This is a genomic window from Mariniflexile sp. AS56 (assembly GCF_030552475.1).
Classification (GTDB): Bacteria; Bacteroidota; Bacteroidia; order Flavobacteriales; family Flavobacteriaceae; genus Mariniflexile.
The window spans coordinates 517,853-575,523 of sequence record NZ_JAUPED010000001.1 but is presented as its reverse complement, the minus strand read 5'-3'; the positions used below and the strand labels follow the sequence as shown (position 1 = coordinate 575,523).

Sequence of the window (57,671 nt, the reverse complement as noted above, 5' to 3'; positions counted from 1 at the left end):
GTCGGATGCCGATGGGAGTTATAATAACGGTTCTTCGTTTTTAAAATCTACGAATACAAAAAGTAAAAGTACCACGGCGGAATCTTCAAAACAAGCAAGTAGCGAAATGACAACCATTCGTTTAGAATTCAATTCCGTAGAAGGTCCTAAAACCAGACGCGAACTACTTTTAGGATTTAGTGAAATCACCACAGATGGCTATGATTATGGTTATGATGCTTATACCAATGAAACTAATAATAACGATTTAAACCTAAATTTAGATGGGAAAAATCTAAATATGCAGGCATACAGCCCCATTACCATAGATAAAGTTGTTTCTCTAAACTTTAAATCGTCAGGTAGTAATACCTTCGAAATAAAAGCAACAGAGTTTGATAATTTAGATGCTACCCAAGCAGTCTATTTGCGAGACAATACAACAGGCGACTATTTTGATTTAACGAATAGCACGGGCTATGTGTTTACTTCCAATCAGGGCAAGTTTAATGAGAGGTTTGAAATGGTTTTTAAATCACAAGAACAAACTTTGAGTGCAGAAGAAGCAAGCGTTTCAGAAAACTTTATTTATTATCAAAATACAACAAATACGTTATATGGTAAAAAGTTAAGTAACAGCATCGATAAGTTGGCTATAGTAAATATGCGAGGCCAAACGGTGTTAGAATTTAATAATTTATCCCAAGAAGATTTAAGTAATGGGTTAAAATTATCAAACGTGGCGACTGGAGCTTATATCGCATGGTTTAAAGTACAGTCGGGACAAGTAATCACTAAAAAAATACTTGTTAACTAGTTTTGTTGATAAGGTGGTTTAGGTTATAAATGTCAGTTTTCGCGCACTTAATCGAGTTTATTTACCGTTTAATCGGAGTAAATACATCGTTTTATTAGATTAATAATGAATAAATCGCTATTATTGCGGTATTAATCTATTGAAAACCATTAATTTGGTTTAATAGGCGATTACTTCCCCTCAAGGTGTCTCCATTTTTATGTCAATTATCTCTCTTTTGAGATAATGTAAGCTTGGCCGATGAATAAAATTATACTTTTTAGAGTACTATTGCTTATAGCAGCGTGTATGTACACGAATAGTTCTTTTTCGCAAGATACTGATGGCGATGGAGTAGATAATTCTATTGATATAGATGATGATAATGATGGCATTCCAGATACTGTTGAAGATGCTAATTGTGCCGTATCAAATCAATCGGAAGCTTCCGAAATTTATAGACAAGATTTTGGCACAGGCGCAGGGCGATTTTCAGACCCTAACGTTTTACAACATACTTTTAAATCCGGAGGAGGCGCAATACCAGATGGGTCTTATGCCGTAGTAACATCCAATACTTCTGGGTTAGGGCATTACAACAGAACAAACGACACAGGAAATTTAGATGCTAATATCGATGCTGTTACAGGACCAGCAGGTGGTTCAACAGAAGGTAGGTATTTGTCCATTAACATGAACTCACCTCTTGGTGTGTTTGAATTTTACAGACAATCTGGTCTTAGTGTTGAGGTGGGTCGAAGTTATAGGTTTCGAGTGGATATGGCTGGTTTGTGCAGTGGTTGTGCAGATATTCCAAATTTTACATTACAAATACAGGATTCAGGAGGGGCCATTTTGGAATCTATTACCTCTACAGACATTGGTGTTCTAAATGATGATATTTGGAGACGTGTCGTTCTTAATTTCACAGCAACTACAGCAACCATTAGTATTGTTCTGGTAAATTCTCAAGTAGAAGGAGGAGCCGGAAACGATGTAGGAGTAGATAACATTGTTTTAGCTAGCTTAGTCTGTGATTCAGATAATGATGGCATTCCTGACCATATAGATATTGATGCTGATAACGATGGTATACCAGATAATGTTGAAGTACAACAAACCATTGGTTATGTAGCACCAAGTAGCAGTACAGGTGGTGTCATGACCGATACAAATAATAATGGTTTAGATGATGTTTATGAATCTGCCTTGGGAGGTATTGATTTAAATGCACCCGTAGATACGGATGGCGACGGCATTATGGATTATTTAGATACCGATAGTGATAACGATCTAATCCCAGATATTGAAGAAAATGGGATGGCGAATACACTATCAAATTCAGATATTGATGGCGATGGGTTGGATGATAATTTTGAAACCAACGGCGTAAACGACTCCTTTTTAGATGCGAATGAAGATATTGAAGACCCTACAGATTTAACTGTTTTGCCTGATATTGATGGTGATAGGTTTACAGGTGGCGATTTAGATTATAGAGATTATTTTGATGGCAATCCGCCACCAATTGCCACCGTGGATTTTGATGGGGTAGACGATTATTTATCACGAGGTTCCATAGTAAACGGTTTAGACGAGGTTACTATCATGGCTTGGGTAAAATCAGATTCTGGAAATTCTTCCGATATGGTTATTGTTGGCGAAAACATTGGTTGTCAATTATCCTTGTCTAATGGGAATAAGCCCACTTTTAAAATAAAATCGGCAGGTAATTCGGTTAAAAAAGTGGGAGACTGCAGTTGTTCTGTTATTAATTTTGACGAATGGCACCACATAGCTGGAAGTTTTTCGAGTGTAACTGGTGTTATAAAATTATATGTGGACGGTGTATTAGTCGATGATTATGACACAGGCAATATAGGTGATGCCATCGAGGTTGATACCGATGCTAATGGCACTTTTGAAATAGGACGGTTTTCAGATAAAACAACAAATGAAAAATATTTTAAAGGCGATATAGATGAAGTACGTGTTTTTGGTTCAGTATTAACAGAAAGCCAAATACAACGTATGGTGTATCAGGAAATAGAAAATAATGGAGGTAATGTTAAAGGAAGTGTCGTTGCTAAAGATATTACAGATAGCACAACTGGTTCCACGGTGGCTTGGGCTCAACTTTTAGCTTATTACCCCATGACCGAAATTAATGCGAGTACCATTTTAGATTATTCAAATTTTGGACGTACCATGAGGTTGCATAATATCACAACCATTGAGGACCAAACAGCACCCATGCCCTATGTTACAACAGCAAATGGCGCATGGACAACACAATCTACATGGCTACATGGGGATGTTTGGGACATTGAAAGTATCGCTGATAATAAAGATTGGAGTGTTGTGAAAATAGCAAACGATATCACGGCAAGTCACCCTATTAAAACATTGGGTTTAATTATAGATGCGAATAAAACATTGACGGTAAATAGTGAAAATCAAGTTGAGAATACCTGGTATTTACAATTAAATGGAACTCTTGATTTGGAAGACGATTCTCAATTAATTCAAACAATTACGAGCGATTTAGTCACTTCTTCATCTGGAAAAATTTTAAGAAGGCAAGAAGGGTCTTCTAATGCATACCGATATAATTATTGGTCGTCGCCAGTTGGAGCAACAGGGGTGACAAGTTTAACGGATAATAATGCGGCCACTAATAATGCAAATAATACATCATTCCAACTTAATATGATTAAGGATGAAGCGGGCGTTAATCTAACTTTTACAAATGGATATAATCAAACAGGTAAAATTAGTACGTATTGGTTGTATACATTTATGAGTGGTTTAACTTATTGGGATTGGGCCTTAATTGGTCCTGGTAGCTCATTAACTCCAGGCATTGGGTATACCCAAAAAGGTACTGGAAATGGCGGTTTACAACAACAATATATTTTTGAAGGCAAGCCGAATAACGGAACTATTTTAGTAGATGTTATAGATAGAGGTGGTTCTGGATCTGTAACTTCGGTATCTAAAACAGAATATCTTTTAGGAAATCCATATCCTTCTGCACTCGATGTGAATAAATTTATTGACGATAATGTTGGGGTTATAAATGGTACACTGCAATTATGGCAACAGTGGTCTGGTAACTCCCATAATCTTAGTGCCTATGAAGGTGGTTATGCTCAGGTTAACAAATTAGGTTCGTGCAGGGCTTATCAGTTTGTTGGGTTTTATGGAGCTACGAATGGTTCACTAGATGGTACTGTAAGCCCTTCAAAATACCTTCCAATAGGTCAAGGTTTTATTACTGAAGTTGTGGCCGATGGTACGGTGGTTTTTAATAACAGTCAGCGTGTATTTGTTAAAGAGTCAGATGCTGATGGTGGTTATAATAATGGTGCTTCATTTTTTAAATCTTCAAACTCGAAAAGTAAAAGTTCTACGACTTCAGCGGCAAAACAGCAAAGTAGTGTTATGACGAAGATTCGATTGGAATTCAATTCGGTGGTAGGTCCTAAAACCAGAAGGGAGTTGCTTATGGGCTTTAGTGAGGCGACTAGCGATGGTTATGATTATGGTTATGAAGCGTACACTACGGAAAATAGTAATAACGATTTTAACCTCGATTTTGAAGGAAGGAACATGAATATGCAGGCCTATGGCCCAATAACAAAGGATAAAGTAGTTGCTCTAAATTTTAAATCGTCGGGTAATAATACCTTCGATATTAAAGCTACCGAATTTGAAAACATCGATGTAACCCAAGAAGTTTATTTACGAGATAATTTAACAGAGGAATATTTCGATTTAACCCAAGATACAACCTATAGATTTTCATCTACCCAAGGGAAATTTAACAGTAGGTTTGAAATTGTATTTCAAAGTAAATCACAATTATTAAGTAATGAAGATGTTATTGAAACAGATAATAATATTTATTATCAAAATAAAACGAATACGTTGTACGCTAAAAACCTACACAGCAGCGTGAGTCATTTGGCTTTGATCAATATGCGTGGGCAAACTATTATGGAGCTAGCAAACGTATCTACAAACCAATTACAAAACGGGATCCCGTTTGGTGTTATGGCAGCAGGTGCTTATGTTGTTTGTTTACGAACTGTAACCAATGAGGTGCTTACCAAAAAAATAATCATTAAATAGATGGTAGTTTTCATGCCGATCATTCTTATTTGTGCGGTTTAACTGATTAATTAGCTTTTAATCGAAAGTAAATCAGGAATTATTTAGATTAATAAAGAATAAACCCTTATCATTGTTTAGTTAATCCATTGAAAACCATTAATTTGGTTTATTTGGCGACCTCCTCCTCCTCAAGGTGTCACCGTTTTTATATCTGTTATCTCTTTTTTAGATAATTAAACCTGATCCGATGAGTAAATTTATACTTTATAAAGTGCTGTTGATCTTGGCGTGTTTTTATACAAACGCGGCTTTTTCACAAGACACTGATGGTGATGGTATTGAAGATTTCTATGATCTGGACGACGATAATGATGGTATTCTTGATTCAGATGAAGGTACCACTACAACCTTTACAGAACTTGAAATTGTACAGTTACCCAACCATATAGATAGTTCTAGTCTTGAATTAATTTTTGATGGATTAAATTCTTATACTGGTAATCAGGATTTACGTATTCATAGTTTCAACGTAACAGCTGGTGACTTAAATGGTTCTGTTTTAGATAACGCTTTAGTAATGAGTACTACAGGTGGCAATGTGTTGCCTGCAGGTTCTTTTTTTACACTGTCTCTTGAGAATGATGATGTTGCAGGCGATTCTGCTAGTGCCATCGCATCAAACCTAGTGTCAGATTTAACAGCACTCGGGTTAGACCCCAATGATTTATTTCAAGGAAACTTTAATGATGTAGGACCAGCAGGACTAGATGCTAGTGATTTTGATAGAGATGGAGACGGTAAGGTGGATACGGCTGGAGTAGATTTTAGTCCCATGGGAGCCATTCTTCAATATTATGATGGCGACCCCAATGCAGGAGGTGCTTTACTTAATACGTCATTTAGTCAAATAGAACTTTTCCAAACGGGTGGCGTATATCTTCATAGTGTGGTGGTAAATGCACCTTTAACCCATTTTGTGGTGGCTTCATTGCCCGATGGTACGGGAAAAGATATTCGTGTGAATGAAATTCAAATTAATGGGTCTGTTAATAATGGGCTTGTAGATGGGAAAATGGGTTTCACGACATTCTTTTTTGTGGACTCCGATTCTGATGGGTTTTATAATCACATAGATATTGATAGTGATTCTGATGGTATTCCAGATAATGTAGAAGCACAAACGACATTGGGGTATATTGTGCCTTCAGGGATATATGACGCATCAGGGGTGGATACTGCCTATCCTGGCGGACTTCAACCTGTAGACACCGATAAAGATGGTATACGCGATTTTTTAGATTTAAATTCAGATAATGATGGGTATACCGATATTCAAGAAAATGGCATGGCAGATACATCTACGGCTGCCGATGTGGATGATGATGGTCTTAATAATGCCTTTGAAACCAATGGTGTCAATGATGCAGCATGGGATGTAAATGAAGATATTGAAAATCCTTCAGATTTATCTATTCTACCAGATGCCGATGGAGATTTGTTTTCTGGAGGCGATTTAGATTATAGAGATTTATTTGAAGTGAATCCACCAGCCATTGCAACGATTGATTTTGATGGTGTAGACGATTATCTTGAAAGTAGTTTAAATTTAAGTGGCTATGATGCGTTAACAGCGATGGCTTGGGTGCGAATAGATCCTGCTTTTTCAACTACGGGTAATGTGTTAAGTCACGGCGATTTTGGAATTCAAATTAATGCTTCAAAAATACCAGTAGTTAAACTTAATGGTGAAGTTGTAACATTGTTGGCACCATCTGCACTTGTAATAAATCAATGGGCTCATATTGCTATTGTTTTTGATTCGACTGTGTCTTCAGATAAATTAAAAATATATTTAAATGGTGAAATGATAGCAACCTGTGACGATTCCGCTTTGTCTTCGGTACTAAATACAACGACAGATGCGTTTATCATTGGTAAAAATTCATTCGCAAACATCGAATATTTTAAAGGGGATATTGATGAAGTTCGGGTATTTAAAGTTGCGCTAACGGAAAGCCAGTTGCATAAAATGATTCATCAAGAAATTTTAAATAATGCGGGTAATGTTTATGGAGCTATTGTGCCAAAGGAGGCTACAGATAGCACAACAAATTTACCAGTATCGTGGTCCAACTTAGAGGCTTATTACCCAATGACGGGTATTGTAGATAATTCAATAACAGATTTTTCATCCAAAGGAAATACAGCATACATACATAATATCTCTACCATTCAAGAGCAAACGGCACCTATGCCATATATCGCTACCGTTGATGGTGCTTGGACTAGTGAAAGTACCTGGTTACATGGTGATGCGTGGGATATTGAAACCATTTTAGAAAACAAGCCGTCTAGCATTGTTAGGCTTTCTGCCAATGTTAGCACATCAAATTCTCACGACCATCTAGGTCTGCTTATTGATAGTGGAAAAACCCTAACAGTTAATGGCGATAACCTTATTAATAATAGCTGGTATTTGGAGTTAAATGGGGTTCTAGACCTTCAAAACGATTCGCAATTAGTCCAAACGGAATACAGTGATTTAGTAACATCGGCGGTTGGGAAGGTTTTAAGAAGACAAGAAGGTACGTCAAACGTATATAGATATAATTATTGGTCGTCTCCAGTTGGAGCTTTAGGTGTTACGAGTTTATCAGATAATAATGCCGTATCAAATAATGCTAATAATACACCATTCACTTTAAATAGCTTAAAGGATGATTTTGGTGTAGATATCGTATTTACGAATGCCTATCACCAAGTCGGGAAAGTAAGTTCGAGTTGGTTGTATAGGTATAAGAAAGGGTTAACTTATTGGGATTGGGCGGCAATTTCGAAAAACACCCCATTAGAAGTTGGTGTAGGGTATACCCAAAAAGGAACAGGGAATGCCGGTGCCGAACAACAATATATTTTTGAAGGGAAACCAAATAACGGAACCATTCTTATAAATGTAACCGATGTGGGTGGTTCTGGTTCTGAGCTTGCTGTGTCAAGAACAGAATATCTTTTAGGAAACCCCTATGCTTCAGCTATAGATATTCATCAGTTTATTGATGATAATATAGGTGTTATTGGAGGATCCATCCAACTTTGGGAGCAATGGGCAGGTAACTCGCACACGCTTGATGATTACGAAGGTGGATATTCCGTAGTAAGTAAATTAGGCTCTGTGAAGGCTTACCAGTTTTTAGGTTTTAATGGAGAGCATAATAGCGTGCAAAACGGTACTAAAAAGCCAACACGGTATGTGCCGGTAGGGCAAGGGTTTATGGTGGAAATTGTTGCAGATGGAAATGTGGAGTTTAATAATACACAACGTCTTTTTGTAAAGGAGGCCGATGCTAATGGAACCTATAGTAATGGGTCTATTTTTTCTAAATCCTCAAAAGGAAAGCTCGCGAAAGGAAATAATAGTACTAGTACCATGCAAAAAATACGATTGGAGTTTACGGCGCTAACGGGTGCAGAGGTTAAAAGAGAACTCTTGCTTGGTTTTAGTAATTACACGACTGATGCTTTTGATTATGGGTATGATGCCGTAGGAGGCGCGTCGAGTCCCAGTGATTTAAACTTAGTGCTAGAGGGCCACATTATGAGTATGCAGGCCTACGGCGCTATTACAAGTGATAAAGTGGTGCCGTTAAATTTTAGGTCGTCGGGTGATCATAGTTTTCAAATAAATTTATCAGAAATAGAAAATATAGAAGCAGGTCAAACGATCTATTTAAGAGACAACCTAACAGGTAATTATTTCGATTTAAGACAAGGGATATCCTATAGTTTTACCGCCTCTCAAGGTGTGTTTAACAGCAGGTTTGAACTTGTGTTTCAAAGTGAATCGCAGTTGTTGAATATAGAAGATGCCATCGAAACAACGCATACTATATATTACGAAAACGCTACAAATAGGTTGTATGGTAAATCCTTCAATGCAACAATCGGTTCGGTGGCCATTATAAATATGCGCGGACAAACACTATTAGAATTCAATAAGGTGTCCCAAAAAATATTAAGTAAAGGGTTGAAAATACCCAGGGTGTCAGCAGGTGTTTATTTGGCTTGTTTTAAGGCGGAAACAGGGGAAGTATTTACCAAAAAAATACTCATTAATTAGTAGGTCATTTACCCTAAGAATCTTAAAAGTCAAAACAGTTGTTTTGGCTTTTTTTGTTTTTTGTAATGGTCACTTTTATAGTGAGTTAGTGATTTTTGCAAAAACCATTCATCGATACTAAACCGTGATTTAAATGACTAAGTTTTGAACTCAGCGAAAATTTATATTAAAAGACACTTGATGACGTAATTTTATACTAAATCAAGGAGTTATGAAGATAAAGTTACGGTTTGTATTATCTGTTTATTTTTATTTTGCAATGGGGTTTATGGTTTTTTCACAATCAACAGACCTATCTATTTCGAAATTAATCGTAGATGATTATTTCCCAAGTGTTGGTCAAGTAATTGTTTACACTTTAGAGATTACAAATATTGGTCCTGTTACAGCAACAAATGTAAAGGTAGAAGATAAATTATCTTCTAACCTAACATATGTGGTTAGTACCGGAGATGGTTTATACAACCCATTAATTGATGAATGGGATGTGGGCACCATTAATGTTGCAGAAACAAAGCAGGTGCTTATTTCTGCACTTGTTAATCCTGGTACTTCAGGAACTCATATCAATAATTTAGCAACCTTGAAATCTTCTAGTCAGTCAGATTCTAAGGCAAGTAATAATTTTGCACGTGCAGAAGTATTTGTGGATCCTGCTAATTTGGAATTAACCAAATCGGTTGATGATACCTCTCCAGATGAAGGGCAAACTGTTGAGTTTACCCTAAAAGTGAAAAATAATGGGCCTTCTAATGCCACGTCGGTGCTTGTGAACGATTTAATGCCTGATGGATTAACCTATGTTTCAGATGATAGTGGCGGAACTTATGATAGTGTTTCTGGTGATTGGACCATTGGTACCATTTTAGATGGCGATTCCATAGAAATAAACATTCTAGCACAAGTTGATGCCAATACAGCCGCCAAAACCATAACAAACAACTTTACTTTTGTGAGTTTTGATCAAGCGGATGATGACAGGTCTGATAATAAGGCGGCTGTAGAATTATTCGTAAATGGTGCCGATTTACAAGTTACAAAAACGGTAAACGATACAAATCCCGAGGTTGGTGATGTGATTACTTATACCATCATAGTAACCAATAATGGCCCTTTAAAAGCTAACGATATTACGGTTTTAGATAATTTACCAGCGAACATTAATTATAGTTCGTCTACAATAACTCAAGGAAATAATTATAATAGTTTAAATGGTGAATGGTTTGTTAACGATTTAAATGCAGGTGCATCTGCCACTTTAACTATAGATGCTTCGGTTGGTCTTTTTGCAAATAGGCAGTTAAGAACCAATACAGCCAGTATACAAAGTGTAATAGAACCAGATAGTGTGGTTGAAAATAATTCAGACAGCGTTGATATTGGCGTTGGTTCTGCAGATATAGAAGTAGTTAAAACAGTAAATGCACTAACGGCCGATGAAGGTTCGTTGGTAACTTATACTATTCAAATAATTAATAATAGTACTACCACAACAGCATATAGCTCGAGTGTTCTCGATGTTTTACCAGAAGGTGTTACTTATGTAAGTGATGATAGTGTTTTAAGCTCTACCACTTACGATGCGACTACAGGTATTTGGGATTCTGGCGATATAACAAATGGTACGTCTAAAACGTTAACCATTGTTTGTTCTGTAGATGCAGGAACTGCTGGTTTTGTGATAACAAATACAGCTACAGGTTCTTCATTAATGGAGGATACTAATACAGCAAACAATCAAGATTCTGCCTCTTTTCAAGTAAATGGTGCCGATTTAGCAATTACGAATACAGTAGATGATGCAGCTCCTGTGGAATGGGATACCATAACCTATACGGTTACAGTAACAAATAACGGTACAGATGCCACTACGAATGTGAGTGCATTGGCCGAAATACCTTTTTCATTAAATTATGTGTCGCATTCCCCATCACAAGGTTCTTTTGATAATGCTACTGGTGTTTGGGCTATTGGAGCCGTTGCAAACGGGGCTTCGGTAACTTTAGATGTTACGGTAATAGCCAGGTTAGGTGGTTGTGTTTATTATCCTGTGAGTATCACAGCTTCCGATGAACCAGATGGTATTACCTCAAACAATTCCGCGAAAGCGACTGCTCATGTTAAAAAGTGGTTTAATGCAGGTGCATCTATTATAGATATGGGTGTTTCACCTCAAACATATAATAACGGACTAGTGCCTTATGGATTAGTGTATGAATTAGTAACAAACCATCAAGTACCTGTGTATTGGTTAATAGCCTCTCATAAAACATGGGGAAATACCGGTGTAAAACAAGATCACACCGATGTGACTATCGATGGAAAAGATTATAAAGGTGGACCTTTTGTAATTCCTGCAGAGTTTATGAATATTGCGCAACCCGTAATTGATTTATGGCTTACAGATTATCCAGGGTTAACAATTGATGCAGATTTGCCTGAATTTAATGGGCATATGTATGATTATATAACCAATTTTCCACGAGCTGTTTTAGATGAAGATAACGGAGATAAAATACAATCAGCTTTTTATGATAAAACAAATGTGCCTTATTCGTATGGTAGATTAGGAACGCCAGATGATTTAACGCTTTGTGATGATATTTATACGATGCCGCATGCCGATCCTCAAAACTGGGATGCATCAACCGTAAATACCTTAATAGATTTTATTGAAAATGGTGGTTATTTTTGGGCAGCATGTCACGCTGTGAGTGCCATGGAAGCGCTTGTAGATACAGATAATAATGGTATTCCCGATCTTAATTTATTATCCAATAATGGTTTAATCCCATGGGGTGATCATAATGATGGTACGCCAGCTTATAGCTATAATGCTGTAAATAGTCTTTTTAATTCAGGTGAAACCGCTTCAGATCCCTTAATGCAGTTTATGAGCACCATGGATGGTTCTTTACAAAACGGGTCAGAACAGATATATCTTCCAGACACAGAAGGGTGGAGAAGTACAACCGTATTGGCTATTACAGATGATGATCATCCGGATGTTATAGACGGAACCTTTCCAACCGGACCAGCTGCCGCTTTGGCTTATGGTAGAGCTTTTGGAAATGAAGATTTTGGTATGGTGATGTATGAGGGTTCTCATAGTATTTCTGGTGGTACAGAAGCAGAAGATGTTTCAGCGGCGAGAGCCTATGGTAATTTTGTACTTCAGGCAGGTATAGAACGTAGGCCGGAGATTAAATTAGACTTTATTCAAACTAAAATAGAAAATAATTTAACATTAAGTATTACAGGGGAAGTAAGTGGTATTTCGCCACCTTTCACCTTTCAATGGACCGATTCTTGTGGAGGTAGTTTCGACGACCCGAATGCCTTAAATGTAACTTACACACCAACAGCTGTTGGTAATGAGCCTTTAGAGTGTTTGTTAACTTTAAAAGTGTTAGATAATTGTGGAAGAGCCAATTTTGTATCCATGATTTTAATAGTGGATAAAGATTCTGATGGTGATGGTGTTTTAAATGGAGATGACTTAGATGATGATAATGATGGTGTCCCAGATGCCATTGAAGACGGAGGAAACTTAGTAAAAGATTCAGATAACGACGGTGTTTTAGATCGTTTAGATTTAGATGCAGACGGCGATGGTATTTTCGATATCATTGAAGCTGGTTTATCAACAGCACAAATAGCTGCGTTTGATACGGATAACGATGGTGTTATTGATGCGAGTTATAGTTTTGGTACAAGTGGTGTTATTGACGATTTAGAAATTTCAGCAGAATCGGGAACCGTAGATTATAATGGTAATGGATTAGAGGATGATTTTACGAATTCAGATTCTGATACTTATAATAACTTTCAAGATATCGATGCAGATAATGATGGTATTCCAGATAATATAGAAGCACAAACCACTTTAGGTTATGTGGTGCCAGATGCTGCGGTAAGCACTTTAGGTGTTAATAATGCCTACCCCAGCGGCATCATACTAACAGATACAGATAGAGATGGTATTCCCGATTATATTGATGCAGATTCTGATAATGATGGTGTGCCAGATATTCAAGAGAATGGGATGGCTAATACCTTATTAACTTTAGATGCCGATTTGGATGGTCTTGACAATGCCTTCGAAGGTCTTTCACTTAATGATTTTGATGTGAATGATGAAATTGACGATCCGTCAAGTTCTATATTGCCGGATACAGATGGCGATTTATTGTCTCTTGGTGATTTAGATTACAGAGATTTGTTTAACGTAAACCCACCTCAATTTTCTACTTTAGATTTTGATGGTGTAGACGATTATTTATCAACACCAACCTTTATAGACGGTAACAGTAAAGTAACTATTATGTCTTGGATAAAAGCCGACCCAGATAATGCTTTAAAAACCAATGTTACTATTGCTGGTGAAGATGAGTCGTGTCGTATTTATTTAAACAGCGGGAATATTCCTGGGTTTTCAGTAAAATCAGGCGCAAATGCCATAACAAGCGTATTGGGTAGTGCTATAAACTATAATGAATGGCACCATGTAGTTGGTACCTTTTCATGCGATACAGGAATTCAAAATTTATATGTAGATGGTTTGTTAATTACAAGCACAGATACAGGAAATACAGGAGGTGTTATTACAAATACAGGCGATGCTAATGGTGCGTTTGAAGTAGGAAGACTTTCTAAAAATGTTGCAGAGCAAGAATATTTTAAAGGAGATATTGATGAGGTGCGTGTGTTTAGTGAAGCCCTATCTGCAGATCAAATTCAAAAAATGGTGTATCAAGAAATTGAAAATAATTTAGGTTTGGTGCGAGGTGCCATTATAGATAAAGATATTGAAGACGCTACAACCAATGCGACCGTATCATGGGTAAATTTATTGGCCTATTACCCTATGACAAGTATTGTTAATAATATCACTACAGATTTCTCTAGTACTTCAAAAGAACTGTTTTTACATAACATTACAACCTTTCAAGAACAAACGGCGCCCATGCCATACGTAACAACTGCAGATGGAGATTGGACTACCGAGGCAACTTGGTTACATGGCGATGTTTGGGATATAGAAGATACCTCAAGCAATAAAGATTGGAGTATTATTCAAATAGAAAATAATATTGTTACTAATAGTTCTGTTGGAACAGTTGGTTTAATTATAGATGAAACTAAAACATTAACAGTTAATGGCGATAATCAAGTATATAATAGCTGGTATTTCGAGCTTAATGGTACTTTAGATCTTCAAGATGATTCCCAATTAGTTCAAACAGAAAACAGTGATTTGGTAACTTCAGCAGTCGGTAAAATTTTAAGAAGGCAAGAAGCCAACCCAAGTGTGTATTGGTATAACTACTGGTCGTCTCCTGTTGGAGCCGCTTCAGCATCTTCATTTATTGATGATAATACAGCGTTAAATAACCCAAACAATACATCCTTTAGTTTAGATATGCTAAAAGAGGGTAATTCAAGTGATATTGTATTTACATCTGCATATAATGAGGTTGGAAAAGTAAGTACCTATTGGTTGTATACCTTTAAAAACGGATTAAGTTATTGGTACTGGAAATCTTTAAACCCGAGTGCAGCGATAACACCAGGAATAGGCTATACCCAAAAAGGAACAGGTAACCCAGGTTTAGAACAGCAATATTTATTTGAAGGTAAACCAAACAATGGTACTATTTTAATAGACGTAACCGATGTTGGTGGCGCTGGATCTGAAACTGGAGTTTCTAAAACAGATTTTCTTTTTGGAAACCCATACGCATCTGCTATAGATGTGCATGAGTTTATAGATGACAATGCAGGAATTATTGGCGGTACCTTACAAATATGGCAACAGTGGGACGGTTATACTCATTATTTAGACGAATATAAAGGCGGTTACGCACAAGTAAATAAATTAGGTTCGGTACGAGCATTTCAATTTGTTGGTATTGATGGCGATGCCACAAATGAGCATAATGGAACTAAAAAACCATCCAGGTACATTCCAGTAGGTCAGGGGTTTATTGCAGAAATAATAGCTGATGGTCAGGTTGAATTTAATAATTCACAACGTGTTTTTATAAAAGAAGCCGATGCTAATGGCAGTTATTCTACGGGGTCTTCATTTTTGAAAACAACCAATAATAAATCGAATAAAGCAGCTAAGGTTGCAAATACGAGCGACTTCCAGAAAATTCGTTTAGAGTTCAATTCAGTAAATGGGCCAGCAGTAAAAAGAGAGTTGTTATTAGGCTTTAGTGATTTTACTACAGATGACTTTGATTATGGATACGATTCCAGAAACTCATATAACAATGCCAACGATTTAAATTCGTTATTAAACGGAGAGAACATGACGATTCAAGCTTACTCTCATTTAACAGCAGATAAAGAAGTGGCGCTTAACCTTAAAACGTCTGGAACTTTTAATTATGAAATTAAAATAACAGAGTTAGAAAATATAGGAACAGATCAAGAAATATATTTAAGAGATAATTTAACTGGAACGTATTTCGATTTAACCCAAAATACAGCCTATGAATTTTCTTCTGAAGAAGGTGAATTTAAAGAGCGTTTTGAGGTGGTATTTCAAGCAAAATCAGAATTACTAAGTACGGAAGTATCTAGTTTTGAAGAAAACTTAATTTACTATCATAATAAAACCAAGAAGTTGTTTGCCAAAGATTTAAAAACGACTGTAGACACATTAACCTTGGTAAATATGCGTGGACAAACCGTGTTAGAGTTTAGTAACGTTACCGCGGAAACATTAGCCAAGGGTTTAAAAATTAGAAACATGTCTACAGGTGCTTATGTGGCGTGGTTTAAAACGGAAACAGGTCAAGTAATAACAAAAAAAATAATAATTAACTAGTTTCATAGCACTCATAAAAAAAGCCTAAACATTTGTTTAGGCTTTTTTTATGTTTTACATTCACATCTATTGAAAAACGAAAAATAGATGAAAAATTTAGCATATATATTATTACTAGTAACGGTTCTTTCTTGTGGAACTAAAACAACTTTAAGTACAGATGCCGCTGTGGCTAAAACAGAAAAAGCAACACTTAAAATTGATGCTAATAAAAATTTAAAAGAAACTTTAACAGAAGGCGCTTTAACCGATAAAGATGGTTTTAAAGATATTGGAACGTTTAAATACTACGTGTTTTTTGATGAAAATAGTAAAGAATTAGTTAAAATAAAAAACATTGAAATAACGAGTAAAACCATCACAGAGACTTATTATTTTTCGGATAATAAATTGATTTTCATTACTTCAGAAACTGCAAATACGCCGGCAAAAAAAATCTACATTCAAAACAAAAAAGTGGTTGCTAAAGAGCAAGTGAATGCGGAAGAACAAAAAATACTTTTAAACAAAGCAACTCGCTTTCAAAAAGCATTTAAAAAGGCGCAGTAGTTTAAATACCTCACATTTAAATTCAGGTAAAGGTTTTTGTTTATTTAAACATACTTTTTTATCAAAATTCCTTAATTTCGCTCCTCGAAATGAAATTTGATACAATGAGTGCTAAATTCCCTGAATATAAAGGTCTTGACTTGCCAAAAGTAGCTGACGAAATTCTTAACTACTGGCAAGAAAACAACATATTTGAAAAAAGTGTTTCTACCAGAGAGAACAACGAATCGTTTGTGTTTTTTGAAGGACCACCATCTGCAAATGGTTTGCCAGGTGTACACCACGTTTTAGCGCGTGCCATTAAAGATATTTTTCCACGTTACAAAACCATGAAAGGGTTCCAAGTAAAGCGTAAAGCAGGTTGGGATACGCATGGTTTACCTATTGAATTGGGTGTTGAAAAAGAATTAGGCATTACAAAAGAAGATATTGGGAAAACCATTTCGGTAGAAGATTATAACGCTGCTTGCCGTAAGGCGGTGATGCGTTATACAGATGTTTGGAATGATTTAACTCAAAAAATGGGCTATTGGGTAGATATGGACGATCCATACATTACCTACGAGCCAAAATACATGGAGTCTGTTTGGTGGCTGCTTAAAGAGATTTATAATAAGAGTTTGATGTACAAAGGGTACACCATTCAGCCATATTCTCCAAAAGCAGGTACAGGTTTAAGTTCGCACGAGCTAAACCAACCAGGAACGTATCAAGACGTAACCGATACGACTATCGTGGCACAGTTTAAAGCTGATGTTAACTCATTACCTGAGTTTCTAAAACAATTCGATCATTTACACATTCTTGCTTGGACAACCACACCTTGGACCTTGCCAAGTAATACTGCCTTAACAGTAGGTGCTAAAATTGACTATGTAGTTGTTGCAACATACAACCAATACACTTTCGAGCCTGTTCATGTTATTCTTGCTAAAAATTTAGTAGCAAAACAATTTGCTGGAAAATATAAACAAACGGAAGATGTTGAGGTATTAAGTAGCTATACAAAAGAAGATAAAAAGATTCCTTTTTTAGTGGCGGCCGAATGTAAAGGTGCTGATTTAGTAGGCATAAAATACGAGCAATTATTACAATATGTGCTTCCAAACGATAACCCTGAAAATGCCTTTAGAGTTATTGCTGGCGATTTCGTAACCACGGAAGATGGTACAGGAATTGTACACACCGCGCCAACTTTTGGTGCAGATGATGCCTTGGTTGCTAAACAAGCCGTACCTGAAATACCACCATTGTTGGTAAAAGATGAGAATGGAAACTTGGTGCCGTTGGTAGATTTACAAGGGAAATTCAGACCAGAAATGGGTGAATACGCTGGTAAATACGTGAAGAATGAATATTACAACGATGGTGAAGCGCCAGAGCGCTCGGTAGATGTTGAAATTGCTATTAGATTAAAAGAAGAAAATAAAGCCTTTAAGGTTGAGAAATATAAACACAGTTACCCAAACTGTTGGAGAACCGATAAACCAATTCTTTATTATCCATTAGATTCTTGGTTTATTAAGGTAACCGATGTAAAAGAACGCATGTTCGAATTAAATGAAACTATAAACTGGAAGCCAAAAGCAACCGGTACAGGACGTTTTGGAAACTGGTTAGCAAATGCGAACGATTGGAATTTATCGCGTTCCCGTTATTGGGGTATTCCATTACCAATTTGGAGAACGGAAGATGGTAAAGAGGAAATCTGCATCGGTTCTGTGGAAGAGTTGAAAGGTGAAATGGCGAAAGCGGTTTCAGCAGGTGTACTTTCAAAAGATATTTTTGAAGATTTCGAAATTGGAAACAATTCTGAAGAGAACTATGCGAAAATCGATTTACATAAAAATATTGTAGATGCTATTGTTTTAGTATCGCCATCGGGTCAAAAAATGTTCCGCGAAAGCGATTTAATAGATGTTTGGTTCGATTCTGGTTCTATGCCCTATGCACAATGGCATTACCCGTTTGAAAATAAAGATTTAATTGATAATGGAACCTCGTATCCAGCTGATTTTATTGCAGAAGGCGTAGACCAAACACGTGGTTGGTTTTATACACTTCATGCTATTGGTACTATGGTTTTCGATTCGGTTGCTTATAAAAACGTAGTGTCTAACGGATTGGTGTTGGATAAAAACGGACAAAAAATGTCCAAGCGTTTAGGGAATGCAGTCGATCCTTTCGAGACTTTATCAACTTATGGCGCCGATGCTACACGTTGGTACATGATTGCGAATGCCAACCCGTGGGACAATTTAAAATTCGATTTAGAAGGTATTGAGGAAGTAAAACGTAAGTTTTTCGGAACGCTTTATAATACCTATTCATTCTTTCAGTTGTATGCAAATTTAGATAATTTCACGTATGCTGAAGCGGATATTGCTTTAAACGAACGCCCAGAAATAGACCGTTGGATTCTTTCAGAATTAAACACATTAATCAAGAAAGTAGACGCGTTTTATGCGGAGTACGAACCAACAAGAGCAGCACGTGCCATTTCAGATTTTACACAAGATTATGTAAGTAACTGGTATGTGCGTTTAAGTAGAAGACGTTTCTGGAAAGGCGATTACCAACAAGATAAAATTTCGGCTTACCAAACGCTTTATACGTGTATGGAAACCATTGCGAAGTTAAGCGCACCTATTGCGCCCTTCTTTATGGATAAATTGTATTTAGATTTAAATGCCGTGACCAAAAAAGAAAGTTTTGAAAGTGTGCATTTGGCAAATTTCCCTGTGTATGATGAAGCTTTTGTAGATAAAATTTTGGAACGCAAAATGGAAGCGGCACAAACTATATCGTCTTTAGTGTTATCATTACGTGCTAAAGAAAAGATAAAAGTACGCCAGCCACTTCAAAAAATCATGATTCCTGTTACTAGTAAGCAACAAAAGGAAGAGATTTTGGCTGTATCAGATTTGATAAAGCATGAAGTGAACGTTAAAGAAGTTGAACTTTTAGAGGAAGCTTCAGAAATGTTGGTGAAACAAATAAAACCGAACTTCAAAACCCTTGGACCTCGTTTTGGAAAGGATATGAAGGCCATTGCTGGAGCAGTTACTAACTTTTTAGCAGAAGATATTAACAAAATAGAACAAAACGGTGTTTTAGATATTGAAGTTAATGGAAAAAATATAACTTTAGCACTTGATGATGTAGAAATTACATCACAAGATATTGAGGGTTGGTTGGTAGCAAACGAAGGAAATTTAACCGTTGCTTTAGATGTTACTATCTCTGAAGATTTGAAAAGAGAAGGAATTGCCAGAGAACTTGTAAACCGTATTCAGAACTTAAGAAAAGACTCTGGGTTTGAAGTAACCGATAGAATAGATGTTAAATTGCAAAGCGATGCGCAAATAGATATGGCAATAAATATAAATTTGTCGTATATTAAAGCAGAAACACTAACCGAAGATCTTGAAATTATTGATAAATTAGATAGTGGTATAGAAATTGCGTTTGATGATGTAAATACCAAATTGTTCATTCAAAAACATTAATATTATGAGCCTAGATTTAAATGTAAGATATTCTGATGCTGATTTAGCCGAATTCAAAGCGCTAATTCAAGATAAAATAGTGAAAGCACAACACGATTTAGAGTTGATTAAAAGTGCGTATATGAACGACCATAATAATGGAACAGAAGATACGTCGCCAACTTTTAAAGCTTTTGACGAAGGAAGTGAAGTGATGAGTAAAGAGTCTAACTCTGCTTTAGCTATTAGACAAGAGAAATTTATTCGCGATTTAAAAAATGCTTTAATTAGAATTGAAAACAAAACCTATGGTGTTTGTAGAGTTACTGGTAAGCTAATTGCTAAAGAGCGTTTAAAACTAGTGCCTCATGCTACTTTAAGTATTGAAGCAAAAAATATGCAATAATATTATTTTAAGTATATAATTAAACGTCTCGACCGATGCTTATCGGGTTTGAGACGTTTTTTTGTTTGGTTAAAACCGTGAATTTTAAATTGTAATTTTCGTTTATGTCATTAAAAAAATCAATCGTTCTAATTTTTATAGTTTTGCTTATCGATCAAGTCAGTAAAATATATATAAAAACACATTTCAAACTTCAAGAAAATATTGAGGTATTTAGCTGGTTTCAAATCTATTTTATTGAGAATGATGGGATGGCTTGGGGAACAAAAATTAGCGATTTTGTGTCTTTCATTTCAGACCGTTCTGCTAAAATATTTTTAACCGTATTTAGAATTGTTGCTATTTTTGGAATTGGGTATTGGTTGTTTGATGCCACTCGAAAAAATGCATCTAGAATTTTAATTCTATCAATCGCGCTTATTTTTGCAGGTGCTTTAGGTAATATTATCGACTCTGTTTTTTACGGTGTTTTATTTGAAGATAGTTTTAATCAAGTTGCCGCCTTTTTGCCAGAAACAGGTGGTTATGATAGCTTGCTACATGGCCGTGTAGTCGATATGTTGTACTTTCCGTTATTTGAGATAGATTTACCCGAATGGTTTCCATTAGGTGGCGGGAAACGCTTTAATTTTTTCGAACCCGTTTTTAACGTTGCAGACATGGCGATAAGCACAGGTTTTATCATGCTTATTGTTTTTAATAAAAGAGCATTTCCTAAGCATTAGGTTTTTCTATTGAGAATCAATAACTGTAAGTTTTTTTTCATAAATTGGAGCCTCTGTTTGATGTTTCAAAATATATAAAATGAACAAAAAAAGTCAGTTAAATAAATACTACATTCTCTTAATTATTTCATTTGCAATCTTCAATTTTTCGGTGCTTTCCGCTCAAGATAAATTTGGTATTATTTTTCCAGGAAATGATAGAGATCAAAAATGTCAAGAATGTATTCAGGTATTTAATCAGAAGCCAAAAGAGGTTCAATTTTCCATTGTAAGAGATCAAAATCGTTTATACTTTCAAGTAAATGATAAAGCATGGTTCCAAAAGCTTTTTAAGAATGCTCAAGATGGACTCGCTATAGACGTAGTTTCGAAAGAAATTTATGGTTGTGATGAAATTATTATTGGAAATCCACAAATAAAAGGCGAGTTGCTTCGGCCTGTTTTTACTCCAAAATTACGAGGAAGTTTAAAGCCATATGGAGAAAATTTATTTCGAGTGCATGTTGGGAATGTGCCAGAAGCATTGGTAAGTAAGGAATTAGAATTCAATATATTGTTTTTAAACAACAATAATTTATGTAGATATTATTGGATTTACCACTTGGAATCTTACCCTTGGGATTTGCTAGATATGGGATTGTACTTAGATTCTCTAACCTATAACCCAAAAGAAATAAAAACCATTTCTGATACTGAAGTTGTTATTAGAAATAAAACATTAAAATTTAAAATTCCATTCGAGAAAAACAAAGCAGCCTATTCGCAAGGGGATATTAAGCCCATTTATGATTCGTTAAGGTTGACAAATTATGATATAAAGGCGATTAAAATTAAAGCCTATTCATCGGTTGAAGGAAGTTTAGAACGGAATGTAAAACTTCAGGAATCAAGAGCGAATAGTATTGTTTTGGCTTTGCAATCATTCCAAAAGGCAACTATTAAAACAGAGGTTTCTTCATCTGAAAATTGGGTTGAATTTTTGAACGATATTAAAGGGTCAAACCATGAAAATTTGATTGAATTGTCAAAAAGTAAAATTAAAGAGCAATTAAATGATGGGCTTGCTGTCGAGTTGGAACCTATTCTGAAGAATCACAGAAAGGCCGTTTTAGAATTGGAGTTAGAAAGGAAAGATAAGTACGAGAACATGTCGCCAGATGAATTGATGAGCAAGTTTAACGCGACTATAAAATCTGAAGCTATAAGTGACGCCTTGGAAATTCAGAATTCCATTTTCGAAAAGTTGAAGAATAAAGTGGTTAATCCTGATTTTTTGGGTAAAATGGAGGTTCCAAAACAATCTAAATTTGTTAAAATATTTAATAAAAACTCAGCCTTTCGAAGTGTGTTAGATGTACGACAATCTTTAATTGTATATAATGAATTGCTAGAATTGGAAAAATTGGCGCCCAAAGATGGTGAAGTGAAGTACAATAAAACAGCTATTATGATAAAATTGTGGCGCCATAAAGCGTTGCCAGTAGACGAAGCAAAACTTAAAGGCGAAATTGCTGCTTTAAAGAGTTATAAAATAGATGCTGCGCTAATTGATAGAATGATGGTCAACTTTCATATTATAAAAGCTGAAAGTTTTATGCGTGAAAGGGATTATGAGAACAAGGATAAATCGGTGGCATTTATAAATAGTCATTATAAGAATTTCCCTTTATCAGATTACGATTATTTAAGTTTAGCCCAGTTTTTTAGTTATTATGCCAATTCAACTATGTCTGTTAAACTATTGGAAAATAAAGCGAAGAGTATTGATATTAACGAAGATTTATTGTTCTATTATTTAAACTTAACATTAATTGATAATGAATTGACGGAAGACTCAAATTACAGAACAATTATGTTGAATGCCATCAACATGAATAAAGAGCGTTATTGTAAATTATTTAATTCTATAGATAAGGGAGGTGTGACCTTTCAACTGTTACAAAACGATTATTTAAATGATGCCTATTGCGAGAATTGCGTTAATTAAAATTTGTAAACCTCCTTCGGCGTCACACAATAATCCAATCTAATATCACTTTCAAAAAGATTGGTTATTTCGGTTTCAGCTTCAAAAAAAGAAAGCCCAATTTTAATGGTTTCGGGTTTGCAGTTGGCTAAAAAGCGGTCGTAGAAACCTTTGCCATAGCCCACACGATTTCCTTTTTTATCAAAAGCTAACAGCGGTATGAAAACCACCTCAATCTTGTCGTTTAGAATTTCAATACCATCAACAGGTTCGGGAATGTTGTAGCTGTTTTTTTTAATAACGGTATTATCGGTTAAAAGAAAATGCGTCATCAAGCCGGTTTCAAAATCACTTTTAGAAATGAGAATGTGTTTGTCTTTGCCAGATAAAATATTTAAAATATAATCGGTATTTACTTCTTTGTGTTCTTCAATCGCTAAAAAAATGTGATAGAATGAAAGCTCCCAAATAGGTAATTTTAAAAGTTGATTGGCTATGGATAGGCTGAAATCATCAACTTCAGGAGTTGATAAGGCATTACGAAGGGTTTTATATTGTTTTCGTAATTCGGCTTTAAGCATGTTCTTATTAGCGTTTAAGTTTGGTGGAAATATGAAACAAAGCATCCCCTTGGTATACAATGGGCGATTCGTTTACATTAATGATATACCCAGAATTTGGTGCTTTAACAGCTTGGTTTAGTTTACCATAAGGGTCTGTAATATAGCCTAAAACATCGCCTTTTTTAACAAGGCTTCCAGTGGCTATAGTGGCCCTAAACATGCCTGAAAAACTAGCACGTTGCCACCTACTTTCATTAATAAATACGGTTTCCTTTTTTGCTATGGTTGCTTTAGAGCTTGTGTTAAGCATACCTAAATGTTTCAATATACGTTTAGACCCGTTAACACCATGAATGGTAACACTTTCATCAATATGAATGGATTTGCCACCTTCAAAAAGCAACATGTCTTTTCCTAATTTAAAACAGGTGTTTCTAAACGATTTGCTTAGGGTTTTAGAATACAACACGAAGGGTGCAGCAAACACTTTAGCCAGTTCGTTTAGCCGTCTGTTTTCTTTACTTATGCGTATTTGTGGTGCATTAAATCTACCCGAGCCACCTGTGTGAAAATCGATAACACAATCTACACAAGGAATAACGTCGTGTATTAATTTATGGGCAACACGACTGGCTAAAGAGCCGTCTACACTACCTGGAAACACGCGGTTTAAATCTCGGCCATCGGGAAATTCGCGTTTTAAATTTATAAACCCGAAAATGTTAATAACCGGAATACATATAATAGTCCCAATTTTAGGTTTATTAATGCCTTTGGCAATAAGCTGTCTTACAATTTCAACCCCATTTACTTCGTCACCATGAATACCAGCGGTAAATAATACAATGGGTCCAGGTTTTTTGGCGCGCTCAATAATAATAGGCACGTTTACCGGTGATGAGGTGTGTAAGTTGGCAACATCAAAATCGATCTCTTTGCTTTCGCCAGGATATATTTTGGTGTCTAGTATGGTTAGTATATTGTTCGCTAATGTCATAATTATTTATGGGTGTTGCTCTCAATATAGGTAATGATGTTTTTGGCGATGTTTTTACCAGTGGCTTCTTCAATACCTTCTAAACCTGGAGTGGAATTCACTTCTAGAAGCAAAGGACCTCGCGCAGATTGTAGCATGTCTACTCCACAAACCGGTAGTTTAAGTACACGAGAAGCGTTGATGGCTAAGCGTAATTCAGCTTCACTTAATTTAATAATATTAGCAGAACCACCACGGTGTAAGTTAGAGCGGAATTCACCCTCTTTACCTTGACGTTTCATAGCGCCTACCACTTGTCCGTCTACAATTAACGCACGTAAGTCGGCACCTTTAGCTTCTTTAATAAATTCTTGCACAATAACACGTGCTTCTAAGCCATTGAAAGCTTCTAAAACAGATTCAGCTGCATTTTTTGATTCAGCTAAAACAACACCTAATCCTTGTGTTCCTTCCAGTAATTTTATAATTACGGGTACACCACCTACGTGTTCAATAACTTCTTCCACATCGCGGGAATAGTTGGTGAATACCGTTTTAGGCATGCCAATTCCTGCTTTACTTAAGCGTTGTAAACTTCTAAGTTTGTCTCTAGAACGTTGAATAGCGTCTGAAGTTGCAATGGTAAATACATTCATCATTTCAAATTGACGTACTACCGCACAACCGTAAAACGTGATAGAAGCTCCAATTCTAGGAATAATAGCATCTACATAATCTAAATAACGGTCTTTGTAGAAAATGGTTGGTTTCTCCTTTTCAATGATGATATCACATTTTAAAGGGTCAATAATTTCAATTTTGTGTCCTCTCTTTTCACCTTCTTCAACAAGTCTTTCAGTTGAATATAAATTAGAATTCCTGGATAATATAACTATGTTCATAAGGTTTTTGAATTATAAGAAACATTTTCTAAATCGACATCGACCATAAATTTTCGTTTTAAAAATTGCCTGCCAATTAGCACAGGAAACTTCATGTCGTCTCGGGTGCTTAAAGTTAAATTAATCTTATATATTTTGCCGAAAAATTCGACTTCAGATTTTATTTTATAACGATTTTCTTTAAATCCGTTACTACTTTTAACGTTGGTACGGGTGTACTCGTTGAAAGTAATCTCGGTTTTACCAAAATTTTGATGCTCATCACTGTTGAAAACACAACGTAAGGTGTTGTTTTCTTCAATTATTTCAGAATAATGAATTGCAGAGGTGTAAGCACCCGTATCGATTTTAACATCGATATTGTACAGGCCTAACAGCGGGAAATCAATTTTATCCACTCTGCCAATTATTTTTTTATTCATTTTATAGTTTTGAAATGTGCCGCAATGTAACGAATAGTTAGGTAGCTTCAAAAGTTTAACAGATTTATACAAGGGTATTTTATCAATAAAAAATTAAAATAATTACCTTTACCTTAATGGATAAACCTACTTTAGAAATACAATTACAGACCTTGCCAAATGAGCCGGGTGTGTACCAGTATTATGATGCTGATGGCATGATACTTTACGTTGGAAAAGCTAAAAACTTAAAGAAACGGGTTAGTAGTTATTTCACCAAAACACACGAGAATGGAAAAACACGTGTATTGGTTAAGAAAATAGTAACTATAAAGCACATTGTAGTCGACACGGAAACCGATGCGTTACTGCTAGAAAACAATCTTATAAAGAAGCACAAACCCAAGTATAATGTGTTGTTGAAAGATGACAAATCATACCCATGGATTTGCATAAAAAACGAACGATTTCCTAGAGTCTTTTCAACCCGCCGCGTTTTTAAAGATGGCAGCGATTATTTTGGACCCTATACCAGCATGAAAACGGTTCACACCTTGCTGGATTTAATAAAAGGTTTGTATTCACTTCGGAATTGTAACTACGATTTATCTGAAAATAAAATTGAAGGAGGTAAGTATAAAGTCTGTTTAGAGTACCATTTAGGAAACTGCAAAGGCGCTTGTGAAGGCTATGAAACCGAGGAAGAATACAGTGAGAATATAAAGGATATTAAAGAAATTTTAAAAGGAAATTTCAAAGACTCTCTGTCTCAGTTTAAAGTGCAAATGAAGCAATTGGCTGAAGAGATGCACTTCGAAGAGGCTCAAGAAATTAAAGAAAAGATAGAAGTTCTTGAAAATTACCAATCTAAATCGACCATTGTAAACCCGAAAATTAGCAACGTAGATGTGTTTTCAATAATGAGTGATGAAAGTTATGGGTATATAAACTTCTTGCAACTATCATACGGGTCTATTATTAGGTCGCATACTTTGGAAATTAAAAAGAAATTAGACGAAACTGATGTGGAATTGTTGGAGTTGGCTATTACGGAGATTCGCCAAAGGTTCCATTCCAAGTCCAAGGAAATTTACGTACCTTTTAAAGTAGAACTGGGCGAGGGGCTTAAAGTAACTGTGCCGCAGTTGGGTGATAAAAAGCACATCTTAGATTTATCCCTTCGAAATGCAAAATACTTCCGTATGGAGCGTTTTAAACAAGATAAAATTGTAGATCCAGACAGGCATGCCAATAGGATTATGGCGCAAATGAAAGCCGATTTAAGGTTACACGAAGAACCACGACATATAGAGTGTTTTGATAACTCGAATATTCAAGGAACACACCCCGTTGCAGCTTGTGTTGTTTTTAGAAACGGAAAACCAAGTAAAAGAGATTATAGACACTTTAATATAAAAACAGTAGTTGGTCCAGACGATTTCGCATCGATGGAAGAAGTTGTGTATCGTCGTTATAAACGAATGATGGAGGAAGAGCAACCTTTGCCACATCTCATTATTATTGATGGTGGAAAAGGGCAATTATCATCCGCATTAAAGAGTTTAGATGTTTTGGGCTTACGCGGAAAAATTGCAATCATCGGAATTGCAAAACGTTTGGAAGAATTATTCTATCCAAACGATCCAATTCCACTATATTTAGATAAGAAAAGTGAAACCCTTAAAATAATACAGCAGTTACGTAATGAGGCGCACCGTTTTGGTATTGAACATCATAGAAATAAACGAAGTAAAACGGCGTTAAATACAGAGTTGGAAACCATTCCAGGCATTGGTGAAAAAACAGTTATTGATTTGTTGAAGCATTTTAAATCTGCAAAACGGGTGGCAAATGCCAAGTTAGATGAGTTGGAACCTGTTGTAGGGGTTTCTAGAGCCGAAAAAATTTATAATTATTACCATACTAAATAGTACATTCATAAACACTAAGAATTAGCAAATGAAATATTTTTTAACATGTCTTGTTTTTGTACTTTGTTTTGAGGGGCTTTCTCAAAACATTGATAAAGAGCCTGTTAAAGTTGGTCTGGTTTTAAGTGGTGGTGGAGCTAAAGGTTTGGCGCACATTGGCGTGCTAAAAGTTATTGATAGCTTGGGTGTGAAAATAGATTACATCGCAGGTACTAGCATGGGGGCAATTATTGGAGCTCTTTATGCTTCGGGGTATTCAGGCCATCAACTGGATTCTATCTTTAAAAAACTGGATTTTGATAGGCTGATAAACGACGATTTACCAAGAGATTCTAAAGCATTTTATGAGCGTGATAATTCTGAAAAATATGCGGTAACACTGCCTTTTGAGCATCTTAAAGTGAAATTACCATCGGCATTATCACGTGGTCAAAATACCTACGGGTTGTTTTCCAGACTCACGCTGCATGTTAATGGTATCAACGATTTTAGCAAATTACCAACACCTTTTTTCTGTATAGCAACAGATGTAGAAACAGGTCAAGCTGTATTGTTAGATTCTGGTAATTTAGCGCAATCGGTTATGGCGAGTGGTGCATTACCAACGCTTTATCAGCCGGTTACTATTAAAGATCAGGTGTTAATAGATGGTGGTGTTGTAAATAACTACCCTATAGATGAATTGCTGGCTAAAGGCATGAATGTCATTATTGGGGTAGATGTACAAGATGGGTTGGCTACACGAGAAGAACTAACATCGGCTCCAGATGTTTTAGTTCAAATAAATAATTTCAGGACTATTAGAGACTTGAAGGCTAAGATTAAAAAAACAGACATTTATATAAAACCAGATATTAAAGAATATTCAGTAGTATCCTTTAGTGAAGGGGCTCAAATTATTGAAAACGGAAAACAAGCAACCATTGCGGAAGTAGATGCGCTAAAAAAACTAGTTGATAATGATGCTTTTGTGGTAAGGCCTAAAATTAATTGTAGAGAGCGAGATAGTATTACAATTAATGATATCACTATAAATGGCAACTCTAAATATACCAGAGCCTATGTTTTAGGGAAGTTGAAACTTAAAAATAAAGAAAAAATTAGTTACAACTATTTCAATATGGGGGTTAATAATTTAGTGGCAACTAATAATTTTGATTCTTTCGAATATGAATTGAAAAGTAGTGAGGATAAAGAAGGCTTCGATTTAACAGCAAATTTGGTTGAAACTAAAATTACCACCTTTTTGAAATTAGGCTTGCATTTTGATGATTTATATAAAAGTGCTGCCTTAGTAAATTTAACGAAGAAACGTTTGTTGTTTGACAATGATGTAGCTTCCGTTGATGTGATTTTAGGGGATAACGTGCGTTACAATTTCGAGTATTTCATAGACAAGGGGTTTTATTGGAGCATCGGGTTGAAATCGCGCTACAACCAATTTAATAAAGATATTAGTGCGAGGTTGTTGTTGGATGATGCGCAATTAACAGGGTCTGAGTTAAATAAAGTAGATGTTAAACTACAAGACCAAACCAATCAATTTTATGTTCAAACCTTATTTAGAAAAGATTTTTCGTTTAATGCAGGATTAGAACATAAGCGATTGGGAATAAAAACGGAAACTCTCTCTACAAATAGTCAAACCAATAAATTTATATTCGAAAACACCGATTATTTAAGCACATTCGGAGGTTTGAAATTAGATAGTTACGATAATAAATACTTTCCTCAAAAGGGACTTTACTTTGATGGTGATTTGCATATGTATTTATATGCTTCCCGTTTTAATGAAGATTTTGAAAATTTTTCATTAGCAAAAGCAAATATGGGGTATGCTTTTAGTGTTTCAGATAGGTTGGCGTTTAATTTACAAACCAGTGGCGGATTTAAAATAGGCGATAAATCGACTAAATTTTTAGATTTTGCACTTGGCGGCTATGGTAATAACCTTATTAATAATTTTATTCCATTTGTTGGTTATGATTTTATATCCCTTACGGGGAATAGCTATGTGAAAGCTTATATAAGTGCCGATTATCAAATTATGAAAAAACACCACATCACATTAGAGGGGAATTGGGCCAATATTGATGATGATATTTTTCAAACCGGGGAATGGTTTACACTACCAGATTATAGAGGTTATGCCTTGGGTTATGGGGTAGAAACTTTTATTGGGCCTATTCAAGCAAAATACAGTTATTCACCAGAGTCGAAAGAAAGTAATTGGTTTTTTAATGTTGGTTTTTGGTTTTAATGGCCTTTTTTTCATTTCCGCGAAAGCGAAAATCTTAAAGCTATTTTATAATAAAAAAGACTATATTTGTTAGGTTATGCAACATTTTTGGCAAGACTTATTATTATTTCTACACTTCCTTATCAAGAGAAATCCTGAGTAAGTATACTTTATTGTATCTTTATATGTAATTGATTTTTAGTTTATTGTTACCCGTGAACACTTTCATTGGGGCAACGTTCAACTTTATACTTTTAACTTTTAAATTTTTAGAGTATGCCTTTTTATCATAAATTAGGAAGTATTCCGCATAAACGCCATACACAATTTAAAAAACCAGATGGCAGTCTGTATTACGAGCAGTTATTTGGCACTATTGGCTTTGATGGTATGTATACAAATAGTTACCATCAGCAGCGCCCAACACAAGTAAAAGCCATAGAAAAGCAGTACAGTGTGGCACCGAAAATTGCCAAATCAAACAATATACAATCGTATCGTTTAAAAGGTTTTCAAGTAAAACCTGAACAAGATTATTTAGAAAGCAGAAAAACTGTTTTAATAAATAAGGATTGTGCTATTATTTTGGCGGCTCCACAGCAATCTACCCAAGATTATTTTTATAAAAACACCGATGCCGATGAACTTATTTTTATACATAAAGGCACCGGTAAATTAAGAACCCATTTAGGAAATCTTGATTTTAAATATGGCGACTATCTATTAGTACCACGAGGTGTTATTTATAAAATAGATTTCGATACTCCAGATAACCGTTTGTTTATTGTCGAGTCTCGACGTCCTATTTACACCCCAAAACGCTATAGAAATTGGTTCGGGCAACTTTTAGAGCATTCGCCTTTTTGCGAGCGCGATATTCGCAGGCCAGAAGAACTAGAATCGCATAACGAAACGGGCGATTTTTTAATTAAGGTGAAAAAGCAAGATGATATTATAGAAATGGTTTACGCATCACATCCTTTTGATGTGGTTGGGTATGATGGCTATAATTATCCATATGCTTTTTCAATTCATGATTTTGAGCCTATTACGGGGCGAATTCACCAGCCGCCACCAGTGCACCAAACCTTTGAGACCGATGCTTTTGTAGTGTGTAGTTTTGTGCCTAGGTTGTACGATTACCACCCCTTATCCATTCCTGCACCATACAACCACAGTAATATAGATAGTGACGAGGTGTTGTATTACGTAGATGGCGATTTTATGAGTAGAAACGATATTGAAGCAGGCCATATTTCATTACATCCAGCAGGTATTCCGCATGGGCCACATCCAGGAGCTACAGAGCGCAGTATTGGTAAAACCAAAACCGATGAACTCGCTGTAATGGTAGATACCTTTAAGCCTTTAATGGTTACGGAAGAGGGCATGAAAATAGCCGACGACGATTATTTTAAATCGTGGATGGATCATTAAATAAATTAAAAGTGATGTTCTATTTTATAAGTAAAAAAGGATGTCGTAACAATTAGGGTTAAAACCCGAATATTCGAAACCAACGAAACGAATAAACAATTAAACTTTCAACACAATGAGTAAAGACATAAAATCAGTAAACTACGGTTTAGAAAAAATATTTAAAGGCGCTCAAGATTTTTTGCCGCTTTTAGGAACAGACTATGTAGAATTCTATGTAGGGAATGCGAAACAATCGGCACACTTTTATAAAACAGCCTTTGGGTTTCAATCGTATGCGTATAAAGGTTTAGAAACAGGCTCGAAAGATTCTGTGAGTTATGTGCTTAAACAAGATAAAATTAGGTTGGTTTTAACCACGCCTTTAAACAGTAAATCGCCTATAAACGACCATATTGTAAAACATGGTGATGGTGTTAAAGTTGTGGCGCTTTGGGTGGAAGATGCTAGAAAATCATACGAAGAAACCATGAAACGTGGTGCAAAATCATATATGGAGCCTGTTGTAGAAACAGACGAACATGGTGAAGTGGTGCGTGCAGGTATTTATACCTATGGGGAAACCGTGCATATGTTTGTAGAACGTAAAAATTATAATGGTTCATTTTTACCAGGTTTTCGGGAGTGGAAATCAGATTATAATCCAACACCAGTAGGCCTTAAATATATTGATCACATGGTGGGTAATGTAGGCTGGGGCCAAATGAACACCTGGGTAAAATGGTATGAAGTGGTTATGGGTTTTGAAAATTTCTTGTCCTTTGATGATAAGCAAATACATACCGAATATTCAGCCTTAATGAGTAAAGTAATGAGTAATGGTAATGGTAGAATTAAATTTCCAATTAATGAACCTGCCAAAGGAAAAAAACGCTCTCAAATTGAAGAATATCTTGATTTTTATGAAGGCGCAGGGGTGCAACATATTGCTGTAGCCACCGATGATATTATAAAAGCAGTGAGTGAATTGAAAGCACGAGGTGTTGAGTTTTTATCAACCCCACCTGAAGATTATTATCGCGCTGTTCCAGAAAGATTGCATGAGCATAATCATGAATTACGAGAAGATATCGAAACACTTAAAAGTTTGGGTATTATGATTGATGCTGATGAAGAAGGTTATTTATTGCAAATTTTCACAAAACCAGTTGAAGATAGACCTACCTTGTTTTTCGAAATTATACAACGTATGGGAGCTCGTGGTTTTGGGGCAGGAAACTTTAAAGCCCTTTTTGAATCTATAGAAAGAGAACAAGCTAACAGAGGAACTCTTTAGAAATTGTTAAATATTTTATTAAAAAGCTACCTGTATTGGTGGCTTTTTTTGTTTACATTAGAAGTGAATTAATATTAAGGTTTTCCTATAATTACAAACCGTATAAGTAATTTTTATATTTTTGGAACAGTAATTGCAAATTCTTATTTAATTATAATAAAACAAACTCAAGAAGTGAGTTCCAATTACCCCAATAAAGATGAAAAAGATACTACTTATAATTTCAGCAATAATAATTACACAAATATCCTTTGCGCAGCAAGAATCGGCATTTGGTGATGGCGAATGGTTTCAATTTAAAATGAGTTATAGTGGCTTTTTAAAAGCAGGAAATGCCACACTTTATGTGAATGAGACCAAGCTAAATAACAAGGACGTGTACCATGTGATAGGGAAAGGATGGACTTCTGGAATGATCAAATGGTTTTTCAAAGTTAAAGATCGTTACGAAAGCTATTTTGATAAATACACCTTGTTGCCATATAAGTTTATTAGAAATATAGACGAAGGTGGCCACACGAAAGATATAGAGGTTGATTTTGATCAAAAAAACAATAAAGCCTACGTAAACGATAAAAAACATAAAACACAAGCAGTATTTGATACCAAACCGAATATTCAAGATATGGTGTCTACTTATTATTATTTGCGAAATAAAATTAACATCAATACGTTGAAAATAGGTGATGAGATTCGTACAGATATGTTTTTTGATGATGAAAATTATGGATTCAAATTACAATATCTAGGCACCGAGGTTATTGAAACCGATTTCGGTATGATTGAAACCTTAAAATTCAGACCCTATGTAATGGCTGGACGTGTTTTTAAAGAAGAAGAAAGTTTATCCCTTTGGGTGTCGAAAGATAAAAATAAAATACCTTTGCGTATCAAGGCCGACTTAAGAGTGGGGTCTTTACGAGCGGATTTAGAGGCCTTTAAGGGGTTGAAGCATCCTTTTAAAATTGTTGTTGAAAACTAAAAGATATTTTGGAATCAAAAATAAACAATCAACTTAAAGAGAAATACGAGGCGATAGACCAAGATTTAGAAGCTTATTTGGAGGGTTTATTACATAGTAAACCAATTAATTATTGGGACTATATTCAAACGGATGCCTTGCTAAGTCTTCAAACGCAACGCACCGTTTTTCCTGACGAGATGGTTTTTATTATGTACCATCAAATCAATGAGTTATTGTTTAAAATGATACTTGTTGAAATTGATCAAGTAGCAAAAAGTAATGAATTAACAGTGGAACTGTTTACTTCCAAATTAATGCGCATCAGTCGTTATTTTGATATGCTTACATCTTCTTTCAGCATCATGAAAGACGGTATGGATGTTGCGCAATACAATAAATTTAGAGCGACTTTAACACCTGCGAGTGGTTTTCAAAGTGCACAATACCGAAAAATTGAGTTTGCATCCACAGAACTTATCAATCTTATAGATAAACGTTTTAGGGATTCTATCGATAGAAATTCATCTTATGAAAATGCTTTTGAGCATCTATATTGGCAAGCAGCAGGCAAGAATTATAAAACAGGGAAAAAAAGTTACACATTAACAGTCTTTGAAGAAAGATATAAAGACGAATTTATTAGATTTGCGCAGTTTTATAGCACTAATAATTTATACTCTAAATTTAAGGAACTTCCAAAGGAAGCTCGAGAGGATAAAACTTTAGTGGATGCTATGCGCCATTTTGATTATACCGTGAATATCAAATGGGTAATGGCACATTATAACACGGCAAATCATTATTTAAATATAGGTGGAAAAACCGCCGAAGCAACAGGAGGAAGTGAATGGGTAAAATACATGCATCCAAAGTATCAAAAAAGAATATTCTTTCCGGACTTATGGACAAAGCAAGAAATAGAAGAATGGGGAGTAAATATTTAGTAGCACTCGTTGTATTATTAGCATTCGTTGGGTGTAAAGATAAAGAGCAAGTTGTAGTAGAAGAAATAGCAGTTGTAGAAAAACCAGCAGATATTTACGAATTTGGTTTTAATTTAAACGATTTTGTAGTTAAAAGAGATACCATAAGACAAGGCGATTCCTTTGGTGTTATTTTAGAAAGAAACAAAATTGGTTACCCAAGAATATTTTCAATTGCTGAAAAAGCAAGAGATACCTTCGATATTAGACGACTTCAAATAGGAAAACCTTATACCTTACTTTGCTCTAAGGATTCTTTAGAGACTCCTAAATGTTTTATATATCAACCTAATCAAGAGGAGTTCGTTGTTATTAGTTTTCAAGATTCTATTCATGCTTACACAAGTAGAAAGCCTATTAAATATGTAGAAAAATCGGTTACGGGTGTTTTAAATAGTAGTATATCTCAAGAGTTAGATAAAAAAGGTATTAGCCCTATTTTAACCAACATGCTAGCAGAACAAATTTATGCATGGACTATCGATTTTACAAGACTTCAAAAAGGCGATTCGTTTAAAGTAATTTATACCGATAAATATATTGATGATACTATTTATGCAGGAGTACATAATGTAAAAGCTGTAGTTTTTAATCATAAAAACACCCCGTATTATGCCTTTAGATATAGAACGGATTCTATTAAAAATATATACGAATATTATAATGAAGCAGCTAAAGATTTACGTCGTGCCTTCTTAAAAGCGCCCGTACAATTTAGTAGAATATCATCTAAATACAATTTAAATAGACGTATTGCGTACTACGGTTTTGCATTGCGCCCACATAAAGGAACCGATTTTGCAGCTGCTATAGGAACACCTATTTTGGCCACGGCAAACGGAACAGTTACCGAATCGCAATATAAAGGCGGTAATGGTAATTATGTGAAAATTAGACATAATAGTACTTATGAAACTCAATACCTACACATGCAAAAACGTAAGGTTAATGTTGGGCAACATGTAAAACAAGGTGATGTTATTGGTTGGATAGGGATGACCGGGAATACTGGAGGTCCACACGTATGCTATCGCTTTTGGAAAAATGGTAAACAGGTTGATCCGTTCAAAGAAAAATTATCTCAATCTGAACCTATTGCAGAATCTCTAAAAGGTGATTACTTAGATTTTATTAGACCAATAAAGCTTAAATTAGATACGTTACCTATTTTTGATGAATCAAAAGAAAAACAGGTAAAAACCACTGTAACTCAAAAAGAATAAATTATGGCACTACCAACTATCAACCCAACAACAACAAATGCTTGGAAAAAGCTTCAAGACCATTTTGATAAAGTAAGTAACAATCACATGAAAGATTTGTTTGCTCAAGATGGAGATAGAGCAAATAAATTCACCATCAAGTGGGATGATTTTTATGTAGATTTTTCTAAAAACAGAATTACTGAAGATACTTTAAAGTATCTATTGGAATTGGCCGATGAGGTGAAGCTGAAGGAGGCTATTAAAAGTCAGTTTTCTGGTGAAATAATAAACCAAACCGAAGGTCGTGCTGTGCTACATACCGCATTACGCGCACCGAAAACCGCAGAATTTCATGTAGATGGTGTTAATGTGATGCCAGAAATATATGAAGTAAAGCAAAAAATAGAAGCCTTTACAAATGAAGTTGTAACTGGAGAATTAAAAGGGTTTACAGGAAAAGCATTTACAGATGTAGTGAATATTGGTATTGGTGGTTCCGATTTAGGACCAGCCATGGTCGTAGACACGCTTCAATATTACAAAAATCATTTAACAACTCATTTTGTGAGTAATGTAGATGGCGATCATGTAAATGAAGTTATTAAAAAACTAAACCCAGAAACAACACTCTTTGTCATTGTTTCAAAAACATTTACTACACAAGAAACACTATCTAATGCCAATACTTTGAAAGCATGGTTTTTAAAATCGGCGAATGAAGAGGCTATTGCAAAACATTTTGTGGCGGTATCAACCAATATTAAAAATGTAAAAGCTTTTGGTATTGATGAAAACAACATTTTTCCAATGTGGGACTGGGTTGGCGGTCGTTTTTCTTTATGGAGTGCCGTTGGTTTAACAATTAGTTTGGCTGTAGGGTATAAAAATTTTGATAGTTTATTGCAAGGTGCCAACAAAATGGATGAGCATTTTAAGAATGAAGATTTCAAAACCAATATACCGGTTGTTTTAGCCTTAATAAGTGTTTGGTATAACAACTTTTTTAAAGCTGAAAGTGAAGCCGTTATTCCTTATTCTCAATATTTAAACCAATTTGCTACCTATTTACAACAAGGTATCATGGAGAGTAATGGTAAAAGTATTGATAGAAACGGAAACCCTATAGAATATCAAACAGGTACTATTATTTGGGGAGAACCAGGAACGAATTCACAACATGCCTTTTTTCAATTAATACATCAAGGAACCAAGTTAATTCCGGCTGATTTTATTGGGTTTACTAAATCACTACATGGTAACCAAGACCATCAAGATAAGTTAATGTCTAACTTTTTAGCACAAACGGAAGCTTTGCTAAATGGTAAAACAGAAGCAGAAGTGGTGGCTGAAGATACTGATGCTAAAATAGTTCCATTTAAAGTATTTGAAGGTAATAAACCAACAAATACAATTTTTATTAACAAATTAAGCCCAGAAAGTTTAGGGAAATTAATTGCGATGTACGAACATAAAATATTTGTACAAGGAATTATTTGGAATATATTTAGTTACGACCAATTTGGTGTGGAACTAGGTAAGCAATTAGCAAGCAAAATTTTACAAGAGTTTAACAATAGCGCGAGTAATGCGCATGATTCGTCTACTCAAAATTTATTAAATCATTATAAGAAAATGTCGTAAAACACTAACTTATAATCCTTCATAATTGCGAAAGGGCCATCATAAATTTAATTATGATGGCCCTTTTGAATTGTGTTAAAGTGTCATTATGTTAACATTATCATAATAATAGTAAAATATTTATGTGTATTTTTGCCCCGACTAATTTCAAATAATTAATTATGAAAAAAACTACGCATTTTTTAATGTACGCTGTAGTATTATTGTTTTCTACAGTTTTAATGGCTCAAAGTACTATTTCTGGAGTTGTGAAAGAATCAGGTAGTAATGTGCCACTTCCTGGGGCAAACGTTATTGAAAAAGGAACTACAAATGGGGTTACTACCGATTTTGATGGTAAATTTTCTTTAAAAACTCAGTCTAAATCTGGAGAAATTGTAATAACCTTCATTGGTTATAATTCCAAAACAATCACTTTTAGTGGTGATAAAGCGGTTGGAACTATTGAATTAGAGTCTAGTCAAGTAGGCTTAGGTGAAATTCAAATTATAGCATCTGTTGCTGTAGATAGAAAAACACCTGTTGCTGTTTCTACAATCAAATCAGAGGATATAGAACTTAAACTGGGAACTCAAGAGTTTCCTGAAATATTAAAATCTACTCCAGGTATTTATACAACTAAAACAGGTGGTGGTTATGGAGATGCGAAAACTAGAATTAGAGGTTTTCAATCCAACAACGTTGCTGTTATGATTAATGGTATTCCTGTTAATGATATGGAAAACGGAGCTGTATATTGGTCTAACTGGGCTGGTTTAGGTGATGTGACTTCAACAATGCAAGTGCAAAGAGGTTTAGGAGCTTCTAAAGTAGCAGTGCCTTCTATAGGTGGTACTATTAATATTATTACAAAAACAACCGATGTTGAAGCTGGAGGAAGTGTATTTACTTCTATAGCGAATGATGGTTATGAGAAATATGGACTTACTTATTCTACAGGTCTAAATGATAAAGGATTTGCTGCAACTGTTTCTGCTGCTAAAACTGAAGGAGATGGTTATGTAGACGGAACGGAATTTGAAGGGGTTTCGTATTTTGTTAATTTATCAAAAGAGATTAATGATGAACATAAAATTTCCTTTACAGCATTCGGTTCAAAACAACGACATGGACAAAGACAAAATAGACAAACAATTTCTACTTTCAAAGCTAGTGAAAGTGGTAGAAAATTTAATGCAGATTGGGGATATAAAGATGGACAGGTAACACATCAAGAAGATAACTTCTATAACAAACCTCAAATGTCTTTAAACCATTATTGGTCTTTAAATGATAATACATCAATAGCAACTGTAGCTTATGCATCATTCGGTAGTGGTGGTGGTGGTGGAATTGCTGGTGTTAATAAATTTGGTTTCAGTAATACTGGTTTCAGTGAATATAGAAAAGGGCTTTATGGTACTATCGATTTTGATAAAATTGTAGAAGAAAATAGTGCTAGAGGCGCAAATGGATCTGAAACGATTTTAAGAGCTTCTCGAAATGACCATAATTGGTATGGTGTTTTATCTACTTTAAAAACAAATTTATCTGATGATTTAGTGCTTTTAACAGGTATCGATTATAGAAACTATAAAGGAATTCACTTCCAGGAGGTTACAGATTTGTTAGGTGGTCAGTATTTCTTAGATGATAGTGACGTTAATAACCCAAATGCAGCTGCTAAAGTAGGAGATAAAAGAAGTTATTATAACGATGGTTTAGTAGGATGGTTAGGTGCTTTTGGACAGTTAGAGTATGATGTAGATACAAACTTCAACACATTCGTATCTTTAGCATTATCTAATACTTCTTATAAAAGAGTTGATTACTTTAATTATTTAGATAGCGATCCATTACAAGAAACCGATAATTATAATTTCTTAGGATTTAGTACAAAAGGGGGGGCGAATTATAGACTTGATTCTAACCACAATGTATTCGCTAATATTGGGTACTTTGAAAAAGCAGCTGATTTTGATGCGGTTTTTCAAGAATTTGATAATGAACATATCAATGAAGATGCTGCAAATCAAAAAATTCTAAGTTTCGAATTAGGTTATGGATACAGAAGTGATAAACTTACAGCCAATGTAAATGTATACAGAACAACTTGGAAAGATAGAACCGAAACTGCATCATTCCAACAACCAGATGGTACAAATGCATTTGCAAATATTTTAGGTGTAAGTGCGATTCACCAAGGCGTTGAATTAGATTTTATCTATAAAGCTACTGATAAATTAAATTTAACTGGAATGGTTTCCTTAGGAGATTGGAGATGGGGCAACAATGTAACAGATGTTCAAATTCTTGATGAAGATCAAAACTTAATAGAAACTGTAGATCTTTATATTGAAGATTTACACGTAGGTGATGCGGCTCAAACTACTTTAGCTCTTGGTGTAAATTATAAATTGACTCCAAAAACGAAGTTAATTATTGACTATAATTATTTTGGAAACCTTTATGCTGATTTTGACCCTAGTGATAGAGATGACCCAAACTCGCCTGATGCATGGAAATTACCTGATTATGGATTATTTGATGCTGTTATTAGTCATGGTTTCGATTTTGGACCATTTGAGGCAAATCTAGTAGCACGTATAAACAACGTGTTTGATACGGAATATGTAACGGATGCTTTTGATGGTACTTCAAGTACAGCATTAGTGTACTTTGGTACAGGTAGAACATTTAGTATTGGAGCCAAACTTAATTTTTAAAAAAAGAAATCATGAAAAATATATTTTTATTATTAACCGTTTTTTCAATGGTATTCACTTCTTGTGATCCATTAGAAGATATCAATGCAGAAATTGATGCGCAGGCTAAACCAATTGTTGGAGATGCTGAATACACTCTAACTGATGATGATTATGAAGAACTTAATCCAAATTATGGCAGTCTCAATTCTGAAGATGATGCCAAATCTGATATTCCGTCTTTATTAACTGAAATGTATCCTACTTGGGGAAATAAATCAACAGTTTCAGTTAATTATAAATTGTATATAGGGAATGCTTTTGGACTAAAAGATTATGGTTTAACACAGGCAGATTATACCCTAAGTGGAAGTAATTTATTAGGTTTTCAATCTGATGTAACTCCAGCAGATTATTTAGCAGATATTCTTATTGCTAAATATAGTACTCCTAAAGAAGGAGATTATGTGGCTGCATCATATTTCCAATATACGGGAAGTGCTTTTACTGTGACTCCTGCTGTTTCTTTTGATGAGAATTTTGATTATGGAACTACTACAGGAGATTTAACGACTATTTCAACTAATAAGTGGGCAAATCATTCTGGAGCTCCTAACCAATTGCAATATGTAACTAATAATTTGTCTATGGCAGATTATCCTTCTTCTAATATGGGAGGCGCTATGGCTTTATCTAGTGCTGATTCTGAGGATGTAAATAGTTCATTGACAACAATAATTACAACAGGAACTGTATATTCTAGTGCCTTAATGAATTTAAGTGAAGTTGGTGATGGAACTTATTTTTTCCACCTTATGGAAGAGGATGGCAGTTTTAATTATTCAGCAAGAGTTGGTGCTAAAAGTGATGGGGCCGGTAATATTTTATTTGGTATTGGTGCAAGTTCAAGTTCTTTAACTTACGGGACAACTCCTTTTAATTTAAATACTACATATCTTGTTGTTACATCTTATGATATAGCTACAGGTACATCTAATTTATATGTATTGTCAGCAGCTGAAGCGACGGAACCAGGTACCGCAGAAGCGACAAGTACTGGAAATGCTGGAAATTCTGCACAAAGAATCGGAATTCGCCAAGGAAATGGTGGTCCAACTGGAGTAATCGACGGTATACGTGTAGCAAATACTTGGTCGTCTCTAATGACTAATGACGTATTAGAAGATGAGGTAGTGGGAGCTAAAGTTTCTCATAAAGCAATCTATACTTTTACAGGTGATGCATGGGTAGTACCGGTTGCAGATCAGTTTTACTCAGTAAGTGATACAGATTTTGCTTCAATAGGTATTGAAGCTTTTGGAAGTTCTACTCAACCAAATAGCTATTTGCCTACTTTCTTGAATCTAAAATTCCCTTACGCTCAAGAGGGTAAAGAATTGAATGTATTGTATAATTATGTGTCTAGCTCTAGTGGTGCGCAGACGCGAGGTAATTTATATACTAAAAAAGATGGTGTTTGGGTAGCTTATGAATCAACTATTAATACTTCTTTAAAGTTTGGACACGATGGTACAACTTGGGTTCCAGATAATACCATTAAGTATACTTTAGTAAGAAATGGAGATTATGTGTATATAGCTTCTCAATTAACTAGTGCAGAATATTCTGGATTAATTGGAAACTTAGCACAATATGGTGATTTTGATTATAACTGGACTGAAGCACAAATTAATTTTGCTTTAGCAATATTCTTAGATCATTTAGATCCAAATGCGGAAGAAGGACAAAAGTATATTTTAACATACGTTATTTTTGATAATGGTGAAAGTGATTATCAAACAGGCTTCGTTAAAACCGGAGGTGTTTGGGTTGTACAATAAGAATTTATTACTAAAATAGTATAAAAACCACCTCTTTTAAGGTGGTTTTTTTTCTCTTCAAAGTTTAATTCATTTATTAATGTTATGAAAAAATTTAGTTTATTATTTCTAGTTGTTTTACTGTTCTTTAATTGCAGTAGTTCAGGTGAAGAAGATTCGCCAAAGCCAGACCCAACACCCAAAGGTGTTTCTATTGCGGTAGATGATAATGTTACAGCAGTAGAAGATACAGATTTGATTATTCAAAATTTATTATCAAACGATACTATTGTAAATAACGCGAAAATTACTGGTTTTGATTCAGTTACCACGAATCAAGGAAAAATAGTTGATAATAGAGATGGAACTTATACATATTCTCCAGCAAGTGGGTTTTTAGGTGAAGATACGTTTACATACACGATATGTGATAGAGAAACACCGCCAAATTGCTCTACAGCAACAGTAACAATAACTGTAACTGACGAAGGCGATCCAGTTGCTGTAGATGATGCCATTAGTGTAATTGAAAATACGACTATAGTCATTAATACTTTATTAGAAAATGATGATACTATAGACGGTGCTTTAATTGAATCTATCGATGTTTCTGCCACTTTAGGAAAAGTCATTTTAAATTCAAACGGGACGATTACTTATACTCCTCAGCTAAATTTTAATGGTGAAGATACTTTTACATATACTATTTGTGATAATGATAAGCCAAATAAAACCTGTGCAACAGCAACAGTAACAATAACAGTAACAGACGAAGGTAACCCAGTTGCGGTTGATGATGCCATTAATGTTTTAGAAAACACAGCTAAAGTAATTACTAGTTTATTAGAAAATGATGATATTATTGACGGTGCTGTTTTAAAATTTATTAATAGTTCTAGCTCCATAGGAACAGTAGTTTTAAATTTAGATGGCACTGTTACGTATGAGCCGCAAACCGATTTTATTGGCCAAGATACTTTCACATATACCATTTGTGATAATGATACGCCTAATAATTCTTGTGCAACAGCAACAGTAACAATTACTGTTTTAAATTCAATAAATTTTAATATACCAACAGAAATAAGGGACTATTATAATGGTGTTATATTTTCTGAAAATACAGATTTAATGTTTGAAGAGTTAGAAAGCATAACTGTTTCAAAACATACAAGTATATTGTCATACGGTCAAAGACATGAATATTTATACAATGCAGATGCCGATTTGACTAATACCGATAATGTGATTTTAATGTACACAAGTGAAAGTAGATATTGGAAAGAATACACATCAGGTTCAAATTCATATTCTCCACAAACTTTTAACACTGAGCATATATTTCCGCAGTCTCTATTAAGTACAACCGATGCTGTAACGGATTTACATCATTTAAGGTCTTGTGATTCAGGAGTAAATGGCCAACGTAGTAATTATAGTTTTACAACAGGTAGTGGAGCGAATCAATTAATTGGAGGAAACAGATGGTATCCTGGAGACGAATGGAAAGGAGATGTAGCAAGAATGGTTTTATATTTAAACATACGCTATGGAGAAGTAATTACCAAAGTAGGCACATTAGAAATGTTTTTACAATGGAACATTGAAGACCCTGTATCTGACTTCGAAGTACAACGAAATAATGTGATTTACGCAGCTCAAGGCAATAGAAATCCATTTATTGATAATGCATATTTAGCGACCCTAATTTGGGGTGGTACGGATGCTGAAAATAAATGGGAATAATAATATAAGTCACTATTTTAAGTTTTAAAAACCGCTTCTCAGGAAGCGGTTTTTTTATGTTTTAATTATTACATTTGTTTTTATAAATTTTAAATTATTTAATTCATGTACGATGTTGTTTTAAAGCTCCATTCTTATTGGGCATATCTAGTGTTTATAGTTTTAATTATTGCGGTTGTAAATGCCTTATTAAAAGTATTTGGAGATAAAGAATATGAACCTAAAGATTTTAGAATCGCTTTATTTACTTTAATCGTATCGCATATTCAATTACTTATTGGTATCATATTATATTTTGTTTCACCCCGATTCGATTTGTGGGCAGAAATGGGAGGTGAAGTTATGAAAAACTCAATAGCACGTTTGTATTTAGTAGAGCATCCATTTGTAAATATTATTGCAATTGCATTAATTACAATAGGTTATTCAAAACATAAAAAGAAACTAACGTCGCAAGCAAAGTTAAAACCAATCGCTATTTTCTATTCTTTAGGTTTGGTATTGTTATTATCAAGAATTCCTTGGAGTACGTGGTTAGCCTAGAAACAAAACAAGCGACTTTTAAGTCGCTTGTTTTGTTTTAACAGAAAGTGTTTTTAAGGTTTCACTTCCTTTATAAGGTAAACGTAAACAGGAAAGTGGTCGCTAAAGCCATCATTAAAACCACTTTGTGAAAAACTACGCTTTGGGTAGCCTTTATAGGTGCCCGCTTTCTCAATTAAATAGTTTTTATTGTAAATGCCTGCTTTGTACAATTGAAACGAACTATAATCTTTTTCAAGCAACGGTTTGGTTACTATTATTTGGTCAAATAAGCTCCAAGCATCTCTATAGGCTGTTGTGCCCAGGCCTTTCTTATAAAAAGCTTCAAAAGGGTTGTAAAGGCCTTTAAATAGAACTTTGTCTTTATCTTTTTCTGGATTCAAAATGGCTTTTACACTTTCACTTGTTGGGTCATCATTCAAATCGCCCATAATAAAAACCTTTGCATAGGGGTCAATTATAATTAAAGAGTCTACCACATGTTTGGTTAATTTTGCCGCAGCTATGCGCTTAGGTTTGCTTTTAGCCTCACCACCGCTTCTAGAGGGCCAATGGTTTACAATAACGTGAATAAGCTCTTCTTCTAAATAGCCACTCACCAGCAGTTGATCTCTGGTATAAACTCGTTTGCCTGTTTGGTCATCATAAATTTTTAATTCATGACTGCTCGTAGAAATAGGCGTGAATAGTTTTTTCTGGTATAATAGAGCGACATCAATACCTCGAAGATCTGGTGAATCATAATGAATTATACCATAATCTATACTTTGTAATAAGCTATCATTAACAAGGTCTTCAAGTACGTCTCTGTTTTCAACTTCACAAACACCAATGATGGCAGGCGAATTATTGCTGACTTCTTTCCCAATATTGGCTAAAACCAGTGCCATATTTTTAACCTTTTTTTTATAAACGATGTCTCGGTTTGTGTTTATGGACATGATGGGGCTAGATTCGTCAAACTTTGTCGGGTCGTCCATGGTGTCGAACAAGTTTTCTAAATTATAGAAAGCGAGTGTGTGTATTTTGTAAAGCTTTTTGTCTTGCGAGTTGGCTTTAGTAAATAGAACTAATATGAAAGCTAATAAATAGAATCTAACTTTTTTCATGAGTAAAAAAGGGCTTTATTTTTTTGATGTAAAATTTAAATCAATTTTAAATAGTAATCAAAAAATAATGTAAGTTTATGTTTATGAAACAAAGGGGTTTTTAACCACATTTAATTTATAATATTTAATTGAAGGATGAAAAAAAGATGGTTTGCTTTTTTGTTCAGTTTATTTTCAATTTTTATAGTTTTCGCACAACAAACCATTATTAAAGGGAGTGTGAAAGATGCGTTATCTTTTGATGCTATTCCCGATGTTTCAATTAGTATTGAAGGCACAGACCAATTAACTCAAACTGACGCAAATGGTGCTTTTATATTTTCTGCTCACATCCCTTTGGGAGAACAAATCATAAAAATTTATAAAATAGGCTATCAAACGAAGCGATTTCCCGTCGTGGTTAACCTTAATAGAACGGTTAATATTACAGACATGACCTTGGATCTTGATGTTACAAGTACTCAAGATTTGTTTACCATTACCCTTTCCGATGATGAATTGAATGATGATAACAGCGGGTCTGATAATATTTCGGGATTACTAGCAGCGTCTTTGGATGTGTTTCAGCGTACGGCCGCCTTCGAGTTTAGCGCTGCATTTTTTAGAGTGAGAGGTTTAGATTCTGAAAACAGTACCGTTTTATTGAACGGTATAGAAATGAACAAACTTTATAATGGGCGACCACAGTGGAGCAATTGGGGAGGCCTAAATGATGTGTTGCGTAATCAAGAACTATCCACAGGTTTAACGCCCTCTAATTATAATTTTGGAGGTGTTTATGGTTCCACTAATATCAATACGAGGGCTTCAGAATATCGCAGTGGTAGTCGGGTTACCTATTCCGCGTCTAACAGAAGTTACGCAAATCGATTGATGGCTACTTACGCTTCGGGTTTGCTAGAAAACGATTGGGCATTTGCCTTTTCTATAGGCAGACGTTGGGGTGATGAAGGCTATCAAGATGCGACGTTATACGATTCTAATTCCTTTTTTACTTCCGTAGAAAGGAAAATTAATGATAAACATAGTCTCAATTTCACGGGAATTTATACGCCTAATAGACGTGGAAAATCATCACCAAATACGCAAGAAGTTTACGATTTAAAAGGGATTAAATACAATGAATATTGGGGTTGGCAAGATGGTGAAAAACGAAATTCTAGAATGAAAGAGGTTGATGAACCTATTTTGATATGGAGTCATTATTGGACTGTTAATAAAAAAACAGCCATAACTACTACGATGGCTTATCAATTCGGGAAACAAGGGAATAGCCGTTTAGATTATAATGGCACCGATTTGGTAAATGGCTATCCCGAAGGCGGAGGGTCTAACCCGAGTGCGTCTTATTATCAAAAATTACCAAGTTATTTTGAGCGTAATTTTCCTAATGATTTAGGATTTGCTTACACCGCACAACAAGAATTTTTAAATAACGGTCAAATTAATTGGCACGATTTATACAGTGCAAACATCAGTAATTCGGCACAAGGAGGTCACGCCGTTTATGCTTTATATGAAGATCGTGTAGACGACAAACAAGTCACCTTTAATTCTATATTAAATTCTCAAATTAACGAGCATGTTAGTTTTAATGCCGCGGTGAATTATAAAACACTAAAGTCTAAAAACTATGCCAAGGTACTCGATTTATTAGGAGCGAATAGTTATTTGGACGTAGATGGGTATGCCAACGATTTTGTAAATAACCCTGACGCGATTCAAAACAATTTACTTAACCCGAATAGAATTGTTGGTGTGGACGACAGGTTTAAATACAATTACAATATCCATGCAGAGGTGTTTGGAGTTTTTGCGCAGTCACAATTTAAATACAATAAGGTGGATTTTTATGTGGCCGGAAATGTAACGCGTACCAAGTATCAAAGAAATGGTGTTTATGAAAATGGCTCATTTCCTGGTGAGCAATCATTCGGGAAAGGTGATGAATTGAACTTTCTAGGTTTCGGTTTGAAGGGTGGGACGACCTATAAAATTACAGGAAGGCATCTGCTAGATATTAATTTGGGGTACGTTTCTAAAGCGCCATCCATTCAAAACACGTATTCCAATTCAAGAGAAAACCATAATGTGGTCCCTCATATTTCCGAAGAAAAAATAAACAGTGTCGATGCTAGTTATATTTTTAGGTCGTCTATAATGAAAGCCAAACTTACGGGCTATTACACTCAAATAGAAGATGCGAACGAAATCTCATTTTTCTTTGCAGATGGTATTGGTGCCATTAATGCTTTTACCGAAACGGGGACAGGTGAAGAAGCTAATTTTGTGCAAGAAGTGCTTCAAGGTATTGAAAAGAAACATCTTGGTGCCGAATTAGGAATTGAAGCCCAAGTAACACCAACCATGAAACTGAAAGGGGCCTTAGCAGTGGGACAGTTTACCTATAATAATAACCCGAATCTATATGTCTCTTCAGAAGATTTTACCAATGTGTATTTGGGAAAAGCTCATTTAAAAAACTACAAACTGGCTGCGGGTCCGCAATCCGCCTATTCTGTTGGTTTTGAATACCAAGATCCCGATTATTGGTGGTTTGGTGCAACGGCAAATTTTTTCAGCAATACTTATATTGATATAACACCATTAACCAGAAGTTCAAATTTTAATACAGATGTAGATGGGCAACCTTTTAATGATTATGATGAAACTCAGGCCAAAGCATTATTAAAACAAGAGCGGTTTGATGGTTATATGCTTGTAAACCTAACAGGAGGGAAGTCGTGGCGCATTAAAAGTAAGTATGTTGGGTTGTTTGCGAGTGTGAATAACCTTTTAGATGCTGTTCATAAAACAGGCGGATTTGAGCAATCTCGAAACGCGAATTTTAGAGAAATAAGGGATGATATAGCATTGGCAAAACCCGTATTTGGTTCAAAGTATTGGTATGGTCGGGGTACGACTTATTTTGTAAATATGAATTATAGATTTTAAAATAAAGGGATTATGAATAATATATTTAAATTTCTAATATGTGTTTTTGTTGCCATTAGTATGCCTGCATGTGTGCAAGATGATGACTTCTCAATTCCAGATACGCTTATTAAAGAACCTCATATTCCAGCGAGTAGTCTTACTACTTTCAAAGCGATAGTTGAGCGTTATGAGCAAGCTGTTAACGGTGGAAATACCACTGTTTTAATTAGAGATGAACAGGATTTGTATATTCAAGGTTATGTTATTTCGACTGATAAAGGCGGCAATTTTTTTGAAGAATTAATTATTCAGAATAAAATAGATGCAAGCGATCCTGAAAATGACCCACGTTTAGGACTAAAGATTGAAATAAACACCAGTAGTTTATATAATACCTTTGAAGTTGGCAGGAAAGTATATGTAAAACTAAACGGATTAACCATTGGATTATCTAACGGCGTGATCGCTATTGGTACGGGTGATTCGAATAAGCTGAAACAAATTCAAGCATCAGAATATCGTAAAATCATTTTAAGAGGTACGGAAGTTGCGACACTAACACCTAAAGCTGTTAGGATACAGGATTTAACAAGTAGAGATGAAAACACACTTATTCAGTTAAATAATGTACAAGTGAATCGGTTTGATTTAGCATCCACTTATGCAGGTGAAAGCACCGATGAATTTGATGGATTTCGTATCATAGAAAGTTGTGATTCGGGAGTGTCGATGTTGATGCAAACTAGCACGTTTGCCGATTTTAAATCGCTAATTGTTCCGCAAGGAAAAGGAACCATACAAGGTGTTTTTGGGAGAGATTATGGAGATGATTTTAATGTAATTATGATTAACAGTACCACCGATATTAATTTTAATACACCAGAACGCTGCGACCCAATGGAATTGAATTGCGGACTTGCTGCTACTCACGGAACGAGTAATTTATTCTATGACAATTTTGAAACACAAACAAACAACAAACCCATTACAGGCAAAGGTTGGACCAATTATATAGAAGCAGGAACGAAAGCGTGGGAAGCGTATTCTTCTACATCCACAAACGCATCTTTAGGGCGTTCAGCGAGACTTCAGAGTGCTAGTTCTGGTGATGCTAGTAATATCGCTTGGTTAATTACACCCGCTATTAATTTAACGGGTAAAATGGGGGCGACACTTCGGTTTAAAACCTCAAATAGTTTAGCCGATAGTAGTTTTTTAGAGGTTTTGTATTCTTTAGATTGGGATGGGACAGCAGCGAATATTAAATTGGCTACTTGGGGCGTATTGTCTGCTGCTTATGTAGTGAAAGATTCCGATTCTTTCGTGCCTTGGTTTAATTCTGGAAACGTCGATTTAACTTGTGCTTCCGGAAACCTCCATATTGCGTTTAAATACACCGGAAGCGGGCAAGAGGCTTTTGATGGTGTTTATGAGTTGGATGAGGTAAGTGTTGATTATATGCTGTAGTGTTTAAGAAATATATTTTCTGTTATTCGGAAATGATTAGTTGATATGGATTAAATTTGTCTATATATAATAGGTTAGGTGTTATACAAAATGGATGATGAAATTAAAAAGGCTGGACGACCATACGTATTTAGGTTTCGACCAGATTCTGACCGAACAATAGACGAAATAGTTAATAATTATATTTTTTTTGCAGATCGAAATTCATTGAATGACCCATTTGATTCAAGCCCAGAACTGGTTAGATTAACTGAAAATTCAGAAGAAATAGCAAAATTTTATGACTTAATTTCTGAGAGCATAACTGATAAAAAAGTAAAAGAATACTTTAAGTCGGAATACACTACTGAATCTCTTCAAAAATATGCTCAAAGCAAGGTTTTAGACTTAATTTTGGAATTTGGAATTGCTTGTTTTTCAATGTATATTATGAATATGCCACTTTGGGCAAATTATTCAAATAATCATAAAGGAGTTTGTTTACAATTCAATAGTGATATTGATAAAGATTTTTTCACCATTTTAGGTCCCGTTCAATATCAAGAAGAGTTAAGTCAAATGGAATTTATGCCAATTACAAGTGAAAAAGAAATAGGAAAAGTTTTTTTCCGAAAGGATAAAAACTGGGGATATGAAAAGGAAGTTCGTTTACTCAAAAATTTTAAACGCAAATCTAAATTTAACAAAAACGCATTAAGAAATGTAATTTTGGGATACAGTGCTGATTATCAATATGTAAAAAAAGTATTTTACGATGTTAAAAACAATTATGCTAATGTTGGAATTTATAAACTAGAAAAACCTACTACCTTTGGAAAATTAACTTTCACTAAAATAATTACGTGTCCTAAATAATATTCTAACTAAAACCCAACCAATGAGCACCTTCGATTCCCTTTTCTATAGCATTTTTACTTTTTTTAAACCCAAATACAAACAAAAATCGAATAGTATTGCTATTGCTTATATTTCGATATTGCAATGTGCTTTATTATTGTTTTTGGGTATTTTCTTTGCGAAGTTTTTTAACCAGATGAATATGAGTACCATGAGCAAAGAAAAGGCTTGGACGCTTTTTGTTTTGGTTTCCTTGTTTGTGTTTTTTAAAAATTGGATGCAATACACAGGTAAAAGACGTATGATGATAAAGGCTAGAATGACCAAAAAGGCAAGTCCTCAACATAATATTTGGTTGCTTTTGTTGTTACCTGTTGGAGTGATTGTATTGGCGCTTATTCTTTTTCAAGCAGCATAGGCTATAACAAGCCACTATTCGTCATTACAAGTAGGTGTGACTGAAGTAATCTTATTAATTGAAGTTATTCATTTCTTTGCAGAACAACAGATTGCTTTGTTCCTCGCAATGAGGTAAGCATCACCTTTTAAAAATAGCATACACCGGAAAGTGGTCACTATAACCGCCTTGGTATTTTTTGCCAATGTAAGTTCTGTATGGTGTGCCTTTAAATTTTCCGTTAAAGAGTTTTAAAAAATCTTCATCAAAAATATTAGCACTGTCAAATTCTAACTTATTGGGTGTGCTTTCAAAAAAGTTAGTAGAAAAAATAATCTGGTCGAATAAATTCCACTGGCGGTTGTGCATGGTAGTGCCTCGACTAAACGAACGCAAGGTATCCATGGGGTTGTAAAGGTTTGCTGTTTGAACCAAATTTTTAATACTATTACTGGAAGGGTCGTCGTTAAAATCTCCCATAACAATAATTTTTGCTTCTGGATTTTCTAAGCGTAAATTGCTGATAATTTCAGCGACTTTATGTGATGAAGCCATGCGTTTTGGTTCCGTTTCTTTTTCGCCCTCGCGTCTAGACGACCAATGGTTTACAATAACGTGAACCGCTTCACCATCTAAAAAGCCGGAAACCAATAGGATGTCTCTGGTGTAATCAGGCATGCCCTGTTCATTGGTTAAATGAATTCTAAAAACTTCAGAATGTGATACTTCAAATGCAGTAGTGTCATAAATTAAAGCAACATCAATACCGCGTTCATCTAATGAATCGTAGTGTACATAAGCGTAATTGCAAGTTTCTAAATGCTTATAAGCTATTAAATCTTGAATTACTTTAGCGCTCTCAACTTCGGCTAGCCCAACAATAGCGGGGTGTTTTCCTGTTTCTTTCTTTCCTATGCTAGAGATAGCGAAACTTAATTTCCTGAGTTTATTATCGTAGCGTTTTGGTGTCCATTTTTTTACCGAAGTAGGCAGGAAATCATTGTCATTCGTACGTTTATCATCTAATAAATCAAATAAATTTTCAAGATTGTAAAACGCAAGGGTTTGCAAATCGTGGCGTACTTCTATAGCTTCTTGGGAGTCTGTCATAAATCAAAATAATCACTAAAAATATAAAAATTAAAATGGATGCAATTATGTAACTTTGCATATTACCTTTATTTTATGATAGAAAAGAAAGATGTTACCTTGGAAAAGGCTGTTTTAATAGGTGTTATTACAAAAGCACAGGATGAAGTTAAATCTCAGGAGTATTTAGACGAGCTGGAGTTTTTAACCTTTACAGCTGGTGGTGAAGTGATAAAACGATTTACCCAAAAAATGGAAATGCCCAATCCTAAAACTTTTATAGGAACCGGTAAAATGGAAGAGGTGCGAAAGTTTATTGAAGAAAATGAAGTTGGTACCGCTATTTTTGATGATGAATTATCTTCGGCGCAAGAACGCAACATAAGTAAAATTCTTAATTGTAAAGTATTAGATAGAACCAATTTAATACTCGATATTTTTGCACAACGGGCACAAACCAGTTATGCTAGAACCCAGGTTGAATTGGCACAATGCGAATATTTGTTACCGAGATTACGTGGTATGTGGACGCATCTTGAACGTCAAAAAGGGGGTATTGGTATGCGTGGACCTGGTGAAACAGAAATTGAAACCGATAGACGTATTGTACGTGATAAAATCGCCTTACTTAAGGATAAACTAAAAACGATTGACAGACAAATGTCTGTACAACGTGGTAACCGTGGTGCTATGGTGCGTGTTGCCTTAGTGGGTTATACGAATGTTGGAAAATCGACGTTAATGAATGTGGTAAGCAAAAGCGATGTTTTTGCTGAAAACAAATTGTTTGCGACTTTAGATACAACGGTTAGAAAAGTGGTGATTCAAAATTTACCTTTTTTATTGAGTGATACCGTTGGGTTTATTAGAAAACTACCAACCCAATTGGTTGAAAGTTTTAAAGGAACGCTTGATGAGGTACGAGAAGCTGATATGTTATTGCATGTTGTTGATATTTCACATCCAAATTTCGAAGAACACATCGAGTCTGTAAACAAGGTATTAGGTGAAATTAAAAGTGCCGATAAGCCAATTATTATGGTGTTCAACAAAATTGATGCCTATAAAGCAGAGCCTTTAGATGACGATGATTTAGAAACGGAACGTAGTTCGAAGCATTATTCACTTAATGAATGGAAAAGTACGTGGATGAGTAAAGTAGGTAACAATGCCTTGTTTATTTCAGCATTGAATAAACAAAATTTAGAAGATTTTAAAAAGCGTGTTTATGATGAGGTTCGCGAAATTCACATCACACGTTTTCCTTATAACAAATTTTTGTACCCCGACTACGAAGATATGAACTAGTTAAAACCGAGTATGGAGTTAATAAAAAGTGTATTGAAAAATAAATGGATAAAATGGGGACTTGTTGGTTTTGCTGCCATTTTAATTTTTTTTGTAGGTCTTTATATTAGTATTTATTTAGGTGTTTTTGGGAAAGTACCAACCAGCACAGAACTTAGTTCCATCAAACAGGAAGAAGCTACTCAGGTTTTAGATCAAGAAGGCAAGCTAATAGGTAAATATTATATTTATGATAGGCAGCCTTTGCATTATGAAGATTTTCCAAAACACCTTATTGATGCCTTAGTAGCTACGGAAGATGTTCGTTTTTTTGAGCATGATGGCATCGATAATATTAGTTTAATGCGGGTTTTTGTAAAAAGCATTTTGCTAAGAGATAAATCTGCTGGCGGAGGAAGTACTATCACCTTGCAACTTGCTAAAAATCTATATGGTAGAAATAACTATCGGTTTTTTAGCATGGTGATTAATAAGTTTCGAGAAGCCATTATTGCAGAACGGATTGAAGCTATTTATTCCAAAAAAGAGATTTTAACCATGTATTTCAATACGGTTCCTTTTTCTGATAATACTTATGGTATTGAAAGTGCTGCTCGTAAATTTTTTAATAAACCCGCATTTCAGCTCACAAAAGATGAAGCTGCTACTTTGGTGGGTTCCTTAAAAGCTAACAATTATTACAACCCTAGATTAAATCCTGAAAGAAGTGTAGACAGGCGTAATGTGGTGCTTAACCAAATGGTAAAGTATGGCAATATGCCACAAGATTCTGCGGCCTTTTATGCAAATAAACCTTTGGGACTGGATTATAAATCTTTTAACCATGATGTAGGTGTTGCGCCTTATTTTAGAGCCCAGGTTAAAAAGGAATTGGCTGCCATTTTAGATAGTATTAAAAACCCAAATGGCGAACGTTATGATTTGTATCGTGACGGATTGATAGTTCATACCACTTTAGATGTTGGGATGCAGCAATTGGCAGAAGAAGCCATGAAAGAGCATCTTACCGTGTTACAAAATGATTTTGAAACATCTTATGGAAATTATGCGCCTTGGCGGACCAATAAAAAGCTTATTGAAGGTGCTTTTAAAAAATTACCACAATATATGCGGTATAAAGAAGCAGGCTTGTCTGATTCACAAATTCGAGATTCACTTTCAGTAAAACGAAACACAGAATTGTTTGGCTGGAAAGGAGACACGATAAGAAAAATGAGTGTTTTAGATAGTTTGCAACATTATCTGAAGTTCTTAAATACAGGTATGCTAAGTATTGAGCCTAAAACAGGCGCTGTTCGTGCTTATATTGGAGGCATTGATTACCGTTATTTTAAATACGACCATGTATCACAAAGTGAACGTCAAGTTGGTTCTACTTTTAAACCTTTTGTTTATACAGCTGCCATTGAAAATGGGATGAAACCGTGCACCTATTTTTCTTTAGCTGAAGTGACTTATAGTAATTATAATGATTGGACGCCTTCTAATTCTGGTGGTGAATCTGAAGACCCATATCTTAATTATAATTTGGAAATGGCTTTGAGTAATTCCGTAAATACGATTGCTGTAAAAGTTTTAAATGAAGTCGGAATTCCGAAAGTAATAGAACAGGCTAAAAAATTAGGAATTAAAAAAGACTTACCAAACTTACCTTCCATCGCCTTAGGGGTCACCGAAATTAATTTAAAAGAACTTACAGGTGCTTATGCCAGTTATGTGAATAGCAGCAAGCCGGTAACGCCTTATTGTATTACGAAGGTTACGGATAGAAACGGGAAGGTTATTGCATCCTTTAAGCCAAAACATACAGAACCCGCTTTTAATGATTATACAAGGCAGGTGATGCTGGAAATTATGAAATCGACAGTTAATAAAGGTACGGCTTCAAGATTAAGAAGTACTTATGGGTTAACCAATGATATTGCAGGGAAAACAGGAACAACCCAAGATAATAAAGATGGTTGGTTTGTGGGTATTACTCCTAACTTAGTAACGGTTACTTGGGTAGGAAACGATAATCAAGCCATTGGTTTTAAAACAACAGGATTGGGTCAAGGAGCTAATTCAGCTTTACCAATTTTCGCGAAATTCTACACCAAATTGAATAAAGATTCCCAATACAATTTTATAACAAAAAGCTATTTTGAAAAACCGACAAATGACGTGATTTCAGACTTGGACTGCCATGAAGAAAAACGCGATGGTTTTTTCAAAAGGATATTCAGTAGTAAAAAGAAGGAACGGAAATTTAAAGGCAACAAAAAGTAATTAAACAAAAAAAACGCACATCGAAAGACGTGCGTTTTTTGTTTGTATAAAAGGAGAATTATTAGAATTTATAACTCAAACCTAAAGTGTAATAAGTTTGTAAATCGTTATCTACAGTTTCAAAAGTGGCAGTTGGGTCGCCTCCATCAACTATAGGAAGTTTTCTTGTATAGTTTAAAGCTTCTTGCTTGTTATTTCTTAAGCCAAAATCGAAACCAACACCAATCATTTTCCAAAGTGAGTAGCTAAATGAGTTTGTCCATGTCCAGTTAGAGTAATCGCTACTTTTGTAGCTTTGAAACATAGAAAGGTTTGTTTTGAAATTCACGGCGTTAATTTGTCTGGTGTAATCGGCCACAATTTTAGCGCCCAAAGACGATTCGAATACAGTGTCTTCTTTACTAAATACAAAATTGTAGTTTAAAGGGTGAATTACCACTATTAAATTGTTAATAGGTGTCCAAGTAGCACCAACGCCCAAATCTAAATAACCAGGGTCGTTAAAGTTGTCTAAAAGCGTGGTTCTGTATTCCATCAACCCAGAAGCTGCTAATGTTTTAGTGATGTTTCTTCCGTATAATGATGATATATTAAAAACATCTGTTGTCGGGTTGAAACTATCGTCATCATTTAGATCGTCTTTATCGTCCAATTTAACCCAATTCAAATTGGTTGTTAAGGCATTTCTCCAAAAAAACTTTTCTTGAATTAAGTTAGCATAACCATTAAAAGTGAAGCCTATATTTCCAGATGAATTATTCGGTGCACTCTGTGAATACCAATTGTTGAAATTAGATAAAGTACCACCAATAGTACCAAAAGCCCCAGTTCTCCAGCCAGGTAAGGCATCTATCTTAGCTTGTAAAGCTTTCGCTTCTGCTTGAAATGCTTTGGCTTTGGCTTGTTTTTCAGATTTTTGAGTTTCAAGTTCTTCTTTTGTTTGTGCGTTCAGCATCGCCATACTGAAGAGTAAGGAAGCTAATAAAAAGATTTTTTTCATTTTTTGAGTTTTAATAAGATGTGCAAATATAATTTTAAAATGCAAAAATAGTAATTTCGTACTAAAAACTTTACAGAATTAAGTACGAAATTAAACTAATATGATAAGTGTTTTTATTTGTTTTTATATAGAGGGACAGACGAGCAAGCTTCACCGTACATAATAGATTTTGCTACCGGTTTTAATTTTGAAGCAAGCATAATATACGCGTTTTGAGGCACGGGTTTTTTTGAACAACCTTTAATAATTAAAGGTTTGTTTTTAAATTCTGAAATATCTAAATTATTTATAACATCTTGATATATAGAAGTTTCTAAAGATTCAAGATTGCCTATAAGGGCCTTTTTCACAAACGGTTCTAATTGAATGCTAATAAGCATATACGCCCAACCAGGTATAATCGCATCGCTACTGCAAGTTAAGGCTACAAAACAATCTTGGTATTGTGACCAATCATGTTCTGTAACTTGGGCTCTAAAATCTTTTTCACGTAACACGAAACCTTCAAATAGCCAATCTTTAATATCGAAAATAGTACGCTGGCCTTTTGGATAGTAATCTTCAAGGTTAATGGTAACAAGTACACTATTCGCAACGCGATTTATAATTTCATTTGACATATAATCGGATTCTAATTTCTTCAAAGAAGAAGGACAGCGTTTTTTTTATTTACTAACTATTAAATACTACGAATGGATAAGGAATTATAGCATTCCTAATTCCAACTTCGCTTCTTCACTCATTAAATCTTGAGTCCAAGGCGGATCGAAAGTAATTTCAACTTCAGCGCTTTTTACAGCGTTTAATGATTTTACTTTTTCTTCAACTTCCAAAGGTAATGTCTCTGCTACAGGGCAGTTTGGAGTTGTTAAAGTCATTAAAATTTTAACGTCAAAATCTTCATTTACAAATACATCATAAATTAAACCTAATTCATAAATGTCTACAGGTATTTCTGGATCGTAAAT

General features: G+C 34.9%; 36 protein-coding genes (2 of these 36 running past the window's edge). 27 read left to right on the top strand and 9 right to left on the bottom strand.

The features are described 5' to 3' along the window. The 9 genes from Q5N74_RS02600 to Q5N74_RS02560 form a co-directional block, all read left to right on the top strand. On the top strand, positions 1 to 796 hold the final stretch of the coding sequence (locus Q5N74_RS02600; RefSeq protein WP_304387131.1) for a LamG domain-containing protein. Its footprint begins 3,761 nt before the window's first position; the window shows 796 of its 4,557 coding nt (coding positions 3,762-4,557); the start codon falls outside the window, past its left edge; its stop codon occupies positions 794 to 796. 240 nt (positions 797 to 1,036) lie between these two features. Beyond that, positions 1,037 to 4,909 (top strand): LamG domain-containing protein, encoded by a 3,873-nt coding sequence (locus Q5N74_RS02595; RefSeq protein WP_304387130.1) that lies wholly within the window; start codon positions 1,037 to 1,039, stop codon positions 4,907 to 4,909. A gap of 229 nt (positions 4,910 to 5,138) precedes the next feature. After that, complete coding sequence (locus Q5N74_RS02590; protein ID WP_304387129.1) at positions 5,139 to 9,008, top strand: LamG domain-containing protein; 3,870 nt, start codon at positions 5,139 to 5,141, stop codon at positions 9,006 to 9,008. A 211-nt stretch (positions 9,009 to 9,219) separates the two neighbouring features. Beyond that, positions 9,220 to 15,846, top strand: coding sequence for a LamG-like jellyroll fold domain-containing protein (locus Q5N74_RS02585; RefSeq protein WP_304387128.1), 6,627 nt, complete (start codon positions 9,220 to 9,222; stop codon positions 15,844 to 15,846). An 87-nt stretch (positions 15,847 to 15,933) separates the two neighbouring features. Continuing rightward, entirely contained in the window at positions 15,934 to 16,395 is a 462-nt protein-coding gene (locus tag Q5N74_RS02580; protein WP_304387127.1) for a hypothetical protein, read from the top strand. Positions 16,396 to 16,499: 104 nt separating this feature from the next. Further along, positions 16,500 to 19,904 (top strand): isoleucine--tRNA ligase, encoded by a 3,405-nt coding sequence (ileS, locus tag Q5N74_RS02575; RefSeq protein ID WP_304387173.1) that lies wholly within the window; start codon positions 16,500 to 16,502, stop codon positions 19,902 to 19,904. Between the two features lie 4 nt (positions 19,905 to 19,908). Further along, positions 19,909 to 20,289: a TraR/DksA C4-type zinc finger protein gene (locus Q5N74_RS02570; RefSeq protein ID WP_304387126.1), complete on the top strand. Its 381-nt coding sequence runs from the start codon at positions 19,909 to 19,911 to the stop codon at positions 20,287 to 20,289. Positions 20,290 to 20,393: 104 nt separating this feature from the next. Further along, a complete protein-coding gene (locus Q5N74_RS02565; protein ID WP_304387125.1) occupies positions 20,394 to 21,014 on the top strand; it encodes a lipoprotein signal peptidase in 621 nt (206 codons plus the stop codon). A gap of 79 nt (positions 21,015 to 21,093) precedes the next feature. Next, on the top strand, positions 21,094 to 23,001 hold the full coding sequence (locus Q5N74_RS02560; protein ID WP_304387124.1) for a hypothetical protein: 1,908 nt from the start codon (positions 21,094 to 21,096) through the stop codon (positions 22,999 to 23,001). On the opposite strand, the gene Q5N74_RS02555 is transcribed toward Q5N74_RS02560, so the two are convergent. From Q5N74_RS02555 to Q5N74_RS02540, 4 genes are read right to left on the bottom strand one after another with little or no spacing between them, the layout of a single operon-like run. Next, entirely contained in the window at positions 22,998 to 23,561 is a 564-nt protein-coding gene (locus Q5N74_RS02555; protein WP_304387123.1) for a 5-formyltetrahydrofolate cyclo-ligase, read from the bottom strand. The two genes, Q5N74_RS02560 and Q5N74_RS02555, sit on opposite strands and share 4 nt — an antisense overlap. A gap of 7 nt (positions 23,562 to 23,568) precedes the next feature. Further along, a complete protein-coding gene (locus Q5N74_RS02550; RefSeq protein ID WP_304387122.1) occupies positions 23,569 to 24,540 on the bottom strand; it encodes a succinylglutamate desuccinylase/aspartoacylase family protein in 972 nt (323 codons plus the stop codon). A gap of 2 nt (positions 24,541 to 24,542) precedes the next feature. Next, positions 24,543 to 25,421, bottom strand: a complete 879-nt coding sequence (rimK, locus tag Q5N74_RS02545) for a 30S ribosomal protein S6--L-glutamate ligase (RefSeq protein WP_304387121.1) — start codon at positions 25,419 to 25,421, stop codon at positions 24,543 to 24,545. Then, a complete protein-coding gene (locus Q5N74_RS02540) occupies positions 25,418 to 25,843 on the bottom strand; it encodes a RimK/LysX family protein (RefSeq protein WP_304387120.1) in 426 nt (141 codons plus the stop codon). Before Q5N74_RS02540 ends, rimK begins: the two co-directional genes overlap by 4 nt. A 116-nt stretch (positions 25,844 to 25,959) precedes the next feature. On the opposite strand from Q5N74_RS02540, the gene uvrC reads away from it, so the two are divergent. The 12 genes from uvrC (at position 25,960) to Q5N74_RS02480 (ending at position 44,291) form a co-directional block, all read left to right on the top strand. Continuing rightward, a complete protein-coding gene (gene uvrC, locus Q5N74_RS02535) occupies positions 25,960 to 27,753 on the top strand; it encodes an excinuclease ABC subunit UvrC (RefSeq protein ID WP_304387119.1) in 1,794 nt (597 codons plus the stop codon). A 28-nt stretch (positions 27,754 to 27,781) separates the two neighbouring features. Further along, on the top strand, positions 27,782 to 30,013 hold the full coding sequence (locus Q5N74_RS02530) for a patatin-like phospholipase family protein (protein WP_304387118.1): 2,232 nt from the start codon (positions 27,782 to 27,784) through the stop codon (positions 30,011 to 30,013). A 255-nt stretch (positions 30,014 to 30,268) separates the two neighbouring features. Continuing rightward, complete coding sequence (locus Q5N74_RS02525) at positions 30,269 to 31,429, top strand: homogentisate 1,2-dioxygenase (protein WP_304387117.1); 1,161 nt, start codon at positions 30,269 to 30,271, stop codon at positions 31,427 to 31,429. Positions 31,430 to 31,544: 115 nt separating this feature from the next. Next, a complete protein-coding gene (gene hppD / locus Q5N74_RS02520) occupies positions 31,545 to 32,705 on the top strand; it encodes a 4-hydroxyphenylpyruvate dioxygenase (protein ID WP_304387116.1) in 1,161 nt (386 codons plus the stop codon). 199 nt (positions 32,706 to 32,904) lie between these two features. After that, entirely contained in the window at positions 32,905 to 33,687 is a 783-nt protein-coding gene (locus tag Q5N74_RS02515; RefSeq protein WP_304387115.1) for a DUF3108 domain-containing protein, read from the top strand. Positions 33,688 to 33,695: 8 nt separating this feature from the next. After that, on the top strand, positions 33,696 to 34,613 hold the full coding sequence (locus tag Q5N74_RS02510; protein WP_304387114.1) for a tryptophan 2,3-dioxygenase family protein: 918 nt from the start codon (positions 33,696 to 33,698) through the stop codon (positions 34,611 to 34,613). Beyond that, the gene (locus tag Q5N74_RS02505; protein ID WP_304387172.1) at positions 34,595 to 35,875 is read left to right on the top strand and encodes a peptidoglycan DD-metalloendopeptidase family protein; all 1,281 of its coding nucleotides are present in this window, start codon (positions 34,595 to 34,597) and stop codon (positions 35,873 to 35,875) included. The genes Q5N74_RS02510 and Q5N74_RS02505 overlap by 19 nt, the downstream gene beginning before the upstream one ends. 3 nt (positions 35,876 to 35,878) lie before the next feature. Then, complete coding sequence (gene pgi, locus Q5N74_RS02500; RefSeq protein WP_304387113.1) at positions 35,879 to 37,498, top strand: glucose-6-phosphate isomerase; 1,620 nt, start codon at positions 35,879 to 35,881, stop codon at positions 37,496 to 37,498. Positions 37,499 to 37,659: 161 nt separating this feature from the next. Next, complete coding sequence (locus Q5N74_RS02495; RefSeq protein ID WP_304387112.1) at positions 37,660 to 40,203, top strand: TonB-dependent receptor; 2,544 nt, start codon at positions 37,660 to 37,662, stop codon at positions 40,201 to 40,203. A gap of 11 nt (positions 40,204 to 40,214) precedes the next feature. Continuing rightward, positions 40,215 to 42,023: a hypothetical protein gene (locus Q5N74_RS02490; protein WP_304387111.1), complete on the top strand. Its 1,809-nt coding sequence runs from the start codon at positions 40,215 to 40,217 to the stop codon at positions 42,021 to 42,023. 84 nt (positions 42,024 to 42,107) lie between these two features. Then, complete coding sequence (locus Q5N74_RS02485; RefSeq protein WP_304387110.1) at positions 42,108 to 43,748, top strand: Ig-like domain-containing protein; 1,641 nt, start codon at positions 42,108 to 42,110, stop codon at positions 43,746 to 43,748. 105 nt (positions 43,749 to 43,853) lie between these two features. Further along, complete coding sequence (locus Q5N74_RS02480) at positions 43,854 to 44,291, top strand: hypothetical protein (RefSeq protein WP_304387109.1); 438 nt, start codon at positions 43,854 to 43,856, stop codon at positions 44,289 to 44,291. A gap of 53 nt (positions 44,292 to 44,344) precedes the next feature. Here the strand turns inward: Q5N74_RS02480 and Q5N74_RS02475 are convergent, their stop codons facing one another. Beyond that, positions 44,345 to 45,400 carry an endonuclease/exonuclease/phosphatase family protein gene (locus Q5N74_RS02475; protein WP_304387108.1) on the bottom strand — a complete coding sequence of 352 codons (1,056 nt, stop codon included), beginning with the start codon at positions 45,398 to 45,400 and terminating at the stop codon, positions 44,345 to 44,347. Between the two features lie 135 nt (positions 45,401 to 45,535). Here Q5N74_RS02475 and Q5N74_RS02470 point away from each other — a divergent pair, with 135 nt between their 5' ends. The 4 genes from Q5N74_RS02470 to Q5N74_RS02455 all read left to right on the top strand — a co-directional run bounded on the left by Q5N74_RS02470 (position 45,536) and on the right by Q5N74_RS02455 (position 51,059). Beyond that, positions 45,536 to 48,355: a TonB-dependent receptor gene (locus tag Q5N74_RS02470; RefSeq protein WP_304387107.1), complete on the top strand. Its 2,820-nt coding sequence runs from the start codon at positions 45,536 to 45,538 to the stop codon at positions 48,353 to 48,355. 12 nt (positions 48,356 to 48,367) lie between these two features. Further along, positions 48,368 to 49,804, top strand: coding sequence for a DUF5689 domain-containing protein (locus Q5N74_RS02465; RefSeq protein ID WP_304387106.1), 1,437 nt, complete (start codon positions 48,368 to 48,370; stop codon positions 49,802 to 49,804). Between the two features lie 90 nt (positions 49,805 to 49,894). Next, positions 49,895 to 50,659, top strand: coding sequence for a DUF2971 domain-containing protein (locus Q5N74_RS02460; protein WP_304387105.1), 765 nt, complete (start codon positions 49,895 to 49,897; stop codon positions 50,657 to 50,659). 22 nt (positions 50,660 to 50,681) lie between these two features. After that, on the top strand, positions 50,682 to 51,059 hold the full coding sequence (locus Q5N74_RS02455; RefSeq protein ID WP_304387104.1) for a hypothetical protein: 378 nt from the start codon (positions 50,682 to 50,684) through the stop codon (positions 51,057 to 51,059). Positions 51,060 to 51,179: 120 nt separating this feature from the next. On the opposite strand, the gene Q5N74_RS02450 is transcribed toward Q5N74_RS02455, so the two are convergent. Beyond that, positions 51,180 to 52,148 carry an endonuclease gene (locus Q5N74_RS02450; RefSeq protein ID WP_304387103.1) on the bottom strand — a complete coding sequence of 323 codons (969 nt, stop codon included), beginning with the start codon at positions 52,146 to 52,148 and terminating at the stop codon, positions 51,180 to 51,182. 75 nt (positions 52,149 to 52,223) lie between these two features. On the opposite strand from Q5N74_RS02450, the gene hflX reads away from it, so the two are divergent. Both hflX and Q5N74_RS02440 read left to right on the top strand, forming a co-directional pair. Next, positions 52,224 to 53,435, top strand: coding sequence for a GTPase HflX (gene hflX / locus Q5N74_RS02445; protein ID WP_304387102.1), 1,212 nt, complete (start codon positions 52,224 to 52,226; stop codon positions 53,433 to 53,435). Positions 53,436 to 53,447: 12 nt separating this feature from the next. Next, positions 53,448 to 55,703 (top strand): penicillin-binding protein 1A, encoded by a 2,256-nt coding sequence (locus Q5N74_RS02440; protein WP_304387101.1) that lies wholly within the window; start codon positions 53,448 to 53,450, stop codon positions 55,701 to 55,703. Between the two features lie 61 nt (positions 55,704 to 55,764). On the opposite strand, the gene Q5N74_RS02435 is transcribed toward Q5N74_RS02440, so the two are convergent. From Q5N74_RS02435 to Q5N74_RS02425, 3 genes are all read right to left on the bottom strand, one after another. After that, a complete protein-coding gene (locus Q5N74_RS02435) occupies positions 55,765 to 56,703 on the bottom strand; it encodes a DUF3078 domain-containing protein (RefSeq protein ID WP_304387100.1) in 939 nt (312 codons plus the stop codon). 113 nt (positions 56,704 to 56,816) lie between these two features. Then, positions 56,817 to 57,323: a DUF2480 family protein gene (locus Q5N74_RS02430; protein ID WP_304387171.1), complete on the bottom strand. Its 507-nt coding sequence runs from the start codon at positions 57,321 to 57,323 to the stop codon at positions 56,817 to 56,819. Between the two features lie 84 nt (positions 57,324 to 57,407). Then, positions 57,408 to 57,671, bottom strand: the 3' portion of a protein-coding gene (locus Q5N74_RS02425) for an SUF system Fe-S cluster assembly protein (RefSeq protein WP_304387099.1). Its footprint extends 60 nt past the window's final position; only the last 264 of its 324 coding nucleotides appear in the window; its start codon lies off the right edge, out of view; the stop codon is at positions 57,408 to 57,410.

Coding starts and splice junctions, on each gene's coding strand:
- Q5N74_RS02595 (WP_304387130.1), top strand. CDS start 1,037: ATGAATAAAATTATACTTTTTAGAGTACTATTGCTTATAGCAGCGTGT.
- Q5N74_RS02590 (WP_304387129.1), top strand. CDS start 5,139: ATGAGTAAATTTATACTTTATAAAGTGCTGTTGATCTTGGCGTGTTTT.
- Q5N74_RS02585 (WP_304387128.1), top strand. CDS start 9,220: ATGAAGATAAAGTTACGGTTTGTATTATCTGTTTATTTTTATTTTGCA.
- Q5N74_RS02580 (WP_304387127.1), top strand. CDS start 15,934: ATGAAAAATTTAGCATATATATTATTACTAGTAACGGTTCTTTCTTGT.
- ileS (WP_304387173.1), top strand. CDS start 16,500: ATGAGTGCTAAATTCCCTGAATATAAAGGTCTTGACTTGCCAAAAGTA.
- Q5N74_RS02570 (WP_304387126.1), top strand. CDS start 19,909: ATGAGCCTAGATTTAAATGTAAGATATTCTGATGCTGATTTAGCCGAA.
- Q5N74_RS02565 (WP_304387125.1), top strand. CDS start 20,394: ATGTCATTAAAAAAATCAATCGTTCTAATTTTTATAGTTTTGCTTATC.
- Q5N74_RS02560 (WP_304387124.1), top strand. CDS start 21,094: ATGAACAAAAAAAGTCAGTTAAATAAATACTACATTCTCTTAATTATT.
- Q5N74_RS02555 (WP_304387123.1), bottom strand. CDS start 23,561: ATGCTTAAAGCCGAATTACGAAAACAATATAAAACCCTTCGTAATGCC.
- Q5N74_RS02550 (WP_304387122.1), bottom strand. CDS start 24,540: ATGACATTAGCGAACAATATACTAACCATACTAGACACCAAAATATAT.
- rimK (WP_304387121.1), bottom strand. CDS start 25,421: ATGAACATAGTTATATTATCCAGGAATTCTAATTTATATTCAACTGAA.
- Q5N74_RS02540 (WP_304387120.1), bottom strand. CDS start 25,843: ATGAATAAAAAAATAATTGGCAGAGTGGATAAAATTGATTTCCCGCTG.
- uvrC (WP_304387119.1), top strand. CDS start 25,960: ATGGATAAACCTACTTTAGAAATACAATTACAGACCTTGCCAAATGAG.
- Q5N74_RS02530 (WP_304387118.1), top strand. CDS start 27,782: ATGAAATATTTTTTAACATGTCTTGTTTTTGTACTTTGTTTTGAGGGG.
- Q5N74_RS02525 (WP_304387117.1), top strand. CDS start 30,269: ATGCCTTTTTATCATAAATTAGGAAGTATTCCGCATAAACGCCATACA.
- hppD (WP_304387116.1), top strand. CDS start 31,545: ATGAGTAAAGACATAAAATCAGTAAACTACGGTTTAGAAAAAATATTT.
- Q5N74_RS02515 (WP_304387115.1), top strand. CDS start 32,905: ATGAAAAAGATACTACTTATAATTTCAGCAATAATAATTACACAAATA.
- Q5N74_RS02505 (WP_304387172.1), top strand. CDS start 34,595: ATGGGGAGTAAATATTTAGTAGCACTCGTTGTATTATTAGCATTCGTT.
- pgi (WP_304387113.1), top strand. CDS start 35,879: ATGGCACTACCAACTATCAACCCAACAACAACAAATGCTTGGAAAAAG.
- Q5N74_RS02495 (WP_304387112.1), top strand. CDS start 37,660: ATGAAAAAAACTACGCATTTTTTAATGTACGCTGTAGTATTATTGTTT.
- Q5N74_RS02490 (WP_304387111.1), top strand. CDS start 40,215: ATGAAAAATATATTTTTATTATTAACCGTTTTTTCAATGGTATTCACT.
- Q5N74_RS02485 (WP_304387110.1), top strand. CDS start 42,108: ATGAAAAAATTTAGTTTATTATTTCTAGTTGTTTTACTGTTCTTTAAT.
- Q5N74_RS02480 (WP_304387109.1), top strand. CDS start 43,854: ATGTACGATGTTGTTTTAAAGCTCCATTCTTATTGGGCATATCTAGTG.
- Q5N74_RS02475 (WP_304387108.1), bottom strand. CDS start 45,400: ATGAAAAAAGTTAGATTCTATTTATTAGCTTTCATATTAGTTCTATTT.
- Q5N74_RS02470 (WP_304387107.1), top strand. CDS start 45,536: ATGAAAAAAAGATGGTTTGCTTTTTTGTTCAGTTTATTTTCAATTTTT.
- Q5N74_RS02465 (WP_304387106.1), top strand. CDS start 48,368: ATGAATAATATATTTAAATTTCTAATATGTGTTTTTGTTGCCATTAGT.
- Q5N74_RS02460 (WP_304387105.1), top strand. CDS start 49,895: ATGGATGATGAAATTAAAAAGGCTGGACGACCATACGTATTTAGGTTT.
- Q5N74_RS02455 (WP_304387104.1), top strand. CDS start 50,682: ATGAGCACCTTCGATTCCCTTTTCTATAGCATTTTTACTTTTTTTAAA.
- Q5N74_RS02450 (WP_304387103.1), bottom strand. CDS start 52,148: ATGACAGACTCCCAAGAAGCTATAGAAGTACGCCACGATTTGCAAACC.
- hflX (WP_304387102.1), top strand. CDS start 52,224: ATGATAGAAAAGAAAGATGTTACCTTGGAAAAGGCTGTTTTAATAGGT.
- Q5N74_RS02440 (WP_304387101.1), top strand. CDS start 53,448: ATGGAGTTAATAAAAAGTGTATTGAAAAATAAATGGATAAAATGGGGA.
- Q5N74_RS02435 (WP_304387100.1), bottom strand. CDS start 56,703: ATGAAAAAAATCTTTTTATTAGCTTCCTTACTCTTCAGTATGGCGATG.
- Q5N74_RS02430 (WP_304387171.1), bottom strand. CDS start 57,323: ATGTCAAATGAAATTATAAATCGCGTTGCGAATAGTGTACTTGTTACC.